The organism is Pseudoalteromonas sp. RWi3 (assembly GCF_054960735.1).
In genome coordinates this window covers 57,672-115,342 of sequence record NZ_JBHNYL010000002.1, presented here as the reverse complement: position 1 = coordinate 115,342, position 57,671 = coordinate 57,672, and the positions used below count along the sequence as shown (strand labels likewise).

The following is a 57,671-nucleotide window of genomic DNA, read 5'->3' as shown; positions in this document are numbered from 1 at the left end:
CAATGATTAAAGAAGCGAAATATCGCATCTCCCAAGGCGAGATAGGCACTATTCGTAAAGTCATTGTTGAATACTCTCAAGGTTGGCTTTGTGATACAGAAGACGAACAAGTAAAGCAAGCCCAATGGCGCTTAGACCCAAAGAAAGCTGGAATAAGCTGTTGTATCGCTGATATTGGCGTACATGCAGCTAATTTAACAGAGTATGTTAGCGGCCTTGAGATTAGCTCACTTTGTGCTGATCTGAATCACGTTGTGCCGGGCAGAACACTCGATGATGATGGTACAGTTTTGTTGCGTTTTAATAATGATAGTAAAGGTGTGCTTCTTGCGAGCCAAGTCGCTCTTGGCGAAGAGAATAATTTATCTCTTCGCATTTACGGTGATAAAGCAAGTTTAGAGTGGAATCAAATGGAGCCAAATAGTTTATGGCTCAAAAGTCATAACGCGCCAACAACATTATTACGTGCGGGCGTTGGGCTAATAAGTGAAGCAGCACAAAACTCGCTTCGAGCACCCGCAGGCCACCCAGAAGGTTACCTCGAAGCTTTTGCCAATATATACGTCAACTTTGCAAATCAAATAAACGCGAAAAAAGCAGGGAAAACAGCAACAAATGAAGAGTTCGATGTACCCGGTATAAAAGATGCGATTAGAGGCATGGCATTTATTGAAAATGCAGTAGCCGCCTCTAAAGAAGAGACTAAATGGCACTCATTTAAAATTGGATAGAGAGAGTATGAAAAAAATAAAAGGCCCAGCAATATTTTTAGCGCAATTTATCAGCGATGAAGCACCATTTAATAATTTTAAAGATATTTGCCAATGGGCGGCAGAGCTCGGTTATAAAGCAATTCAACTTCCAACATCAAATACTGAGATATTCGATTTAGAAAAAGCGGCTCAAAGCCAAGAATACTGCGATGAAGTGACTAGCATTGCTAAACAAGCAGGGCTTACAATCAGCGAGTTATCAACGCATTTACAAGGGCAGTTAGTTGCTGTGCACCCTGCTTATGATGAAATGTTTGATAATTTTGCCCCAGAAGCGTTACGTGGTGACCCAACACAAAGAACTGAATGGGCAATTAAACAATTAATGTTTGCTGCCAAAGCAAGTAAAAATTTAGGACTTAAAACCCATGTCACATTTTCGGGTGCGCTACTTTGGCATACCTTCTACCCTTGGCCGCAACGACCACAAGGCTTAGTTGAAGAAGGCTTTAACGAGCTTGCTAAACGCTGGCTACCGATACTAGATTACTTTGACGAAATGGGAATAGATGTTTGCTATGAATTACACCCAGGCGAAGACTTGCATGATGGTATTACATTTGAGCGCTTTTTAGCTGCAACAGGTAATCATCCAAGGGTAAATATTCTATACGATCCAAGTCATCTAGTATTGCAGCAACTTGATTATCTTACATTTATTGATATTTACCACGAGCGAATAAAAGCTTTTCACGTGAAGGATGCAGAGTTTAATCAAAGCGGCCGCAGTGGTGTTTATGGTGGCTATCAAGATTGGCAAGATCGACCGGGCAGATTTCGCTCGCTCGGTGATGGTCAAATAGATTTTAAATCAATATTCAGTAAATTAACCCAATATGGATTTGAAGGCTGGGCTGTTTTGGAATGGGAATGTTGCATTAAAGATTCTGAACAAGGGGCCAAAGAAGGCGCACCGTTTATTGAACAGCACATAATTACTCCTGTCAGCAAAGCGTTTGATGATTTTAGTGCAATGAATACCAATCCCCAACGTAATAAGCGGATATTGGGTATTAACTAGATAGGACTACACAATGAATAACAATAATAATCACAGCCTCATTTTTCGACTATGTTGTATCGCGTTAATAGTCACCTCTATGACATTCGCGATTCGTGCCGGTATTTTAGGTCAACTTGGTGAACAGTTTGGCTTAACGAGCACCCAACTTGGTTGGGTCAATGCAATGGCCTTTTTAGGGTTTCCGATAGCGACTATGCTTGGCGGTATTATCTATAACGCCATTGGCGCTAAAAAATTAGTCGCACTGGCGTTTGCTTGTCATTTATTTGGCCTGTTACTAACAATCTCAGCAGATGGTTTTTGGGCATTACTTATCTCAACATTTTTAATCGGTTTTGCTAATGGCTCTGTCGAAGCAGGTTGCAATCCGCTCATTGCGCAAATGTATCCTAATAATAAAACAACAATGCTGAACCGATTCCATGTTTGGTTTCCCGGCGGTATTGTTATAGGCGCATTAGCTTCAAGCGCAATGACATCATCTGGCTTCAACTGGCAATGGCAAGTGGCTTTAATTTTAATACCCACTGCAATTTATGGTGCAATGATGCTTACAGCACAATTTCCTAAATTTGATGCCCAGAAAAACTCCACCAGCAGCAACGTGAAAAACCTGCTTTCACCTTTGTATATATTCTTAATCATTTGTATGACGCTAACTGCAGTGACGGAGTTTGGCACTCAACAATGGATTGAACAAATTTTAGGTTCTTCTGGTGCCTCTCCTATGGTTATTTTAGCGCTGATTACAGGTCTTATGGCGCTGGGCCGTTACTTTGCAGGTCCAATTGTTCATCGTTTTAGTCCATCTGGTGTGTTACTAGGCTCGGCAGTATTTTCAACCATCGGCATATTTTTAATGAGCCAAGCTCAAGGGAGCGCAATTTACTTTGCCGCAGCGCTATTCGCCATTGGTGTAACGTATTTCTGGCCGACCATGATTGGCTGTGTTGCCGAATATACACCTAAAACCGGCGCATTAGGTATGTCGTTAATTGGTGGTGCAGGCATGTTTGCAATGAGCCTATGGAATCCAGTGATAGGTTATTGGATTGATGATGCCAAACAACAAGCGCAAGCGAGCAATATCTCAATTGAACAAATTGAAATCGTTGCTGGACAAGCTGTTTTACAGAACCTATTAATCTTTCCAATTATATTGATTGTTGTATTTTTTGGTTTTCACTTATTTATAACAAAACAAAAAAATGTAGAGAAATGCGTTTAATAGCAATAAGTAGCACACAAAATAAAGGGGTAATATATGCTTAAATCAATTTCGATTATGTCACTTGCACTGCTCTTCAGTAGCAGTGTAATTGCACAGACTCAAGATAATGCATTAACAAAAGAAGAACGCGCCACAGGCTGGCATTTACTTTTTAACGGCAAAGATATGTCTCATTGGCGTAACTTTAAAAGTGATAAACTTAGCTCTAAATGGAAGATAGACGATAATGCAATGTTACTTACTAAAGGTGGCGGTGACATTTTAACAAAAAAAATCTATAAGAATTTTGACCTAAAACTCGATTGGAAAATTAGTGAAGTTGGCAATAGTGGTATTTTTGTCCTTGCTGATGAACTAGGAAGTTATATTTACTCTCACGCCCCAGAAATTCAAATAATTGATAATGAACGTCATGCGGATACCGAAATAGACTCGCATTTAGCGGGTTCAATTTACGATCTACTCTCAGCACCGACTGCTGCACATAAACCAGCGATGCAATGGAATACAGTACGTATAAAAATGCTCAATAACCACTTACAAGTTTGGCAGAACGGCGTGAGTACCGTCAGTATGGTGATAGGCAGTAGCCCTTGGAACACATTAGTAAACAACAGTAAATTTGCTACATGGTCTAACTTTGCAACCTCAAAACAAGGCCATATTGGCTTGCAAGATCATGGTGACAAAGTCTGGTTCAAAAATATAAAAATTAAGGAGCTATAACGATGACAAAATTCAACCATAAAGTGCTCGTTGTTGGCTCTGGTGCCGGCGGTGCAATGGCCGCATATACCTTAACAAAACTTGGTCACAAAGTTTTGTTACTGGAAGCCGGTCGTGATTACGACCCAAAAACAGAAAGCCCGATGTTTCGCCGAAACAGTGAGGCTCCGTTAATGGGCGCTGGTAATAAAGATAAAAACTTTGGCTTTTATGATGCAACCGTTGATGGTGGCTGGCAAGTACCTGATGAACCTTATACAAATGCCAAAGGCACTGACTTTTATTGGTGGCGTGCACGCATGCTTGGTGGCCGTACAAACCATTGGGGACGTTATTCGCTACGTTTTAGTGAACACGACTTTAAAGGAAAAAGCCAAGACGGAAACGGTGCAGACTGGCCGTTTAGCTACGAAGATATAGCACCATGGTATGACAAAACTGAAGAGTTAGTGGGCATTTGTGGTACAAACACAGGTCTTGATGATATGCCACCATCGGCACCAGGTGTATTGCAGCCACCACCAACACCCAGAATTCCTGAGTTATTAATTGCAGCATCAGCGAAAAAGCTTGGGATCCCTGCAGTCCCCATGCATAGAGCAGTATTAACGCGCCCTAAAGATGACCGCTTGGCGTGTTTTTATGCAACACCTTGTGGTTCTGGTTGTTCTATTGGTGCTGCATTTCAAACAACTACGTCTCTTCTACCAATGGCCAAAGCAACTGGTAACTTAGAAATTATAACTGATGCTATGGTTAAGTCTGTTGCAGTGAATGATGATGGTAAAGTGACTGGTGTAACTTATGTTGATAAAAAGTCAGTCACTGAACAATCACTAAATGCTGATATTGTTATACTTGCTGCAAGTGCCTGCGAATCAGCGCGTATTCTACTGAACTCAAAACACAAAAAGCACCCTAAAGGCCTTGCTAACTCGAGTGGTCAAATCGGTAAAAACTTGATGGACTCGACGGGTGCATGGTTAGGTGCTCAAATCCCAGCTTTAAAAGGTCGACCTCGTTATAATGAAGATGGACATACAGGTAACCACTTATTTATTCCTTGGTGGGGCCATAAAGCCCAGTCAAAAGGTGAACTTGATTTCCCTCGAGGCTATCACTTTGAAATAAGCAGTGGTTTCAACCAGCCAGGTTCAGGTGTTTCAGGTGATAAACGGGGTCTTGGTGTAGAACTTAAACAGCAAGTACGTGATGCTTATGGTTCATATGTAGGTCTAGCACTGCGCGGTGAAATGCTACCAAACGATGACTCTTACATGGAAATTGATGAAACTAAAAAAGATAAATGGGGTATTCCAGTTTCTAAATTTCATTTTAAATGGTCTGATAGAGAGCTCAAACAGATTGAGCACGGTTTAAAAACAGCAAAGCAAATCCTCGAAAACATGGGTGCTAAAGTTGGTAAATTACCCCCTGCTGAAAAAGCAATTTCAAAAGGAGGTGAAATAATTCACGAAGTTGGTACAACCCGTATGGGCAGCTCACCTAAAGAGTCGGTCACTAATCAATGGGGACAAACTTGGGATTGTGACAACTTATTTGTAATGGATGCAGGTACTTTTGCTTCTAACCCACACAAAAACTGTACGCTAACAATTATGACTTTGGCCATGCGCAACTCAACTTGGATCTCCAAACAAATAGAACAAGGAGTACTTTGATATGCATAATGATGATCGTGTTGACTCTTACAAATATATTTCCGGAATGACACGCCGAGAATCACTTAAATGGCTTGGATTATTAGCTGCGGGCTCAGCAGTGTCGCTCTCAGCTGGTTGCAGTAAAGCACTTGAAGAAAGTATCAGTACAAAAGGTCATTGGCCTACTATAGATATAAAGCCTATCACTGCGAAAGGCTATGGCACTGATCCTAATTTAGTTATACCACCTGAATCACCTTGGCCGCTCACATTATCGCAAGAACAACTGTCGCTAGTAGCAGTTTTATCAGATTATATTGTACCTAGGGAAGGTGATAACCCAAGTGCAACCGAGGTAAATGTTCCCAGTGTTATCGATGAGTGGGTCAGCTCACCCTATAACGGCCAACAAAAAGATCGCGTCACTATTCTACATGGCCTCGCTTGGATTGATGATGAATCCGTTATGCGATTTAAAACCAAATTTGTTGCGCTAAACCGTGAAAAGCAAACAGCAATATTGAATGATATTGCGTATTTCGATGACACTACGCCAGAGCAGTTTCAGCAAATTGGCAATGCATTTTTACGTTTAAAGAATCTCGTTCTTGGTGCCTATTTTTGCTCACCACAAGGATGTAAAGACATTGGTTACTTAGGTAATGTGCCTATAGCTGGTGATTACCCTGGCCCTACAGATGAAGCAAAGCAGCATCTTGATAGCGTGTTGAGTGAACTTGGTTTAAGCCAATATGCTTACACTGACTAATCAGTAATCTAAGTCCCATTTTTCTAAGCCCAGCCCAAGCAGGGATTTATTCCCTGCTTATATTTAGGTGTAATCTTATGTTCAAATCCTCTCATTTCTTCTTAATTAATTCTGTTGTGAGCATTTTAATCATGCTTACGCTGCTCCCTTTCACAAGTAACGCAAGTACGTTCGAGCCACCTAAGGTAAGCGTGCAATTATGGTCCGTTAAAGATGATTTAAAGGCTGATTTTAATGCAACCATCACAGCACTTGCTGATATGGGTTTTGAAGGACTTGAGTTTGCAGGTGATTTTGGTCCCTATGCAGATGATCCAAGAGCATTAAGAAACAAACTAAATGATTTAAACTTAGTTGCCAGTAGTGCACATATTGGCTTTGATAAGCTTTCTGACACTCACTTAATGGGTACTTTATTATTTTATAAGACACTCGGCGTGACTAATTTGTTCGTGCCGTGGGATGAGCGAGCATGGGACCCCAAAGGTATAGTGCCATTGGCAGAACAACTAAAAGAACTTAATGAAGTTGCACAAAAATATGATATGCATATTGGTTTTCACAATCACAACAAAGAGTTTGAACAATTTAATAATGAAACTTATTGGGATGCCTTAGCCAGCAATACTCCAAATAACTTGCCACTGCAACTTGATATAGGTTGGCTACATTATGCAGGTAAAGATCCTATACATTTTATACAGAAATACGCTGGTAGGACTTACGCAGCGCATTTAAAAGTACGCACCCGCAAAGAAGACGGCTTAAACCCTATATTTGGTGAAAACAACTATCCATGGAAAAAAATAATCAATTCTCTTATTACCGATGGAGGCACAAAATGGTTGGTAATAGAACAAGAGGAGTTTCCAGTGGGTATGACTCCATTACAAAGCGTTGCTAAATCAAAAGCAAACTTAGATAAAGTTTTAAAAGCCATGCAAAACTAAACTATTGGAACTCGTTTAATGTAAAACGAGTTCCTCAGTCTATTTAGACATCCCATTCCTTGATGGCATCTTTAAGATACTCATAACGCCAAGAATTGAGTAAATCAGGCTTTAAATGGGTTTTACGTTGTTCGGGTGTGAGCTTCCAGTTCCAACTGATAAGCTGGTTTATTTGCTTTTTAGATGCCATTACATCCTCAGGAATGCCCTGCTCTTTTGCAACTTTAGTAATTGTTTGTTTAATATCTTTTGCTGCTTTTTTATATGTAGGAAAGTCGATTAATCGCTTTAATTGCTCAGGGTAATCAGACACAGGTACTACTTTTGCCTTTTCTATACACTTTAAAATTTCTACCCCAGAGCGATTCACTTCAATATTCTCAACTTCTGGAATATTGCGAAGGCCGTTGAGACTAGTGGGTTTGCGTTTAGCAATCTCAACAAGGTTATGCTCTTTAAGCACAAAGTTTAGTGCAAGGTTTTTGCGTATTGCTTTGTTCTTTCGCCAAGCAGCAAGCTCTTTTAAAACAACAAGTTCAGAAGGCTTTAACTGCCATGCATTTTTAATATCTTTATATAATAACTCATCTGGAGTTTGATAAGCACGCTTTTGAGCAACCAAATTACTTTCATTTATCACTAACTCAAAATAGTTTGCAGCATTGATCTGCCCAATGATGATGTCAAAACACGGTAATAAATGAAACACATCAGCGGCTGCATAATCAAGCTGACTATTTGTTAGCGGGCGTTGCAACCAGTTAGTTCTTGATTCACTTTTATCAATTTCAATATTAAGTAATGACTTAACCATATGGGCAAACCCCATACAATTTCCATGACCTAGTAATTGCAGTGCAAATTGAGTATCAAATAAAGGAGATGGAACAAACCCTGCGTACTTTTGAAATACTTCAATGTCTTCTGATGGTGAATGAAGTATTTTTAGTACACTTTCATCACGCAAGATTTCCCAAAAATCAAATAATGATAACTCGGATAGGGGATCAATAAGCGCTAAATGCTCACCATCATAGACTTGAATAAGCGCTACTTCAGGATACAAAGTACGTCTGCGCATAAACTCTGTATCAATTGCCAGTAACGGTTTATTGCGAATTTGCTCAACAAACGTGTTTAATTGAATTTGTGTTTGAATCAATTGGTATTGCACTTGTGCTCCTACAATAAAAAAACCGGCAGTTGCCGGTTTTTTTATAGTTGCTAATCTTTTAAAGCTCTTCTGAGTATTTTGCCAACATTTGTTTTTGGCAGCTCATCCTTAAACTCAACGAGTTTTGGAACTTTGTAATTAGTTAAATTATCACGACAGTGCTTTATTATATCTTTTTCAGTTAAAGATGGGTCTTTTTTAACAATAAAAACTTTAACTTGTTCACCACTAACGTCGTGAGGGATACCAATCGCAGCGCATTCAAGAACGCCATCATGCATTGCCACAACCTCTTCTATCTCATTTGGGAAAACATTAAAGCCAGACACTATAATCATGTCCTTTTTACGGTCAACGATGTAGAAAAAACCTTCATCGTCATATGTTGCAATATCACCGGTTGCAAACCAGCCATCTTTTAAACACTCAGATGTCGCATCCGGACGATTATAATAACCTAACATGACCTGTGGGCCTTTAACCCATAACTCACCGGGCTCACCTTTCGCTGCTTCTTGGCCATTGTCTAAAATAAGCTTTAACTCAGTACTTGGTGCAGGTAATCCAATAGACCCATTGTAAGCATCTAAATCATAAGGGCTAATTGTTACAAGTGGTGCACATTCAGTTAGGCCATAGCCTTCCATAAGCTTAGAGTGTGTTACTTTTTGCCATTTTTCAGCTACAGGTCGCTGAACAGCCATACCGCCACCTAAAGACATTTTAAGATGACTAAAATCTAAATCTGAAAAACCCGGCGTATTTAGCAAACCATTAAATAATGTGTTAACACCAGTAATAGCTGTAAATTTATGCTGGCTAAGTTCTTTCACAAAACCTGGCATATCACGTGGGTTGGTGATCAGTAGGTTTAATCCGCCATATTTCATGAACGTTAAACAGTTAGCTGTAAGGGCGAAGATATGATAAAGCGGTAAAGCCGTAACAACCACTTCTTTGCCACGCTCCAGCACGTTGTCTAAACAACCTGAAACCTGCTCAAGGTTACCTACCATATTACCATGGCTTAGCATTGCCCCTTTAGATACACCGGTTGTTCCACCTGTGTACTGTAAGAAAGCTAAGTCATTTAAGTTCACATCTGGTTTGATATAGCGGCTTTCATCGCCCTTTAAAACCTCTGAAAACTTAATTGGGTTTGGTAAACTATAAGCTGGAACCATTTTTTTAATATGCTTGACAACTAAATTTACAATGTGCTTTTTAAGGCCACCTACCATATCGCCCACTTGCGTTACGACAATATGCTTTACGTTGGTCTTAGATAGCGATTTTTCCAACGTATCTGCAAAGTTCGCAAGTATAAAGATTGCTTCTGATTCTGAGTCATTTAACTGATGTTCAAGTTCTCGCACAGTGTAAAGTGGGTTTACGTTAACAACAACACAGCCCGCGCGTAAGATACCCAAAATCGTGATCGGTGTCTGCAATAGGTTCGGCATCATAACCGCGACCTTAGCACCTTTTTTCAACCCTAAATCATTTTGAATATATGAAGCGACACGTTTTGTGGCGCTGTCCATTTCGTTATAACTTAGTGTTTTACCCATATTAGTAAATGCGGGTAAATCTTTATAATCCGAGAAGCTTTTCTCAAACACTTCTAGTAACGAGTTGTAGTGTTCAGGGTCGATAGTTTCAGGCATACCTTTTGGGTAGCGCTTAAGCCAGATCTTTTCCACTCTTAGCTCCTGTTCTATTTATAATTTATTTTTATTAAACCTTAAACTATGTAAGGCACTTTAACAATCGAGCAAATACTCTAATCAGTAAATAATCCCACATTTGGGGCAGATATACAATTAACATGCACCATTTTGCTGCATAAACTCATGAACTTGCACTAAACACCGTTGCGCACTTTGCATATGACAGTGATGCCCTCCTTTGACTGAAATTACATTTAAACCTTTGAAATATAATTTATATTTCTCTATATTATCGCTAACAAAGGAATAACCATCATCACCTATAATGAGTTGACAGGGTACATTTATTTTACTTATTACTGCTATACATTGCTGTTCATCAAATCTAAAACCTGAGTGATTTTTAAGCTTAGGATCCGTTGTTAACATAAACCCCTGAGTTGTACTTGTCAGGTTTCTGTTCATTAAAAGAGCAATTTCTTTATGCGGTAAGTCGCTCGACATCGCACGCGCTTTAAATACTTGTTCTTTTGATTTATAAACGCGTTGCGTTCTGCCTTTAACCTCATAACGCTTTAGAATCGCTTGCCTAAGCTGCTTTACAACATCATCACTTGGCGTTGTAATAACTCCAACCCCTTCTATCATAGTGACTGACTTGACCTTTTCTGCAAAACAGCTTGCGAATAAGCCAGCAACCATAGCGCCCATAGAGTGACCAACCAAATGGACTTTTTCTGCACCAATTTGGTTAATCAAATTATAAACATCGTCAACGTAGTCTACAAAATAGTAATGTGCGTCTTCACTTCGCCAATCCGATAACCCATGCCCGGGAAAGTCGATGCAATACCATTTTTCATTTAAATTTCCGTTTTCAAGCATTGGAATAAAACTGTGACAATTGTCCAACCAACCATGCAATGCAATGACGACTTCATTCCCATCGCCAAAGGTTAGGCCACGAAGTGCTAATTTGCCACTTTGAATTGAAAAAGGTTGCACTAAGTTACTCCTCTTTAATTTAAGTCTGTTCAACGAAAAAGACGTTTATTTATAATACAGTAGGTATACAATAACAACACATAATGGATAGGGTACAAAAATGAAAAAACAATTAAGCCTATTGGCGTTAATGTGTTCAAGCGCAGTTTATGCTGAACAAACTCCTAAAAACATAATATATATGATTGGTGATGGTATGGGCCCAGCCTATACAACAGCATACCGATACTATAAAGATGACCCAACTACCAAAGAAATTGAAAAAACAGTTTTTGATTCAATATTGACAGGCATGGCTCACACTTACCCTGACGATCATACTGTGGTGACAGACAGCGCTGCAAGTGCAACCGCACTGAGTTCTGGTCATAAAAGCTACAATGGCGCTATTGCGGTTGATACAAACAAAAAGCCTGTAAAAACCATGCTCGAAATAGCCAAAGAAAAAGGTATGATCACAGCGTTAGTTGCAACATCACAAATAAACCATGCAACCCCAGCTAGCTTTGCCGCTCACAATGAATCTCGGCGCAATTATGATGAAATCGCTAACGACTACATTGATAATAAAATCGCAGGTAAGTTACCTGTTGACCTTATGCTTGGCGGCGGTACAAAATATTTTATCCGTGAGGATCGTGATTTAGTCGCTGAATTTAAAGCTGCTGGCTATCAATACAGTGGCAACTTCAATGAATTAGCAAATATCAAACAAATTCCTGCAATTGGACTCTATGCGCCATCAGGTATGCCTTTCGCTCTTGACGAAAACCCCGCTCGCCTAGCTAAAATGACTAATAAAGCCTTAAATTTACTCGACAATACAAAAAGCGACGGCTTTTTTGTAATGATTGAAGGCAGTCAAATTGATTGGTGTGGCCACGCTAACGATATTGCTTGTGCGATGGCTGAAATGGATGATTTTGCGAAATCAATCGAATTAGCTAAAGCTTATATTGATAAAAACCCCAATACACTATTGGTTGTTACAGCTGATCATTCTACTGGCGGCTTAACAATTGGTGCGCATGGTCAGTATAAGTGGGAAACCGATGTAATCAAGGGCGTTAAAGCAACGGCAGGAACATTAACAAAATTACTACTCGACGCTTCAAACCTTCAGCCAGTATGGGAAGAGCATACCGGGATAGCATTCACACCTGAAAACAAAGTCAAATTAGAGCAAGCCAAAAAAATGGGAGAGAAACCATTAAACCTTGCAATTAAAGATATTATTAGCAAAGCAAGCTTTACAGGCTGGACTACTGGCGGTCATACCGCTGTAGATGTACAAATCTTTGCTTATGGCAAAGGTGCGAATGACTTTGTTGGCTCGATGAACAATACAGATATTGCGGATAAACTTATTGGATACATCAACAAAAATTAATTCTTAGGATTTAACAAAGCCATTGCTACATTGAATGGCAATGCTTTGTTATATAAAAAGCCTTGAGCAGAATGTATCCGGGCTTTTTTAACAACTGCTTCATGCATTTGGCTTTCAACTCCTTCAGCAACAACATTAAAGCCAAGCTCTACGCATATCTTAGCTAAATGTTGGTATAACACGACTGATTTTGTATTATCGCCTTCTGGTAATAAGCTTCTGTCTAACTTTATGGTATTAACGTTTAGCTTAGATAAAACAGATAAACACGAATAACCCGTGCCAAAATCATCCATTGCACATTTTATATGATGTTTATTTAAATAATTAACAAGCTTAACGGTCGCTTCAAAGTCTTCTATGTAACTTGATTCGAGTATTTCCACTTCAACCTGATTTGGATATCTAGCAAACGCATTAACGACACGTTTATAGCCCCCGGCTAACAAGTTTTGTGGGGAGATATTAAAACTAATATTAGGCTTGAACCCTTGAGCTGCAAAGTTACTTAAGTCAACTTCAAGTTGGTCAATCACAAAATCATCAATAATGTACATCAAATTATGTTGTTCTAAAGTTTCTAAAAACCAAGGCCCAGCCACCACACCATCGGATTGAATTAACCTTAGTAACGCTTCAAAACCAACAATCTCTTTGGTTTTTGGGTCTATTTTAGGTTGATAATATAAGGATAAAGCGCCTGAATTAAGCGCATCAGTTACAGCTTTCAAACTGTATTGTTCAAGCTGGTTTAACGAATGCGAACGCGCAAATGATTGCTCTGACTGCCCTTCAATGCTCTCCCCTGCACTGTATCGTTTTACCAACATATCTAATGCTTTCCCTGTAATGTTATGACGTTTATTGGCTAAAACAAACGGATAATAAACAATAGCATTGAGTAAAATTAGCCCAAGTTGCAAAACAACCCCAGTCCAACTATGTGTTGCCATCCATCCACTTAGAATAACAGGTGTAAACCATGGTATTTGCTCACTTGTATTTAATATTAAAAAGCCATTATCAATAAGAACATATGAAATGGCACCATTGAGGATAGGAGTTAGCAAAAATGGCACTAAAAAGAATGGATTAAATACTATAGGAAGTGCATAAATCATTACCTCACTAATATTAAAAACAGCAAGAGGCATAGAAATACGGGCTATACTGCGTTCATGCTCTGCATTTTTGATCATAAAGCATGCGATAATTAATCCCCAAAGACACCCAGTTCCACCCAATAAAATAAAAGTGCTAAAAAAATTGTAACTACTTAACCCTTCAAATACATCATACTCGGTATATGCAATCGGCGTTAAAATATGGTAAGCATTGTCACCATGGACCCCCACAAACCATAGTAGATGAGCGCTAATCATTTGTAAGCTGAGCTTATCCAATATAGAAGGGTTGTGATCTAAATTTATTAAGTAACTAAGAAAGAACTCACCTAAGTTAGTGATAAATGGAATTAGCAGTAGTGTGATAATGCTTACGAGTAAATAAGGAAATATTAAATTTAAGTGCTTCCTTAAAAATAAGCTTATCGTACTAATACCCACAATTTTTAAAGCGCTAAAAGAAGAAAAGTACTTCAGTAAGTAACAACATAAAATAGGCATTAGAATTGAATACAAAACGCCTGAGCGATTATTTACCAATACATTGTCAACATCTGCCGTTATATACCCTGTACTAACCGAAAAACACGTAAGAACTAAAACAGGTGCAGCAATTGTGTGCAGACGTAAATTTTTTGATAAATAGTAACTAAAAGAAATAACCGTGATAAGTGGTAAAAGCGCCCATATCAGTTGATTGAAATCATTCAAATATGCGTGATCCCCGCCTTTATCAGCTAAGTCAAACCACTGGTTTAGTAGTGTAATTACAGAAGCGACAATAAAAAATGGTATGAGCGCAATATATCCTTCACGCAAAGACAAAATAACAGTGTTTGAAGACACCTTAACTGCGCTTTGATTAAACTGATGAAAAACTTTAGAAAACAGCACGATAAATTCTTATTATTTTTCTTACTACAATACCTATTTCAGGAAAATTAACAAGCTTGAAAATCCACATTAAGATGAATTAATTTAACTTTAATTAACTCAAAATTTACAAAATTCAAAGTTAGTAGAGTTTAGTTTTTGAGGGAGTATTAATCTGACTGGAAAACAATGCGTGCTTCTAGGCTAGGCGTAAATATCAACACCAATGAGGTTTTGCACCTCGGCACGTCGCTCAAGGTTTGCAAGTTCTGAGTAAGTAGAAATAGCTTTGCTAACTTTTGGAGTTGGTTGATCGTATATAGTTTGCTGATACTCAGCCGAAGCATTCGTACTTTTAGATTGCAGCTCTTGAGCAAGTTCAATACCGGCTTGTGTGGATTTTACAAACTCTGGCTTTTTATCAATTGCAGCAGAATTATCTAATAAACTTTGTGGTTTACTAGCTATATTCTGTTTTGGTGTAATTTTACCTGGTATATCACCGGTAAAAAAACCTGAGCCAATGGGTAAAGTCATAGCGGTTTCTCACTGATACGCATTGAATAATTATGTGTTATATTTTGCATCCTTGCAAGTATATAAATTAAACTACTTTTAAAAACAACTAATATCGATGTAAAGAGAGAACATTAGGCCGTGTTGACTATTATTCTCTTCCCGGAAGCTTTTTCCAAGTGACCGTATCTCTTACATACTTAGGCTGTGCTTGAGCTGCTTCAACTGTATTACCTAACTCAAAGTTACCCGTTACTGAGGCTGACATAAATAATGCATCAGGCAGTGTTATTGTTGGATCAATTGTTATTTGTGGACAGCTTATTAATGCATCCGGATATGTTTGCCAACCTGTACCTACTGCAACGCCTTGCTTGCCTTGAAGCACTAATTGCTCAGGTTTTAACACTTGTTCCTCTGCAACGAGCTCCATCGTACCGTTTTCACCTAGTGTATACTCTGCAAAGTAGATTTCACCCATGCGTGCATCAATTGCACTAAAAACTTGGGTTGCGCCTGTTTGTTGATACGCTTGTTGTGCCATCATTTGTAATGTTGAGACGCCTACCAGTGGTAATTTACAAGCATATGCTAAGCCTTGAGCAATAGCGACACTGATACGAACTCCTGTAAAACTGCCAGGCCCTTGACCAAAGCCAATAACATCTAAGTCTTTAAGATTACAATTTGTTTTCGCTAACAATGAGTCTACTAGCGGCAGAATTTTTTGACTATGTTGTTGTGGGCACTCTTCAAAATGATGGAGAACATCACCATTCACATTTAATACTATTGAAAGCGCTTCTGTAGATGCGTCGAGCGCTAAAAAATTGATGGGTGCTGTTTTAGTTGATTTACTCATTTTTTTATAATCTCTAATTTATCTGTTCTAAAAATTCACTCGCTTGTTCAATGCTTCGGGTCCTGCGCATTGGCGGTAAACTTTTTAAAAATACTTGCCCGTATTGACGAGTAACTAAACGGTTATCACATATTACTAAAACGCCTTTATCACGATTATCGCGTATTAATCTCCCCACACCTTGCTTAAGCGCAATAACCGCTTGTGGTAGCTGAATATAGGCAAATGGGTCGTGTCCTTGCATTTGAGCATCTTGCATTTTTGCTTGAAGTAATGGGTCATCAGGTGCAGCAAAAGGAAGCTTATCAATAATAACACAACTGAGCGTACTACCTCTAACATCTACCCCTTCCCAAAAAGATGCAGTACCGAGTAACACTGCATTGCCGTGTCGGGTAAATTTTTCTAAAATTATTCGCTTAGACATTTGTCCTTGCATGTAAATGGGGTAATCAATTTGCGTGCTCAACCCCTCAGCAACTAAATGCATCATTCTATAACTGGTGAACAACACAAAGCATCGCCCTTTTGCTGCTTTTATCAAATCTAATGTTAATTTAATAATTGCATGAGGCATATTCGCAGCATGAGTTTCTGGCAAGTAACGCGGTAAGCACAATAAAGCTTGATTCTGATAATCAAAGGGACTATCAACCATCATACTTTGTTCAGGTTTGAGCCCTAAGCTTGCATTAAAATGATCCAGCTCATTATCAACAGATAACGTTGCCGAGGTAAACACAAAACCAGCACCAGTATCTTTCATCATTTGCGCGAATTTCACTGACACGTTAAGCGGTGTGACGTGCACTGTTAAATATCGGCGTGTTGTTTCATACCAGTAGCTGTAACCCGTTTGGCTTATATCAAAAACTCGCTCTAGCTGGCCTTTAAATGCAAGTGTACGTTCAAACGGATGCTCAATCTTTTCGCTTCGATCTAAACAATGTTTAAGTACTTGATATAGGAAATCTAAATCACTAATAACTCGATGAAGTGCTGCACATACATCTTTGTCGCCAAGCATTTGGCGCCAATCTCCTCGGCTACCGTCTACACCAAATTGCAATCGAAGATCAGCAACGCTAGTCTCTAATTTATTAAGTGTTTTACCCAATTGCAGCATATCTGGGATGTCTGAACGGTATATAGCACGAAGATCAGTGATTAGATCAACTAATTTTTTTGTACTTACACTTTCGCCAAAGTAATCACTGGCAATCTCACTTAATTGATGTGCTTCATCAAAAATATAGGCATCTGCTGTGGGAATAAGCTCTGCAAACCCAGTGTCTTTAACTGCCATATCTGCAAAAAACAAATGGTGATTAACTACCACAACATCGGCATCCATAGCCTTTAATCTGGCTTTACGAATATAACACTCTTGGAAGTCTGGGCATTCTTTGCCTAAGCAATTATCAGCTGTTGAACTAACATAGGGTAAAACTTTAGCATCCTCTTCAATACCAATACAATCAGCTAAATCACCTGTATGAGTCTCACTTGCAAATTTGGCCACCATTGCCAATTGATGCATGACATCTGAGTCATCTGTAGGCACGTGAGCAACATGCTGATTGAGTCGATAAGAACACAGATAATTACTACGCCCCTTTAGTAAGGCCGTTTTTTTAGATGCACTCAGGGCTTTAACTAATTGGGGTAAATCGCGATGGTAGAGCTGTTCTTGTAAAGCCTTAGTCCCCGTCGAAATAATTGTTTTACCTTCAGACTTTAATGCAGGTGCTAAATAGGCATACGTTTTACCTGTACCGGTGCCCGCTTCAACGACTAATTGAGAACGATTTTTTAATGCCTGGCTTACTGCGACAGCCATATCTATTTGGGGTTGACGAGGTGTGTACCCCTCTAAAGATAAAGCTAAAGGACCCGTTGCACTAAAGAGCTGTTTGATAATAACGCCCGCTCGACGAAAAATGATAGACGGATTTTACAAAAGCAATGTGTACAGAGCAAGCGAATACAACTTAAGTAACGCAATAACCTCAAAAGTATGTGTGGTTTATCTGAAATATGGAGATAGAACAGCGCAAATAAACGATGATTGAATGCATTAGATTAACTTTGGGCTTGTTAAAGGATTAGACATTTACCTATAAAATTCAGATTATTAAATCATTTTTTAACTACATTTCGTTTTGCCATTTTACACACATACATTTTGCTGTCAGCAGTCTCTAATAATTGCTCAAGCTCAACAGGAGCTGTTGGGTCAAACTCCGCTATACCGTATGAAAATCCGAGTATGTCAGTATACGATTGCAAAGTAGGCTCAGTAGCAAAAGCTTCTTCGATTCTAGAAATTAATAATTGGCATTGTTTATATGTTACGTGAGTTAACATTATCACAAATTCATCCCCACCAAAGCGGCCATATAGATCCGATTTACGACAAGATTGGGCAATAATAGATGCAAAAGTGTGAAGCACTTCATCACCGCAAGGGTGTCCATATTGATCATTAATGTATTTTAACGAATCAAGATCAATAAATATGGTAATTGCATTAGTTTGTTGACGAACACATAAATCAAGGTAACGTTCAGCGAGTAATTTAAATCCTCTACGGTTTGGAATATCGGTGAGCTCATCACGGGTTGCTATGCGCATTATTGATAATTCTCGTTGCGTAATAAGCGCTAGATCTTGTAATGCTTGTATATCTTTTGCTGAAAATTCCCGAGGCTGGGAATCTGTAATACACAGCGTACCAATGCGAATACCATCAGAAAGCGTAATGGGATGGCCTGCATAAAAACGAATATGAGGGTGACCTGTAACCAACGGATTGTCAGCAAAACGTGAATCTTTTAATGTGTCATTCACAATAAGTGAGCCTTCATCCAAGATTGTATGTGCGCAGAATGAAATTTCACGAGGTGTTTCATTTACGTTAAGCCCAATGCATGACTTGAACCATTGTCTTTGTCCATCAATCAGCGTAATTAGTGCAATTGGTACATCAAATATGTACTTTGCAAGTCGTGTTACACGGTCAAAACTTTCCTCTGGTTGCGTGTCTAAAAGATTGAGTGATCTTAGCATTGCTAATCTAACTGTTTCATTTTCTGGGAGCTTGGGCTTTTCCATATAAAACCTACTATTAGATTATTTAAACGTACTTTATAAACATAGCAGACTAATTTTTGCTTTATCTGCTATTTGATAAGTTCAAGCCCAGGTATCGAGGTGCTTTTGACCCTCTTCATCCGTTGTCACAGCAGTTTTCTGCTCTTTAGGCTGATTTTTTTCTAACATTTTTTTTCGTTCATAGGCGGCTTTTTTTCGCTTTTCGAGCTCTATTTTCGATATTTTAGAGTCCTTTAATCCGGCAATGTAGAATGCACCTTTGTGCTCAACATCTAAACGAGATATCTTCCCAAGGAATGGGATCATCATATCCATACGTACCTCCTATCAATACATTTAGTATCGGCTGTTATACCTTATTCTTTAATTAATTCAAAAAAGACTTGCCAGTGTTTATCAAAATATGTTTTTCTATATATGTAATTTACTTAAACAGATTAACAACTTTTGTTTATTAGTTGTAAAATATAATTTTAAATTAAACGAAAGTTTATAGGATTTATAAAATGCGCTTAAACCTGACAACAGTACATCATCACCACCATTCACCGGAATAACCTGTCAGGTCTTTCGCTGAGAGGTTATTCCTAAAAGGAACCTCTGGCGAATCAACATATAAAGATTCATTTTCGCCCTGAGGTTCCCTCGGGGTTTTTAGTTTTTAAATTAAAGGAAAATGAATAATGAGTAACAGCAACCGTCTACGTATCGCCATTCAAAAAGGTGGCCGCCTTTCAAAGGATTGCCAAGACTTACTAAAACAATTAGGTGTTAAACTTAATTTACGTGAGCAACGCTTAATCGCACACTCTACCAATATGCCAATTGACGTACTACGTGTGCGCGATGACGATATCCCAGGCCTTGTTATGGACGGCGTGTGTGACTTAGGTATCGTAGGCGAAAACGTACTTGTTGAAGTACAAGCAGAGCGTGAGCGCCAAGGTGTGCCAAGTGAAGTAAATAAACTGTCAAAACTTGATTTTGGTTTTTGCCGTTTAGCCCTAGCATGGCCACAAGAGCTAGGTCCACAAGATAAAAGTTGGTTTGAAGGTAAACGCATTGCCACTACTTATCCAGAAATCTTAACGCAATACTTAAAGCGTGAAGGCATTAACGCAAGCACTGTTATGTTAACGGGTTCGGTAGAAGTAGCACCACGTGCAGGCCTTGCTGATGCGATTTGTGATCTAGTATCAACCGGTGCAACCCTTGAAGCAAATGGCTTAATGCAAGGCGATACTATTTTAGAGTCAAACGCGTGTTTAATTCAAAATAAAGACCTGCAAGATGCAGACAAATTAGCCCTTATTGAAAAGCTGATGCCACGCTTGCGCGGTGTTAAACAAGCTAAAGAAAGCAAATACATCATGCTACACGCACCAAAAGATAAGCTTGATGAGATTTGTGACTTACTCCCTGGCACTGGCCAGCCAACGCTTCTTGCTTTAGCAGGTTCTGATGAATATGTAGCACTTCACATGGTTAGCAGCGAAACATTATTTTGGGAAACGATGGAGCAATTAAAAGCGCTAGGCGCAAACTCTATCTTAGTTATGCCAATTGAAAAAATGATGGAGTAACTCAATGCTGCGCTGGAATGAGGTATCCGCAGACGCACAAGCAGCGGCGCTAATGCGCCCTGCTGTAACTGCGAGTGCAAAAGTAGAAGAAATTTGCCAAACCATTATGGCAAATGTAAAAGAGCAAGGTGATGAGGCCTTACTCGATATGGCAAAAGAATTTGATAATCGCCCAACCCCACGATTATTAGTCCCTATTGAAGAAATAAATAATGCAGTACAACAGCTTAGCCCTGAGCTTAAGTATGCCATTGATACAGCGTATGCAAATGTTAAACGCTTTCACCAAGCACAATTGCCAAAAGATATAAAGTTAACCACACAACCTGGTGTGTTATGCGAGCTGAAATATCAAGCCATTGAAGCGGTGGGTATATATGTACCAGGTGGCAGTGCACCATTACCTTCTTCTGTGATCATGCAAGGTGTATTAGCCCAATTAAGTGGCGCAAATACTGTGGTATTAGCAACACCGGTGCAAGGCGATGCGCAAATAAATCCAGCAATTTTATATGCGGCTAAATTATGCGGAATCAATACAATCGTAGAAAGTGGCGGCGCCGGTGCAATTGCCGCAATGGCTTATGGCACTGGCTCTGTACCAAAAGTGAATAAAATTTTTGGCCCAGGCAATAGTTTTGTCACTATGGCTAAGCAATTAGTAGCTCAAACAATACCCGGAATGGCAATTGATATGCCAGCAGGTCCTTCAGAGGTTTTAGTTATCGCGGACGAACGCGCAAACCCTGAATTTATTGCCGCTGATTTATTATCACAGGCTGAGCATGGTGCTGACTCTCAAGTTATTCTGCTAAGTAATAGTGAATTAACAATTGAGCGGACACAGCAAGCAATAGAGCGCCAACTTGCTAAACTATCGCGTCAAGATATCGCAGCAAAAGCGCTGGCAAACTCATCATTAATATTGGTTGATTCAATTGACCAAGCATTTGATGTGTCTGCGCAATATGGCCCAGAACACTTAATTTTACAATTAGCCGATGCTAACCCATATTTAGCTAAAGTTAAAAATGCAGGCTCTGTATTTGTAGGTGATTATACCCCAGAGTCTGCAGGTGATTATGCCTCTGGTACTAATCACGTATTACCCACTTACGGCTATAGTGCAACGTATTCAAGCTTAAATTTGCTCGACTTTTTTCGTACATATACGCTGCAAACCATTACCCAAAATGGTTTAAAAAACTTATCAAAAGCAATTTTACCACTGGCTGATGCTGAAGGACTCGACGCCCATGCCAATGCAGTGAAGGTTCGTTTAGAAGCTATTAATAAAGAGAATGAACTATGAGTAGTAATACGTTATTACCCGCCAATATTGAGGCATTAGCAGCGTACAGCTCAGCTAAAAGTGAAAAACTCACAGGCTCCACTTGGCTCAATGCTAACGAAAGCCCGTATGTGAAAAACATTGATATTAATATTGTTGATTTAAACCGCTACCCTGATCCACAACCTGCAAGCGTGATCAGCCGCTACGCAGAGTATGCGCAGCTTAGCACCGAGCAAGTATTAATGACCCGTGGTGCAGATGAAGGCATTGAGTTACTAGTACGCACATACTGTGAACCAGCTAAAGACAGCATCGCGTTATTTTTACCCACTTACGGTATGTATAAGGTCACCGCTGATACTCATAATGTTGCTATTAATGGCTTAAGCCAAGCTTTACTTTTAGAGGGTTCAGTCGATGACATTGTAAGCGCTGTTGGCGACTCTAAATTAGTCTTTATTTGTAACCCAAATAACCCAACAGGCAGCTTAACGCCGCTTGATAAAATTACAGCCATTGCAACGGCCCTTAAAGATAAAGCGCTGGTTATTGTTGATGAAGCCTACATTGAATTTTGCCCAGAGCAAAGCGCCAGTAAACTCGTCAACGATTACTCAAATGTTGTTTTGCTTCGTACACTATCTAAAGCATTTGCGTTAGCTGGCCTGCGTACAGGTTTTACACTTGCACAAGAGTCGGTACTTGCGCCAATACGTAAAGTCATAGCGCCGTATCCTGTATCAACAGTCGTCGCAAGTATTGCAGCTAGTGCCCTAAGCCCTGATGCAATTACCTCAATGCGCCGTCAAGTGAGTATTTTAAACGCCTTAAAAGAAAAACTTAAACAGTGGCTTCAAGCCTCACCCGCAGTATTAAATGTGCTAAGCGGTGAAGGGAACTTTGTTACCCTAAAACTTGCCAATAAAAACAGCTTTAATATTGCCCTAGAGCAAGGCTTAGTAATGCGCGCATTTACCTTGTATGGTGAAAACGATTGGCTGCGTATATCTATCGGCAGTGAGCAAGAATTAGAACAAGTAAAAGTATGGTTAGATGGCCTCAGCCAATCAACCGCGCAACAAGAGCAGGAAGTATCATGAGTAACCCCTATTTATTTATCGACCGTGACGGCACTATCATTTCAGAGCCCGTTACTGACAAACAAGTCGATAGCCTTGAAAAACTAGAATTTTTACCTAATGTGATCCCTGCCCTGTTGCAACTGCAAGGCGCGGGTTATCGCTTAGTGATGGTATCAAACCAAGATGGCTTAGGCACAGACAGCTTCCCAACAGCTGATTTTGATATAGCTCAAGATAAAATGATGGATATTTTATCAAGCCAAGGGATTAAGTTTGACGATGTGTTAATTTGCCCTCACTTTGATGAGCAAAACTGCGATTGCCGCAAACCTAAAACGGGGCTACTCACCGAACTTATGCGCTCGGGTAACGTAGATTTAGCTCGCTCTTTTGTGATTGGCGACCGCCAAACAGATATTGGCTTGGCGCAAAACTTATGCTGTGAAGGTATTTTGTATGACGGCGATTGGAACGCTATTGTCACTAAGCTCACTACAGCCGACCGTAAAGGTCGTGTTACCCGCAATACCAAAGAAACGCAAATTGATGTAAAACTCAATTTAGACCAAGGTAAAAATGGTGAGATAAGCACAGGCCTTGGCTTTTTTGATCACATGCTGGATCAAATTCGCACTCACGCAAACATAGGTTTGGACGTGCAAGCCAAGGGTGATTTACATATTGATGAGCATCACTTAGTTGAAGACATTGGTATTGCGCTGGGCCTTGCATTAAAAGAAGCGCTAGGCACTAAATCGCAAATTGCCCGTTATGGTTTTGCGCTGCCGATGGATGAATGCAAAGCAGAAGCACAAATTGACCTATCTGGGCGTGCCTCATTTGTATTAAATGCCAACTTTAGCCGTGAAAAAGCCGGTGATTTAGACGTACAAATGGTTGAGCACTTCTTTAAAAGTTTAAGTGATAATGCAGCCGTGAGTTTAATCTTATCGGTTAGCGACGGTAACTGCCATCACCAAGTTGAAGGCTTATTCAAAGCATTCTCACGCGCATTACGTATGGCAATTGCCGCTGATGCAAGCCAACAAACAGCCAGCTCTAAGGGGTGTTTATGATTGCCATCATTAATACTGGGTGTGCCAATATAAACTCAGTTCGCTTTGCCTTTGAACGCCTTGGCGAAACGCCAGAAGTGATCACCTCCCCTGAGCAACTTAAAAACTTTGAACGCGCTATTTTACCGGGTGTTGGCCACGCCGCTGTCGCTATGAAGCGCTTAGTTGAAGGTGGTTGGCAACAAGCGATTAATGAATACCAACGCCCGCTGATGGGCATTTGTTTAGGCATGCAGCTTTTATGCGACAGCACAGAAGAAGGTAATGTTGAGTGTTTGGGGAAAATCCCTGGCCAAGTAAAAGCGCTTGATGTCGGTAACTTAACATCACCGCATATGGGCTGGAACAACTTAACGCTTAATCGCGAGCATGCCTTAACTAAAGGCCTTGATGTAAACGACCAAGTGTATTTTGTGCATAGTTTTGCCCACACAGTTAACGAATCAACACTGGTTAGCGGCGAATACGGGCAACCCTTCTCTGCGATTGTTGCTAACGACAATTACGCGGGGATGCAATTTCACCCAGAGCGTAGCGCAAAAGTCGGCACGCGGTTATTACAAAACTTTTTAGACTGGCAGCTATAGGCTGCTAGCAAACAAAATTAAAAGAGAATTTAACGTGATTATTCCAGCATTAGATGTATTACAAAATCAGATCGTGCGTTTATATCAAGGTAAATACGACACAGCACAATTTTACCCGTTTGAGCTTGGCGCACGATTACAAGAATATGCACAAAGCGGCGCAGGTAAATTACACCTTGTCGACTTAGAAGGTGCACGCGATCCAAGTAAAAAGCAATGGCAACATATTCAGGCCGCGACCAAAGCACTGAACGTACCCTATCAAGTGGGCGGCGGTATTCGTACTGAGCAAGACGTCAGCGATTGGCTAAACGCTGGAGCCAACCAAGTTGTCATAGGTTCAATGGCGGTTGAAAAACGCGATGAAGTGAAAAGCTGGATTGAAAAATTTGGTGCTAAACATTTTGTGATTGCCCTTGATGTCAATAAAACTGACAGCGGCTGGGCACCTGCGACTCACGGCTGGTTAAGTGAATCAGAATTTGGTTTATTTGAACTCATCGATTTTTATGTGGCATTGGGTGTGATTGACTTCCTATGCACGGACATCAGTAAAGACGGCACCATGACCGGCCCTTCATTTGCACTGTACCAAGATTTAGCTAACCACAATAGCGATATAAAAGTACAAGCATCGGGCGGCGTAAGCTCGCTTGATGATATTAAAAAGCTAAAAGAGTTGGGTGTGGGCGGTGTTATTTTAGGTAAATCACTGCTTGATGGTGCATTTAATGTTGAGGAGGCGTTGACATGTTATCAAAACGCATAATCCCCTGTTTAGATGTAAAAGATGGCCAAGTCGTTAAAGGTGTTAAGTTTAAAGGTCACGAAATTGTCGGCGATATTCTCACCCTTGCTCAAGCCTACAGTGAAGCAGGCGCAGACGAACTGGTCTTTTATGAAATTAGCGCAAGTGTTGAAAAACGCCTACTCGATGTAAATTGGGTTGAAAGCATTGCTCGTCATATTGATATTCCATTTTGTGTAGCTGGTGGTATTAAATCTGTCACTGATGCAGCGCGTGTACTTGAACGCGGCGCCGATAAAATCAGTATCAACAGCCCTGCTATCGCGCGCCCTGAACTTATTAAAGAATTACACGATGAATTTGGAAAGCAGTGTGTGGTTGTCGGGATTGATAGTTTTTACGATGAAGTGACTGGCGAATATTTAGTGTATCAGCTCACGGGCGATCCTAATGCATCAAGCCGTACACGCTACAAAACCGAGGAATGGGTAAAACGCGTACAAGACTTAGGTGCGGGTGAAATCGTACTCAACTGCATGAACCAAGACGGTGTACGTAACGGCTACGATAATCAACAGTTATCTAAAATGCGCGCTTTGTGTGATATTCCCCTGATTGCTTCAGGTGGTGCTGGCACCATGCAAGATTTTGTTGATGTATTTAAACAAAGCCAAGTTGATGGCGCACTCGCAGCGAGTGTTTTTCACAAAAACGTGATAAACATTGGCGAATTAAAACAATACCTAACAGATAACCAAGTGGCGGCACGACTATGCAACTAACCAAACAAAACCTAACTGAAGTCGATTTTGCTAAAAGCGAACTGATCCCCGCCATTGTACAAGATGCCCGTACTGGGGTTATTTTAATGCAAGGCTTTATGAATCAAGAATCCCTTGAAGTCACTTTTGAAAAACAAAAAGTGACATTTTATTCTCGCTCAAAAAGCCGTTTATGGACCAAAGGCGAAACCTCTGAAAATTACTTAGAGGTTGTATCGGTGCATACAGATTGCGATTACGATTCAATCTTGGTACTTGCAAACCCACTGGGCCCAACCTGTCACTTAGGTACGCAAAGCTGCTTTGGTGATGCTGCAAAACCAAGCCTGAGCTTTTTAGGCCAGCTGGAGCAAGTGATTGTTGAACGTAAAAACGATGACCCAGAAAAAAGCTACACCGCATCACTTTTTGCTAAAGATTTAAGCCGCAGCTGCCAAAAAGTCGGTGAAGAAGGGGTTGAAGTCGCTCTTGCCGCGATGAAGCACGATAACGATGAGCTGACTAATGAATCTGCCGATTTGTTATATCACTTAATCGTGTTACTACAGCGCCAAGGCCTTGAGCTAAAAGACGTGGTTGCGTGCCTACAAGGCCGTCATAAATAAGTTTGCCTGTACTTGCTTATTAGGCGCTGAGCTCTTTGCTCAGTGCCTTGTTTGAAAGATCTTTAAGTAAATTATTTATTCATAAAGGGCTAAGAGACGCTGTTTTAAAATACATTTTTGCCCTACCCTCATTTATTCCTCATCCTCCTATTTTTGTGCAAACTATATTTAAGTCAATTACTTACAAATAGGCTAAGCGCTTTGGATGCGCACACATAATAGGAAATTAAAAAATAGCCACTGCATTTAAACCTTTTTATCACTTTGTGCGACTAAATTAAAAACACCACACAATTGAAAGGGAATAATAATGACTAACACATTCAAACACCTCACACTGCTAAGTGCAATTTTGCTATCAACTCAAGCGTTAGCATGGAGCAACGAATTAACATTGCAAGAAACCAAGCAACTTACGCTAGATGGAAAGTCGCTATCTGCCTTGAATGTTGAAGCAGGCTCTGGCTTTTTAAACATAGTAGGCAGTGACACAAACTCGGTTACAGTAAAGGCTGAAATATACCAAGAAAAGCCACACGATAATTATTGCTTGTCACTGAAACAACGGTCAAAAAATGCCGAACTAATCGCAAATAGCTGTGATAACTATGACGAAAAACCTACACGTATTGATCTAACAGTTTCTATTCCTAGAACATTTAAGCTAAACATTAACGATGGCTCTGGCGCAATTGAAATAGAAAATACAGCCGATACAAGAATTTACGATGGCTCTGGGAAAATAGTGGTCAACATGATTTCTGGCCCGCTAAAAATTGAAGATGGTTCAGGCTCTATTGATGCAAAAAATGTAAACGGCAATGTTGAAATACATGATGGCTCTGGCAGCATAGACTTGGCAAATAGTAACGCTGATGTTTTAATTCATGATGGCTCTGGCAATATTGATGTCGAACAGACAGCAGGCTCAGTGACAATCACCGATGGCTCAGGTGGGATTTATGTTAATCAAGCGCAAAGCTTTAAACTTATTGCCGATGGCTCTGGACGCGTAAAAGTTAAAAACGTTGATAACACTAAGCTTTAACATCATTTTTAGTAAAATTATCTTGGGCTTGGCTATTTTATTTCTGTCTGTTAATAGCATTTTTCCAAGCCCTTAGGTATCCTTTAGCTAATTATTTAGGAACGGCTATTACAAAAGGATAGCGCACTATGAGAAAGTCTTTGTCTGCAGTATTTACCGCCATTGTTTTATCTGGTTGCACAAGCTTAACTACTGAGCAACAAGCTCAAATTGACAGCCTTACACCATGCGAAAAAATTAGCGGTTTATTGTCAGCCTATGATAATCGTTTTGAAGGCTTAAAGCGTTCACGTGTTAACACAAAATACATGGAAACTTGGAGTGCGAAATATAATTTAGTGGGTGATGAATGCCAAATCACAGCCCTTGATAAAGATACAATGACATACCGATGCCAAGGTGAGTACAGTGAGCAAAGTGAAGCCGTTGCACTTCATCGAAAAGCTGTTGATTTTACCCGTCAGTGCTTATCGGCCAAAAACTGGTATCAACAACAAAAAGAGTCCGCAGATTCACTTCGCACAACCTTTGTGCTTGATGAAACGAAACCGGTAATTTCAATCCATACGGGTAAAACTTTATCTCGCTCTAAACCTTGGTCTACTTCTTTAGAAATAGGTAAACCGGTTGCAGCTAATTAATGATTCAATTGTCATTGAAAGCCAAATATTCTGGCTTTCAAAACAAATAAATTAATATGAAAAATATAAAACCTGTCACAACAAAATTCAAGACTGACTGTATTGGCCAGTGCCACCGATTAAAAGGCCACTGCACTGGGTGTGGTCGCTCCAATGACGAAATATTTGATTGGATCATTTTATCTAATGATGAAAAAGCAAAAATTTTACAAACACCGAGGGAACAGCACCATAAATAATTAGTTTATATCTATCTTTTCTCGCCTTGATATTCGTAGTCTGATAGAGTCCCATACAACCTTGATAATTCAATAGGTTTAGGCACATGCGCATCAAAACCTAGTTCAAGATACTGCCGAACGTCTTCAACCATTACATTGGCAGTTAAAGCGATAATGGGGATTGAGTTGTTTAGAGCTTTTATTGATTTTAGCGCTTCAACACCATCCATTACCGGCATATGTATATCCATCAACACCAAATCAAATGGCTGCTCTTTAAATGTCTCTATTGCCAACATGCCATTTTCGACAATGACTAAACTTGACTCTGTTTCCTGCAACATCGTTTTAATTAGCATTTGATTTATCTTATTGTCTTCTGCAATTAATATACGTTTACCTTTTAAGTCTGGTGGAGTGAGTGACTGAGCTTTAACTTTTTTTGGTGTAGTATGTGTTTTCTCTAATGGCAAAAAAACGTCTATTGTAGTCCCTCGATCTTTAATGCTATTTATTGCAATTTCTCCGCCCATTAACTTGACCAAACTAACAGTTATGGACATGCCTAGCCCAGTTCCCCCATATTTTCGTGTTGTTGATGTGTCTGCTTGTGTAAAGCGTTCAAAAATACGCCCTTGAGCCTCTTTAGTCATTCCTATACCAGAATCTTGTACTTTAATCAGAATTGTTTGTTGGCTTTTATGTTCTATACAATCAGCGGATATTTTTACACAGCCTCGGTTAGTAAACTTGACCGCATTAGATGCTAAATTAAGGATAATTTGCTTTATTCGAACCTGATCACCTAGCCAGTTATCATGGAAGTTTTTGCTTACCTCTATTTTAAAATCGATTTGTTGATTACTTATCAATGTATCTAGATCATATTTTACTGAATTTAGAATATCCACAATAGACAATACAGCTTTTTCTAATTCAATTTTATTTGACTCTACTTTTGAATAATCCAGAATGTCATTGATTATAGTAATCAGGCTTTTGGCAGATGAAGTGGCATTGACTAATATTTTTCGTAAGTCTGAAGATAACTCAGCATTATCTAATAGTTGCAGTCCACCAAGTATTGCGTTCATTGGTGTACGTATTTCATGGCTCATGTTCGAAAGAAAGTCACTTTTAATTTTAGAGGCGAGCTCAGCTGCGACTCTTGCATTTTCAGACGTTTCTATTGCTTTTATTTTATCGGTAACATCATAACTCACACCAATTACTTTTAATGGCGTGCCCCGTTTATCGCGTATGACTCGCGCACTTGCTTTTAAAGTTCTTACTTTTCCATCAGGGTGAACAACCCTAAACTCTGGTTCGTAGAGAGCGTCATTTTCAATTGAATCTTTTAACTGCGCATTCGCAAGCTCAAAGTCATCAGGGTGAACAGCTTGAGCCCAATCATTATAAGACTCTGAGAACTGCTCTTTTTTCAACCCGTAGAGTGTGAGCATTAGCTCATCCCAGAAGAGCTTACGAGTAATGAGATCCCACTCCCAAACACCAATTTGAGCAGATGTATTGGCCAATTGAATTCTTAATGCCAATAAATCTGCTTTTTCAATTGCATTTATTAATTGTAGCTCTGTATTTTTTTGCTCCGATGTATCTTGCACCACTGACCAGATAAAATCATCACCATTGTCATCTGTTACTTTAATACCAGAGAGACGTACCGGAAATGTCACACCGCTTTTAGTAATATACTCCTTTTCATAAGGACCATACCGCCCTGTCTTTACTAAAGATTGCAGCTGCTTTTCTTCTTGCTCCTTGTATTTGTTTGGCGTGATTTGCCAATAATCAATCGCATTAATTTCATCAACTGTATAACCCGTAATATGACTAAATTCATCATTCACATAATGAAAGGCACCATCCTTCAAAGAATTAACTGCAATCCCAACAGGGGCTAAGTTTACAAAGCTCTCAAATTTTATTTTTTCTTTTTGATACGCCGCTTTGTAATGTTTTATATTAGTGTTTGCAGTTTCTAATTGCTTTTTAACTTCCTTTAAATCAGTGATATCTCTTCCAATCGCCAGTATTAAATGCTTATCTTGTATTTGCACTGCACTTAAAGAGACTAGGCAAGGAAACTCAGTACCATCAATTTTAGAATGCGTCCATTGAAACAACTGAGGCCCGTCAGTACGGGCTTTTTCGACGTACTTATTAGCTAATTCTTCTGATGATTGACCACATGGTTGTAAAGGTGGTGAGATGTCTGATGGGGATAAATTTAAGAAGTTATTTTTACTCACAACGCCATGCATCTTGATTGCTGAATCATTGCATTGAATAAATTTCCCTGAGCTTAAATCGATGATTGATAAAGCATCACCTGAGAACTCAAATAGCTTTTTATATTTGTCTCTTTCAAATGAAACTTTTGCTAATTGCTCTCTCAAGTGAAGGTTTTCTTTTTCTAAATCACACTGATTTCTATTAGACATTACCATCCTGACTTACGAATTATGATTACTTTATAAACCGATAGTGTAAATCAAATTATAATCAATTTTCTGAACGCGTCTAGTTATCGAACAACTAAGTATACAATGTCATTCATAGGCTATACTTCAAAGTATCATTTTTACTTCGCTGATGATTTAAGTTTCGTAATTTAATCTTGGTTCAACAGCGCTTTAAAAATTACGACCTGCTGCTTCTAAAGAAACGGCCTCTATGGCGCCCCGTTTTTGCATGGTAATAAACAAAACCCTGCCATTTTCGCCGCCAAACGCTACATTCGTCGGAAAACTCCCTTTAAGTTTTATTGTTTTAATTACCTTACCCACAGGTGACACAACAACAATGTGACCAGCACCATAACGAGCAATATAGAGGTTTCCTTGATTATCTGAGCGCATACCATCCATACCAAAGTCAGGAAAATTTATTAGCAACTGTTTGTGAGATACATTGCCAAGTTCATCTAAATCATAACGCCAGACATTTCGCTGCACACTTTCATTTACATATAATGTTTTGTTATCAGGACTAACCTCAATGCCGTTGGTTGTACCCATACCGGACTCTAGTAGAGTAACAGACCCATCACGATCAATTCTCCACAGATTGCCTGTGCCATTTGCCCAATTTGGATCGCTGGCAAATAAAATACCATTATCCATAATTGCAATATCATTCGGTTGATTCATCTTGTTTTCATGGGCAAATACCTGCACTGAGTCAGACACATCCCCCCCATTTTTAAGAGCTGATACCGGCACTTTTAAAATATTGTGATTTACATAATCAGCAATATACATATTACCCATGCCGTCAAATCGAATACCGTTACCGATTGAATCATTTTTTAACGTCAGTAAGGTATCAATCTTATGCTTGCCAACAACTTTGCCTATGGTGCCTTGTTGTTTATAATTAACGGCATATAACACACCATTTTTATCAACGGCAGGACCTTCAATACCCTGTGTGAATATACCGTCACTAATATAGTCCTCTGACACATGTATAATCTCAGATTGTTTCGCCTCGCCGACCATTACATTGGCGGCACAACTAAGTAGAAAACTTGATAGAATTATCGCTTTCATTTTATTCCTTATCCTGCGAAGAAACGCAGTGTAAATATAAATCTCGAACTGGGTAAATTCCGGCTAACACAAGTTCATCTGTCAAAGACTGTAATGCCAGCAGCTTATCCCCTATGTTTTTGTCCGCCTTACTGCTTTTGCACGCCTCAAGAACAGTTTTAGAGTGTGTTAAAAACAGCGTTAACTTGTCAAAAACAGGTTGTAGAGGTTTCAATCGCTTGCTTTTACTCAGTAAACCATGCTCAAGAGCTAATGCCTGCTCCCATGATAAAAGTTGTCTATATATGTTTTCAGCTGCTTTTTTATTACCCGCCTTAAATGCGTTTACCTGTTGTTTTAAATAGCGTATTTGCTTACTTTCAACTGCTAAAAAATCAACATAAGAATCAAGTGGTGCATTTTGATGGTATTTGTCATTTAAAAATTTAATATGATGGCGAGTATAATAATGACTAGGCTCCAGTAGTTGCGACATGGTGTTTAGTAAATTTAACGTCTTTCTTTGCTCCTTCTCTGTGAGCTTGCTGTTTATTAGCGCTTTGAACCCTGACCGCTGCTGCTTCGCATGTGATAGGTTAATAACCTTCTTAGAAAAAATGTTAACTTTTTCTAACCGCTCATACATCGATTGTGGATTTTTTACTTGCGCTTGCGACCAAAGACGCTCAGCAATGGCAAATAGCCTCGGCCATATTCGTAAATCAATATTATCTTGCGTTACCATTTCACTCCAAATAGTGGCCTCAGCCCCTAAAATTGAGGTTTCCTGTGATTTTGACAATGGTTCTGTAAAAGTAACAGGTGCTGGTGATAACACGTCTTTAATAGTTATCGGGTATCGGCTATTACCAATCAATACAAAACCTGTATTTTTAATAAAGTTAAATTCGAAAGTTAGTGGTCCCATCCAACTATCTAATTGAGCTGATAAATGTTGAGTAGGAGATAACTGGGTTGTCTTCACAGCCAGTTGATGGTGATTATTATTTAATTTAATCAACAGTTGCGATCCTAATAACAGCAGCTCCCCTTGAATAGCTTTGCCTTTTAATCGTTCTATAACGAACTGTTTTGCGATTCTTTTAGGTTGTGTTAAATCGATTTTTGGGGGGAGTAAAATAGGATCATTGCGATAGTGATAATCTGTATATTGTGGTTGATCAATATAAAATCCCGTTGACAACAAACCTTGATAGCCAGCTTTAGCAATAGTGTTTAAAGAATCTTGCCCTCGCCAGGATTGCACCACAATGTTGCTGGGTAGTTGAGGGTGAAATATTTCGTCCCAACCTACCATTACTCGTTGATGTTTAGCGATGATGGGCTGAACTTTACTATTAAAATAGCTTTGCAAATCAGCCCCAGATTGCAACTTGTATTGTTGCATCAAGTTGGTAATTTTTGAGTCCTCAAGCCAGTGTTCAGGGTCAACTTCATCGCCACCGATATGAAAAAAGCGCTCAGGAAATAAAGTCACCATTTCACCAATCAGCGTATCGATAAACTCATACACTTCTGGATTTGCAATATCGAGTAAAGGTTTAAAAACTCCCCAGTGCCGCTCCATTTCATAGAGCTTATCTTTGGTCATTAATTTAGGGTAAGCGAGTGCTATTGCACTGGCGTGACCTGGCATACCAATTTCAGGGAGTACTCTTATCCCAAGCAAGCTGGCATATTCAACGACTTCTTTAATCTCTTGTTGGCTATAGTAGTTTCCATCTGATGTTGTTGCTGTCAAACGTGGATATTTTTTACTTTCAACTCGCCAGCCTTGATCGTCCGTCAAATGCCAGTGAAATACGTTAAGCTTTGCCGCCGCCATACCATCTAGCTGACGTTTAATTGTTTGCAGTGATAAAAAATGTCGTACGCTGTCTATTAATAAACCACGCCAAGCAAAACGTGGATCATCATCGATACTGAGTGTTGGCAAAGAGATCCCTTTTTTTTCTCTGCGAGCTTCGCCGGTATTAGCAAGCTGTATTAATGTAGTCAGTGCATGTTGAGCACCAAATACCGTCATTGCCTGTATATTCACGTCGCTGTTATTAATTAACAGAGTATAACTTTCATCTTCACTGAACTGAGGTACAAGTAAGGCCAGCTCAGGCTGATGTATATTAATTTTTATATCAGCACGTTCTTTACTGCCCTGTAATATTTTTATACTACTTTGGTTTATTCTTGATAAATGTAATTGCAAACGCTGTAACTGAAATTCTTCTCGCTGTTGACTCATCCCCTCGATATACACAGATAAAGTTGAACCGAGACTGAGCTCAGCGCCATGTTGAATAATGTGTTTAGGCATGGGCATAAGGGGCAATTCTGAACGAGGATGAACCGAGCTAAAAGTCAGACTTGAAAATAGTAAACTAAATAAAATAAATATAAACTTGCTGCAACGCATTTAACTTTCCTCATCAGTAAAATCTATGAGCACGTTTTTAGGAATAAGTGCACCATGGTATTGAATCACCATACCAGCAAGGCGATGGGCAAACTTAACCGACTCTTCATAATCGTTAGCGTTTAGACTAGCGGCTAAAAACCCCGCCGCAAAAGCATCACCTGCTGCTGTTGTGTCGGTAATTTTGCTACTAGCAATAACCTTTGGTGTGATTCGTAATAAAATGTTAGACCCTTTATTTGCAACAATACATGGGTCACTTCCACATCGGATAACTAAAGTCTCGGGGTGGTTAGATTGACTAAAATGATACTGTATAATCTCATCTACATTTGTAGTTCCATACACGCTGTATTCATCTTCATCGGTTAAAAAAACAAACTCTGCTAGGGCCATTATCTTTTTAAACCAGCCTTTAGCCTCAAAGGCGGTCCATAACGCAGAACGGTAATTATTATCGAAAATAATTATTCCACCGCGTTGTTTAAATTGTATAAGTGTTTGAATTAACAGTTCTCTTTGTGCATCACATAAAACCGCTAGGCTTATCCCCGAAAGGTAAATTGCATCAAACGCATTTTCTCTTAGTGCCTCCAACAAAGCCGGATGTTGCTTAATGTATTGTTTAACGGGGCTATTACATCGGTCGAAATCAAAATGGCGTTCACCACGATTATCAAGTTTGACCCAGTATTGCCCCAAACTCATACCTTTTCGCGTCGTTATAAATTTTGTTTTTATACCTGAATATTTTAGTAAATTACTCAACTCAAGACTTGCAAGGTCATCACCAATAGCTGTTGCATAATAAATAGCTAAAATAGAATCAGGTTTAATCAATTGGGCCAAATACCAAGCAGTATTAAAAGTGTCACCCGCAAAGCCAGTATCGCCATTTGCACGATTCTCCACCATGCACTCACCAAAAAAAACGATACTTTTTATATTTGTTAAATGTGCGTAATTCATTGTAACCGCTCGTTTTCTTGACACTGTGAATAAACAGCTTCCCGCTTTTTAGTAAAAAAACTTATTGTGATGCCTAGTAACAAAGCAGTAAGACATGATGGGATGATCGGATTACCAAAAAATAGCGCCCACTGATGATTTATCCCCACCAGCACTCCCGCTAGAGGGCCTCCCAATAAAGTTGCTATAGCACCTTGCCAAGTGTAATCAGGCCAAAATCGTCCTAAAATTCCCATCACACAGAGGCCACTCATTAATATAGAAATCATTTTGGTGATATAACTGACAATATCGTCAGACCAAAGAGCCAGTAACAGAGCAATAATGATTGTCCCTAACATAGCTAGACGAGAAAACAGCAACTGTTTAGCCTCACTATGCACATCGCTGTGAGCCTTGCTGAATATATCACTGATTAATACACTGACTCCTGCTATTGCATCTGAGCTGGCACTGGATAAGGTGGCTGAAATGCCGGCTAACAAAATAAATCCGCCTAAGTAAACAGGCAAAACATGCAATGCTATATAAGGAAAAGCATAGGCGGCACTGTCTAACGCACCATTCATTAGATAGGCACTTGTACCTATTAAAGCAGGTAGCAGTGCAAAAAATAAATATAGAATACCCGATAGAATGAATGAGCGGCGAATCGTTTTAACACTATCAGCAGCATATATTCGCTGACGAAAAGATGGCGTAGCCAAGACGCCAACTAACACAGCTAAAAACATTGATATAGCATGCAGTAAGCCGACATTTTTATAAGAAAAAACACCTTGTTTAGCAACTAGTTCACTGTTGTTTAAGGTACTTAACCCGCCAACATTTTCAAGTGAAAAATAGGCCATCAACACAAAACCAATAAATAATATGATAGCTTGTAAAGAATCTGTCCATACAACCGCTGAGTAACCACCTAATATAATAAAAACTGCAAGTCCAGCTCCTATTAATAATTTGGCTTGCGTAATACTCAGCTCTGTTAGCCAAGATAAATACATACCACCACCTATAAGGTGAGCGCCAAGCCAACCTATGCTTGCAGCATAGATAACAACCGCTAAAATTTGTTTGACCCACTTATGGTTACCCACGTAACTTGCCAGCTCTTCACTCATCGTTGAGAATACTTGCTCTCGAGCAGGTGCGAACAACCACGCTAGCAGCAAAATACCCACAGCACCGCCAACACCATATAAAGCGCCAGCCCAACCATTTTCATAGGCAAAACCTACAGCCCCCATCGAGGAGCCAGTGCCTACCATAGTGGCCACGGTCGTACCGAGTGTAAGAAAAAGGGGCACTTTACGTCCGGCCAATAAATAATCACTCGCATTCTTTTGCTTTCGCGATACCAACCAACTAATTAAAATCATAACCAGTAAGTATGTAAAAAAAGCCAGCAGATAATAGGATTGACTAGCAAACATACGTTCTCCCCAGGGTGTGTTAGCTATTTTTGTAACAGGTCACATCAACCTCAACTTTGCAGTCGACAACTAAATCTGCAACCATACAAATTCGTGCGGGCGGATGAGCACCAAAAAATTCCGCAAATACCTTGTTAAAAGACTGAAAATATCGCGCATCAGTAAGCACCACAGAAACATGAGTCACATGCTCTAGTGCGTAACCTGCTTCAGCCATAATTGCAATGCAATTCTCTATTGCCAAACGTGACTGAGGAACGATACCCCCTTCTACTATTTCACCGTTTTTCATCGGTGTTTGACCTGACACTTTAAGCCAACCACCAGCGACAACAGCGCGCGAGAAAGGTAAATGTTGACCACCTGTTCCCTTTCCACCTTCAGCACCTATTCTTTTTATTGTCATACGTTCCTCATTAACTAAAATTATGTCGATTTAAAAATTGCCCAGCTCGGCCAAATCCTGAATACTCAGTTGTGTTATCACTTGATTGGTAACTTAAAACCCCATTTACCCAGACCATTTCTATTCCGCTCGCTTTATATTGGGGTTTGCTATAAGTTGCGTTATCTATAATTTTTTCTGGATCGAATAACACCAGATCAGCAAAAAAACCGGCCTCAACTTTGCCTCGTTTGCACAATTTAAAATGCTCGGCTGGCAGCGCTGTCATTTTGTGTAAAGCAAGATTCAATGAAAACAATTTTTCATCGCGACAATAATGACCCAGTACACGAGGGAATGTCCCCCACAACCTTGGATGTGGATGTGGATCACACGGTAAACCATCCGAACCAATCATGCTGTGTTCGTAACCCAAAAATGTTTTCACATCAGATTCCAACATACAGTGATAAACAGCGCCGGCTGGCTGTATACGTGAAGCGGCTTCAAGTAGTGAAACATCCCACTGCTTTGCAATATCACTCAAACTTTGCTGCGCCATATCAGGAAACGATTTAGACCATGTAATAAAAATCTCTGTATCGTCGTTGACTTGTTTTAAGTCTAAGGTACTTGAACTCGCAGAATAAGGGTAACAATCGCAACCTATATGCTGGTGCTGCTTTTGTTGTTCAAAGTGCGCAAGCACTTCTTTTGAACGTCCCCAGTTTTCTTGTCCTGCGCATTTTATATGAGAAATAACTAAAGGAAGTTTGGCCTGTTTAGCAGTAGCAAATGCTTCATCCATAGCATTTATAATTCCCTGAAACTCACTGCGCAAATGGGTGGTATAAAGCCCATCAAATGGCGTAACAACTTTAGCTAACTCATTAATTTCACACTCACTGGCCTCTTTAGCATTGTAATACGCAAGCCCTGTGCTTAAACCAAGCGCTCCTTGTTGCATAGCAACGGCTAACAAGCTTTTCATTTTAATTATCTCACTAGACGTTGCTTCTTGCTCTAACTTTTCCATCACTTGCGCACGTAAACTAATATGGCCTATTAACATTGCTAAGTTCACACTGGGTTTCACCTTAGCAAATGCTTTTTTGTAACTAAGCATATCGGGATAAACAAACTCACTTTGCCCACCAAGTAAGTTAATGGGATCACGCACTGCACTGACAGCCGTTGTTGGTACAGCGCTAATGCCACAATTACCAGCAATTACTGTAGTCACCCCCTGACTTAGCTTAGCTGGTACTGATGGGTTTCTGAGCACTTCGAGATCATCATGAGTATGAACATCAATAAACCCTGGTGCTAAAATCAAACCTTGCGCGGAGATAATGTTTCTCGTGTCTATATTTAGGTTTTTTCCTATAGCTAAAATAAACTCGTCTTTTATCGCAACATCGAGCTGCTCTATTGGGCTTTCTTTATCAATAAAGACCCGAGCTCCTTGAATAATAAAATCGGCTGATGTGTTTTTCACGTATTTAATCCCCTAGCGGAAAACGCTTATCGGCAGGTGGCATATTGCTATTTTTGTCTCGATGTTGATCCAGTTGAATTTTCAAGCGGCGTAACTTCTCTTTTGAGCGACGCTGATTTCTCATTGCCACTTCACTTGAAAGAATATCCAAAGCTGCCATCATTACGTACCTTGCGGCGCTTGGTTTGAAAATATAATCACTTTCTTGTGTTTTTATAGGCAATTGAAAATCAGCGAGTGCTGAAAGTTCACTATCAGGACAAATGGTAATAATCACAGCCCCATATTCTTTCGCTATTTTGGCAGCATCCATCACATCGGGTGAAACGCCACTGAGAGATAAACAAATGACTACATCTCCCTTATTTACTGTTGAGGCAGCCATGCGCATCATCATAGGATCGCTATAGGCATTAGAAAGTACATCAAGTCGAAAAAAGCGGTTTTGGCACTCCTGAGCTAACATGCTACTGCCTCCACCAACCCCAAAAATTAAACAATGCCTAGCATGACAAACAGCATCACTGGCTTGCTCGACAATTGCTTCATCAATGGCTCCAGCATTCAATTCTAAAATTTCATGAATAGATGTATATACGTGGGATAATTGTTTTTTTTCAATGATCTCTGGAGTAGTAAAACGCTCTCCGATTGCCGCAGATTGAGTTAATCTAAATTTTAGATCACGTACATTTTCGCAGCCTAAGCTTCGAGCTAAGCGAGTGATACTGGCATGACTCACTTTTGCCTTATCAGCTAATTCATTGATTGAAGCGGTAGCTGAAAAATTCAAATCAGACAAAATTAACCTGGCCACTTTGTCTTCTGCTGGACTAAAATGTCCAAGGCCTTCTTTTATTTTACTTATTATATCCATAAGAAACCTTTCTAGAATTGTGTTGAAATGGTCTTAGTGATAACCCAATCATCTTCAACAACACCTATTTGACGCCATTTATCGAATGTTAAACAAGGATGAGACGTCGAAAAATTCATCATGTCTCCCACCCGAAGGACCTGATCGTCTGAATAACGTAACATACAATGCTGATCCATTATTTTTTCAATTTTCAATCCATTGGTGGCATTCGTTAATTGCCCTGATTTAATAGAGAAAATAAGCTCTGCTGTTGGAAGCCCTGCATCAAACGCCACATCACGCTTGCCCATACCAATAATTGCAAGACCAGGCTCAGGTATTGACAAAACATACGCCCAGATACTTAAACTACTCTCTAACTCGCCAGTGATATCACAGGCTAGCTGACTTCTTGATATTATTGCCTGCTGCGCTTTGTGATAAATGCCAGTGTCATGGATAAGATAACAACCAGGCCTAAGTATAATGTTGAAGTTGTCTGAGCATGTGTTGTCATAAAGCGTTTTTGCAACGATGTCGTACCATGCTGAACCTGCCCCCGTGATAATAGGTTTGTTTGTATTATAGCGGTTTTCAGCTTGTAGTTTTTTTGCAAGGGTACTCACCTCATCAACAAAAACCTTTACTTGCTGAACTGGATTTTCACCGCCTATAACACCTTCATAAAAAGCAATACCCATTAATTTTAGGCTGGAATATCGCTCACAGGCTGCCACTAAACTTGATATTTCTTTTGCTGAACGTAAGCCACAACGCCCACCCTTTATACCTACTTCTAATAAAATATTAACGCTCAAATTACGCACAGCAAAAAACTCACCTATGTCCATTAAGTTGTCTATTGAATCTGCAAAACAATAAAACTCAACTGTACTACTTTCTAACCATTTACCTATTTGATCAAAATGAAATTTACCGACCAACTGATTGGCCATAATCACACGTGTAATACCTGCTTCAAATGCACTTATAACTTGCGGCACCGTGGCTAAAGTCATCCCCCAAGCACCTGCGTCTAGTTGCATCTTAAACAAGTCTGTCGACATGGTTGTTTTACCATGTGGAGCAAGCAACATGTTATGTTTAGCGGTAAAGTCTGCCATCCACTTTGCATTTTTCTTAATTTTGTCTTGTTTAATAACCGCTACTGGCAAACTAACTTGTTCTTTTAATATATCCCAACCAGTTTGCTGTAATTGCTTTATACAGCCACTCCCTTTAATCAATTCAGGCATTTTTATCCTTATTACTAACAACCGAAGTTATAAAATAAATTTGTCAGCTCTGGTAATTAACAGAGCTGACAAGCATAGAGTTAGAAACTTGCTCTAACACTTAACGCAAAACGTCTGTCTGTTGTAAAGTTTAAAGCTTGAGTTTTGGTGCCCGCTTGATCCATTTGATATCGAGTTTTTGTTTCGGTATCTAATAAGTTACTTGCTTCAAGTCCTACTTTCCAATGGTCATTAATGCTGTAGTAAATACTTGCATCCATCATGCCTGATGCCTCAGCATATGCTGGAACATATTCTTCAGATTCACGAAGTGTGAGTAGATACTCTGAGCGCCATGTGTAAGCAACACGCATTGATATTTTGTCGTATTCGTACATCCCGACTAAATTCATGTTCTTATCAGAATAACCTTGCAGAGGTAATCCACTGAAAACACGGAATGTATTACGGGTATCAGTGATCGGATCGCCGTTTTCATCAAACGCTAATGTACCCGTAGATACTTCATTTGGATCTTCAAGTCCATCCTGATCGATTAAGGTAAAGTTAAATTGTAAGCCTAAACCACTCCAAGCACCTGGCAGCATGTCATAAAATTGTGAGTATGAAAATTCAGCGCCCTGTATCGTGCCTGACCCTGTATTAGCCGGACCATAGGCAGAAATATCGTACTGCTCACCATTAAAGGTTCGATCTAAATTGAATGCCCTGTTACGAATAATATTGTCCAATTTCTTATGGAATAAACCAACAGTGACATAACCTGCTTCAGCAAAGTACCATTCAGTGGTTAGATCTGTATTAATAGACTCTTCCGGCTCTATATTAGGGTTACCAGAGAGTGCTGTTACTTCAATATCGTCGATCCCAACAACAGGGTTGTTTGTTTCATCATAATCAGCGCCTGGTGTTTGTAATCTTCGGTTATAATCTAAATTGATAATGCTTATATTTCTAGCATCCATCAGATTAGGGTAAAACAATGCTTTTGATGCGCCAAAACGCACAACAACGTCTTCAGATACACCAAAACTAAGATTTAAGCTTGGTAGAATTGTACTGTAGTCAGTGCCATCTACTGTGCTTAAAGTGGATTCACCATTAGCAAGGTCATAGTAACGTTTGTATTCGTCCTGCTGCATAACCGTGTTTAAAGAAGTCCCTTCTTCACCTCGTTTAATCGTTGCTGGTTGTACAATAGCGCCGGTCGATTGCAGTTTATAATTAACATAACGTAAGCCCACATTACCCACTATTGGCATATCGTTAAACTCGAAATCGAAGTCTCCTCGCACATAAAACTCGGTACGTTTTTCATTACTTGAACTTATATTATGGGCTGCAAATGGACCATCTACACGGTCAGCTTTGTCCTCATAAGGAACATAAGTCCCAGTACACACGCCATTATTTGCCGCACTGTTTGTTGCATTATGCCATCCATCTTTACAGCCTTGGCGCAGAGAATTTGCATAGTCTTTAACAAGAGACATTTTAGGGAATAGAAAGTTATTTACATCTCCAAGTAATACTTGCCCATTGTAATAATCTGAAAAATCAACTCGTTCAAATAGCTCTGGACGATTCACTGCTGCGGCGGCATTGCGGTCATCTTGCACCCAAGGGGTACCAATAGCTGACCACCCTTCATAAGCCGTGTCTCTTACAGTAAGGTCCTTATCAGACACATATGCACCAGCACTGACACTGGTAAAGTTACCATCTAATTCATATTTAAAATCAATTTTATAGCTATCAGCTTCGGCCGTATTGTGCTCGACTTGCTCCATACCACTGCCCAAAAATAAGTTAGGTACCGGCCCATTCCAATCTTCATTCGGTGACCAACCCGCTGTCATTATGTTATCACTTAAAAATTCAACGGTTGGTCTGCTACCCCGCATATCTAAAAAGTATGGAGATACAACATGCACATGATTACCGCGTGTTTGGCCTGACATACTGTAGTTTTGAACATGCTTATCTGAGTCTATCATTTGATAGTCAAGGTCAATTGTTAGCCTATCAACAGGCTTTAAAGTCAATTTAAATGAGGTGTCATTGACTGTATTTTCATTATAATTCCAACGACTACGGTAAAAAAATGGAGTCTCAGGGCTAACACCTAAAGCAACACCTGAAGTTACAAAGTTATCACTCGTCGTTAGCGGGTATCCATTAGCAGCATCATCTTGCCAATTCTGAGAGGATCCCATGAATCCCTTAAATCCCTGTGCAGCCTGACCTATTTGACGTTCATTCCACTCTAAAGATGCTTTCGAACGAATGTGCTCAATCGTTGCAACGATTGTCTCGTCATCATTTGCCCATTGTAAAGATGAGGTTAAACCTTGGCGTTTACGGTCGTTATCTGCCGTACTCATATGAATGGCAACAGGCACATGCCAGATACTACCCGCTGGCTGATTAGGAAGCGCTGGGCCATCCACTGGTGAAGAAGGGTCTACCCCTGTAATGCCGCCCCATTGATCAAGCGTTGGGATAAAAGCATCTCCTCGTGAATGAAAATTACCTAAGCCAACACCATCCCCGCGGGTTTTAAACTCAGATTGTGAAGCGGCAATTAAAAATCCAAACTTACCTGAATTAGTTTCCCACGTATCAGAGAATAAAGCAGAGAACGAAGGCGTAACTTCTTCTCTAAAATCAGCATAGTTTGCTTTTGCATTGACAGAAATAAGTTGCTTATCAGAATCAAAAGGCTTTCTTGTTAACAAATTAACCGTGCCTGAAATACCACCTGAAATCAAATCAGCTGTTTGGTTTTTTACCACTTCAACCGCACCTAATAACTCTGCAGGAAAGTCTTCATAACTTAGCCCACCACTTGCGTTGGCACTAAATGCATCACGACCGTTTACTTCTGAACGAACTCTGTCTAAGCCACGAACCAAAACACCAGTTCCTTCATCTGCGTAATGCTTAGGATCATCCGAAGAAGCGAAACGCTCAATTGTTACACCAGGTACGCGCTGTAAAGCTTCTGTCACCGATTTGTCAGGTAATGCGCCAATATCAGACGCGGTGATAACATCTTTCACTGTATCAGCAAATCGCTTAAGGTTTTGTGCGCTATTAATGCTACCTCGAATACCACTTACTTCGATGACCTCTATATCTTCATCCGCTTTGGCAGCGCTGTCATTTTCGGCAAAAGCAAAAGATGAAACAAATAGCGGGCTTAACCCCATCAACGCATAAGTAACAGCAAGGCTTAGCCTTGTTCGTTTGGTCTGATTTTTTCCTGTATCGATGACTAGTTTTGACATTTTTATAATCTCTTCATTTTCATAAACCAGTGAGCTAGTAAAACAACAACTAACGTACCCCTTGAATTTAAAGCAGACATTACATGGTTTATACAATGTTTTTGCCTACTCACTATTGTTACTTTGTAACTATTAATAAAAAAGCAACTGTTACTTTTTAACACACCAGCAACTAAAGTAAAACAATTTTTATCAATAAATGAACAAAAATATAAAATATGAGTTGTATAGGAAAAGGAAGGATTTTTATAAGAAACTGAAATAAATAAAAAAGCGCTGATTAATATCAACGCTTTTTGGATAAAAATGTATTTTTACTATTACTTAACGATCTTCATTTCGTCTAGCAAGTTTTGTGCGTTATCAACTTTATCCATTACCCACAGCATATAACGTGAATCAACATGAATTGAGCGATTTAATGCAGGGTTATAATCCCAGTCACCAATAATACTCTCGTATACGCCATCGAACAGTAAACCTACAAGTTCCGCTTTGCCATTTAGCGTAGGCGATCCTGAGTTACCACCGGTAGTATCAACATTCGATAAAAAGTTAACAGGTACTGTGTTCATGCCGCCAGTGTAGTCGCCATATAATTTAGCTTTAATTTGCTTTTGCAAATTTTGAGGAGCATTAAACGGTTCAATATCTGTATTTTTAGCAAGTAATCCTTCAAGCGACGTAAACGGTGTTGCAACTAACCCATCCTGTGGAGAATAACCACCCACTGTGCCATAGGTTACGCGAAGCGTACTATTTGCATCAGCATACACAGGTTTATTTTTCGCTTTATTAAATGCAATGATCGCTGCCATTAACTTTGGACGTGCGGCTTGAAGTTTGCCTGCAAGTGCTTTGTCTTTATCTTCTTGCGCTTTCATTACCTTAAAAATGGCATCAGCATACTGAATAAATGGGTCATCACTTTTCTTAATTTGCGCAAACGACTTTTCAGCCAAGCTTAAACGTGTGTCTTCATCATTAAGTGATGATTTCGCGTACATGCTATCGAGTAGTGCTTTATGCTTTGTTTTATCAAAGCCATTTTGTAAGTTAAACGCTTTATCAACTTCAGCAAACCGTTCTTGTTTCGGCAGTGCAGCATACAGCTCTAAAAAGTGCAGTAAGATTGCTTTATCAACACCTTCGTCAAAGCGACGAGTCATACGCTTTAAGCCTGCTTCTAGTCTTGGTAAATCACGTTCTTGATAACCAGACTCACGCTCACTATTAGGTTTTTGCTTTTCATATGCTAAACGATATAAACGACGAGCTGTGCTGATCATTTGTGAACGATGTACGTAACCTAACATGCGATCGCGTTCGTTATGCTGTTGTGACTGTTCAACTAATGCCGAAAGTTCAGCCAATACGTTGCCGTATTGCCTTTTTAATCTACGGTCGTTGTTGATCCAGTTTGTTAACGCTTGTTCAAACTGCTTTTTACGCTCGTACATCGTGCCTTTATTAAAGCTTTCGATCATTGAGCCGTAGTTTTTAATATAATTATTATACCCTGCGATAGTACTTTCATAAGCAATGCGCGCTTTACTGCCATCTTCAGCATTTTCTTCAATTAATGATACATACTTCGTATTATGTATACGGGCTTTTGGGTAGCTGGTATTAAATACATAATCAACTTCTGCTGCAATGCGATAGCGATTGGTACGCCCAGGGTAGCCTGTCACCATGACAAAATCACCCTCTTGCACGCCTTTTGCACTGACGCTCAGATATGAATCAGGCACGAATGGCACGTTGTCTTCACTGTATTCAGCCGGTTTACCGTCTTTACCAACATAGGCGCGGTAAAATGCAAAATCACCAGTATGTCGCGGCCACATCCAGTTATCTATATCGCCACCGTATTTACCTACACCCATTGCTGGAGTATAGGCTAAACGAACATCTTTAATTTCTAATGATTTTATTAAGTAAAACTCTAAACCACCATGAAATGAATATACATTACAACGGTAATTATCATCCGCTTCACAGTCCGCTACCAGTTGCTTTTGGTTTTTCTCAAGTGCATCGTAACGAGCTTTTGCGCTAAGCGATTCAGTACCCTTAATGACTTTATCAGTCACCTTGGTCACGGTTTCTGTAACATAGACGCGCGAACCTGGGGCTGCTGGTAAGTCATCAGAAGCTTTTTTAGCTAAAAAGCCATTTTCTAAAATATTGTTCTCTGGTGTGGAGTTGTATTGAATAGAACCATAAGCACAGTGATGATTAGTTACCACTAAGCCTTTCGGTGATACGAACGATGCAGTACATCCACCTAAGCTTATAACTGCATTCATTGGAAATTCGGTTAATTTAGAAATTGATTTTGCATCAATCTCAAGCCCTTTCGCTTTTAATACAGATTCAAGCTCTGGGAGTTGATGTGGTTGCCACATACCTTCATCAGCAAACGATGTGCCAGTAAATGCCAAAGCACACAGTGCAATAAGAGGTTTTAAACGCATTTTTTCAATCCTTTTTTATTATGTCAGAAATAGGGTACGCGCCAATCACTGAACAGGTCAATCTTTCTGCGACTAATAGTTATAATATAACGTCAAAAGGAAATAAACTTACCTTCATTGCAAATAATATGACATAAACTTGCCATAGGTGTGTCACATGCCCTCATTAACATATTGCAAAATCTTATCTTATGTTGATTGTGTTTTATGCCCCCTATTTTTTTAATTAACCTTGAGCGTTCACCGCAACGCTTGGCAAACAGTGTAATGCAGTTTAACAAGCACGAACTTTCCTTCACTAAAATAGATGCAATTGATGGTGCGACCTTGTCACAAGCCCAGATTAATAAGCATTACTGTGAAACCTTAAATAAAAAAAACTACCATTACCCATTAAGTAGAGGGCAAATCGGTTGTTATTTAAGTCACCGCAAAGCATGGCAAGCAATTGTTGATCAAAAACTTGATTATGCATTAATTTTTGAAGATGACTTTAACTTAACAAGCGATATACACGCGGCAATTAACCGTATTAATAATTTAGAAATGCAGTGGCAATTAATTAAACTTTGCGCATATAAAGGGCGAAAGCGACGCATTGCTTATCAAAAAACTTTAGATGATGGCTACTCTTTAGTGGTACACAAAAAGCTAATGTCAGGCTGCTGCGCAACAGCAATAAGTTATGATGGAGCAAAGCAATTGCTTGCTGCCACTGAAAAGTTTGGCAGACCTGTTGATTGCGATTTACAACATATTTGGCAGACCGGCGTACCAGGTTTTTCACTCATGCCATTTCCGGTAACTCAATGTACTGAACAAAAAAGTGATATTAAAATGCGTAGTGAAAAGCAGGTAAAAAAAGCATTTTTTAAGCGAAAATATCAACAATTAGTAGCAAACATTAATAATAAAAAAGCGACCAGCGAGTTTATAAACGAAATACAACTAGAACATTTCAGACAAAAAAGGAGCCTAAGCTCCTTTTTACTTGAAAAACTAAGTTGATTATTTACTTAGTCTTATTTGGGTGCTCTACGCCTATCCATGCTTTAAATAACGCCATTTGTTGATCTGTTGCATCAGCATTTGCTGTTATCTTTTTCGATTTATCAAAGCCTTCACTCAGCGTTATCGAAGTCGTTTGCAATGCATCTCGACGTATAAAATCAATCGAAACTTTATCGCCTGCTTTAAACGTTTCTAAGCTAGCTTTTAAATCTTTACCGACATGCTTTTTGTCAATAGCAACAATTTTATCATTTGTCGTTAAACCAGCCTGCCAAGCAGCACCACCTCGACGAACATGAGTAAGTGTTAATAACTCACCTGTATTTTTGGCAAAACTATCGATACTCGCTTGCGGTTTTGCGCCCGCTGGACGGGTGTGAATTAAACCTACTTTTGCTAATAACTTCTCAAAATCAATTGCAGCTGGACTATCTACATTGCTAGCCCACCAATTACTGTAATCACGACCAGTTAAATCCTGCAAAATAGTTTTTACGTCAGAGGCAGTAAACCCATGAGGCATTTTGTAGCTATTATATAGAGCGCGATGTACATCACGGTAACTTTGTTTTCCCTGACTCTTTTCAAGCAAATCTATATCTAACGCCATCGAAATTAATGCACCTTCTAAGTAAATATTCGTGCCATAATTTCGAGCGTGATCGCCTCCTTGGTTGATCCATTTGTCAAAGCTAGTTTCACTCGCGCTTTGTACTTCGCGCCCTGGCGTAGCCAAGTGACGATTAACTGTTTTAGTCAAGGTTTTGAAAAACTCATCGGTGGTTGATATACCGGAGCGCACGAGTAAATGATCTTCGAAATAACTCGTTGAACCTTCTGCAATCCATAACAATTTGTCAAAGTTCATATTTGTGTAATCGTAAGGCATCAAGCCTTCTGGTCTATATGCTTTAACATTCCAAGTATGAATAAACTCATGGGCTGCGGTGCTAATAAAAGCAAGGTAATCATCACGCGAGCCAAACCTATCTCGCGGACGTTGAATAATAGTTGAGTTTACATGCTCAGTTGCGCCACCTGCACCCGATGTGGCATGAACCATAAACACATAACGTTCATACGGGTAATTATCCCAAATGATATTTCCTGTTTTAACCAGTTTTTTAAGGTCCGTTAGCATCAAGTCAACATCGTAGTTTCCTTCGCCCCAAATAACGAGTTCATACTGTCGGCCATCCACTTCAAACTCGTAAAAATCATTTATTCCAGTTTCGATTGGAGAGTCAATAAGCACATCATAATCGGCCGCCTTAAAACGATGTTTTGAACCAGCATTTTCCATACCAGAGACAGAGCGCCACGTTTTTGGCACATTAAGATTCACCGTCACTGGTTCTTGACGAAACGATTCGCTGAACATAAAAAAACCTGATGCATCGATAAACGCATGACTGTCGTCTATATGCCTTGCGCGTTTGCCTAATTCATTTGCATAAATTTGGTAGTCTATATTAACACTCGTTGGTTCATTTAAATGTACCCGCCACGTACTGGCATTTATTTTTTCCCATTTAAGAGCCTGCCCATCCTTACCTTTTGCGTCGAAGTAGCGTACACCGTTAGCTAAATTTAAAATTTCATAGCGACCCGTTCGCCATGCCGGCAATTTGATATCCAGCTGAGCTTGAGCTGACTTTGGAAACTCAACGCTCACATTCCCAAGGTGATGCTCTGGTTCTGTAATTGATAATGAATAATTTACATCAGCCCAAGCTGAATACGAAAATACCGTGGCAAGCGACAAGGCTAATAACTTTTTCATGGGAACTCTTGGTGTTTTAACATTTAATAAGTTTAAGACTATCAACGATAGTAAATGATGTGTAATAAAAGCGATAAAGTGACCACAGTTTAAGTTCGATGAATAAAAATCAACATCAAATACTAAGTTTTTGACTTACCACCTACATTTGTGCCAGTTTTGTTGTAAACTTACGGCTATAAACGATTAAATTTATGGCGGTATGTATTAGTGTCAGGCCAGCTCGAAGTTTTAAATAAAAAGCTTAAACAAGCTATCGATACCAGAAAAGTCCTTGAAAATGCGCGAAAGCAACAAGTTGACACGCTTACTCATTTTGCAGCTAAGCTTTCTTTGAGTTGTAAAGGTATGGATATCGAATTGGATAACCGTTTAGCTAAATTTAGAAGTGCACTTAATAAAGGTGTCGACTTTGAAAACTTAGCTCCACTAATTACTGAAATCCTGAGCCTGTTAAAAAACCAAGAAGTACAACAATTATCGCACCAAAGAGAGCTGCATAATAGTGTCTTAACCGCCGGTAAATTATTACAAAAAACCAAAGGTTTACCTGATGACACCCGCCGTTCCTTGCGTAATTTACTTGATCATCAATTGAATGAAATTCAATCTACGAATGATTTCATACCAATATTAAATAAGCTTGTTGCTATTTATCATCAAGCCCTCAATGTCAAGTTAGCGCTTGGCAATGAATCAGCTTCAACCACACACCCAAAATTGGCGAAAGAGCTTTTAACACTTGCTAATGATCTCGTTTTTGAAGACGAAGCGGCAGACAGTGTAAAAGCGATTAAAAACAAAATATCTGAAACAGACAGTGTTGAAGAACTATTAAGTGCTGCTATTGAAATAATTAGAATTATAGCTACAAATATCAGTGATGAGCGACAATCAGCTCAGAGCTTTTTAGTATCGCTAAATCAAACACTTGAAGAGCTTCACCACTCGATTGTAGCCACAAGTAAACACTCTGAATCAATGAGCACAGAGTTTGAAACGCTCAACAAGCGTATTGAAAGTAAAATAGTTAACTTAACAAAACAAACCCAAGACGCTACATCTATTTCGTCTTTAAAAGCCCTTGTTGATAATGAGCTTAAATCGTTAAGTCACGACTTAATCGCAAAAGAACGCCTTGAACAAGAAGATAGGCAAGCCCTGATTAAGAACTTTCATGACATTAATACCCGTGTAGGCAGCTTAGAAACTAAGCTATCAAAGTACAAGAAACGCCTTCATGATCAGCGTTTTAAAAGTTTATTGGATGGTCTAACTAAGCTACCAAACCGTGCGGCATTTGATGAAAGGTTTAACCATGAGTTTCACCTTTTCTCAGTACAAGAGTCTGATTTTACTTTAGTTGTTATTGATGTTGACCACTTTAAGTCAATCAATGACCAATACGGCCATAGTGCTGGTGACAAAACACTTCAGGTGATTGCTAAAGCACTGCAAATGTCGATTAGAAAATCGGATTTTATCGCTCGCTACGGCGGTGAAGAGTTTGTATTACTTATGCCAGGGATGTCTGTGGAGAATGCAACAGCACCACTTGAGAAACTTCGACAAGCAATTAAAGCGATTCCGTTTAAGTTTAAGAACAAGGGTGTACAAATTACCGTATCAGTTGGAGCCACTCAATTCAAAAAAGGAGATACGCCGTTAATTGCATTTGATCGTGCTGATGACGCTTTATATAAAGCAAAAAAATCTGGCCGAGACAAGCTATGTATCAATTCTTAACATAAAAAGTAATAACAGTCAGCAAGGAGAATGCCTATGTTAATTCAGTTAAACCCTACAGGCGTGTTAGATTTACTGTCGCAGTTAGAAGTTGACTTATTAGAGCAATCCTCTGCAAGTGAGCGTTACACTCTATTTAGAAATTGTGTACTCGCCGTATTAAATGTTGGCAGCCATACGGACTCAAGCTCTGAGATATACGATAAATACCAAGATTTCGATATTCGCCTGTTAATCCGCGAACGTGGTATTAAAATTGAGCTAGAAAACCCACCTCAAACAGCATTCGTTGATGGACAGATAATCACGGGGATTCATGAACATATTTTTTCTGTGATCCGCGACATTTTATTTATTTGTCAAAAATACGAAAAAGACCTCACAGAACAAAAAGCGATTACACATATGGTCTTTGATATGCTCCGAAATGCAGGGGCATTACGAGTGAACACGGATCCAAGTATGGTTGTTTGCTGGGGTGGCCACTCCATTAATGAAACAGAGTACAAATACACGAAACAAGTGGGTTATGAATTAGGCTTAAGGGGTTTAAATATTTGTACAGGTTGTGGCCCAGGCGCTATGAAAGGACCTATGAAAGGAGCCACAATTGGTCATGCCAAACAGCGCAATACCGATAATCGCTATTTAGGTTTAACTGAACCAAGCATCATTGCTGCTGAGCCTCCTAACCCCATTGTAAATGAATTGGTTATACTGCCTGATATCGAAAAACGGCTCGAGGCGTTTATTCGCACAGCTCACGCAATAATTATCTTTCCCGGAGGCGCTGGGACTGCTGAAGAACTGCTGTACTTATTAGGTATTTTATTGCACCCGGATAATCAGAAACAGTCTCTACCTGTTATTTTGACAGGCCCAAAAGAAAGTGAAGACTATTTTAAAGAGTTATGTAAATTTATTGAGCTAACATTAGGATGTGAAGCGCTGGAAAAGTTTGAAGTTATTATTGATAACCCTGCGCAAGTAGCAATCAAATTAAAATCATCTATGTTCCAAGTGCGTGATTACAGAAAAAGTGTAGGTGATGCTTATTATTTTAATTGGACTTTGAAAATTGATAATGACTTTCAGCAGCCTTTTGCTCCAACCCACGAAAATATGTCTGGGCTAGATTTACACCTTGATCAACCTAAACAGTTGCTGGCGGCTAATCTTCGTCGTGCATTTTCTGGAATTGTTGCTGGAAATGTTAAAGATGAAGGTATTCAAGCAATTAAACAACATGGTAGATTTATTCTTAGTGGTGAGCCTGAGCTGATGAAAAACATGGATAAGTTACTTAAAGCATTTGTTGAACAAGGTAGAATGAAACTACCGGGTTCAAAGTATGTTCCATGTTATGAAGTAAACGCTTAAAAGAGAAAAACCGTGTCAGGACAATTACTTTTAATCGATGCGCTTAATTTAATTAGGCGCATCTATGCTGTTGACAGTAATCAAAATAAGTTCAGTGATCAACAAATGATTATCACATGCTGCCAACGTGTGGCACATGCATGTAAAAAGCTGCTCCGTGTAACGAATGCTACTCATGCCATCGCTGTTTTTGATGGTGATAAAAGTTGGCGCTATCATTTTTACCCACAATATAAGAACAGCCGTGCCCCGATGCCAGCTTTACTTAAAGAGAACTTAACACAGTTCAAAAGTGCAATAGAGCAAATTGGGGTTGTTGTATTTGCGCCCGATAATGATGAAGCTGACGATATTATTGCAACTCTAGCTCATAAAGCTGCATTACATAGTGTTTCAAGTACAATTGTTTCTACTGATAAAGGCTTTTTACCGGCATTGAGTGAAAACATTCACATTTACGATTATTTCAAGAAAGAATATATTGAAAGAAATGGCATATTGGAGCGCTTTGCCGTTGAACAAAATAGATTAATCGATTTTTGGGCGCTTGCTGGTGATAAAACTAACGACATCCCTGGCATTAAAGGTATTGGCCTTAAAACTGCACAGGAAATTATCAGCAAACATCAAAACATTGCCAATGCAATTTCTGATGAGACAATTTCTCAAGCTACAAGAAATAAGTTGGATACAGGGATGCAAGACTATATTATATCAAAGCAACTTGTGAGTTTAAGGACTGATATACATTTAGGATTTAGCTTAAAACAATTAAGACTTCGGTGATTGGTTAAATTGGTTTTGTGATTTATCTGCACCTATAGTTTAATAATTATTGCGTAATATCTATTTCAAGTATTGCTTTGAAGCAACGCATTATTTTAATCATCTTTAAGAGTACACAATGTTTAAAAAGGTTATTCGATATATCATATTAGGGCTAGGTGTTTACGCACTTATAGCTACATTAGTGATTACCTTTTATAAAGATGACCCACAAGCCATGATATGGCAAGATCGAGAAGCATTTAACAAACGTTACATAACTAAGTTAAGCGTCAAAAAGCCAACAACCTTGAACACTGTTTTAGACTATTTAGGTAGCCCAGACCTTACTTTTGCAAAACGCAGTGGCGATGATGTATGGCAAATTGTTTTTTATCGTACTCAGCATATAAAATCAGATGGTATAACAACCATGGATGAATGCACCGGACTTCTGTTTAATAATGGTGAATTAGTTTTATGGGGCCCAAGTGCTCACGACACCTTTATGCAAAAAAGTTAAACGACTGCTATGCAACCAACACCACAGCATTTAGCCAACTTATTTAAGCAAACCCATGAAATGTTGCGTTTGTATTATAATAAAAGACAATGGCCTTCAATATACCCACTTTTATCGAAACAGGCTGAGCAATTTTATAAGCTATATGAAACCCACCCAAATGCATTACAAGCTCAATTGTGCCTATATGTTTCTGATTTTGGTTACACTACTAACTTAGTTGTTAATCAGTGTGTTGTTGTAGCAGCACTTTGCAAAAGTTTAAATTACAACTCACAAGTTAGTCAGCAACTAATAGCCGTTTGCTTAACAAACTACCTGTGCGTTCAAACCCAAACTAACAAGCTTGCCGCTCAACAGCCTTTAAATCACGAAGAAAAAAAACAATGGCAAGCACGCCATCAACTTGCTGTAAAATTATTGCAGTCAGCGAACCTCCCCTCTAACGAAATTGCCCGTATTTTGGCTCCTTTAAACAAATACAAACAAGCATTGCTGAGTGCACCAAAAATAATGATTTACGATGGCGCTACGACTCTCGTAGCATTGGCTAATATCATTGCTATGAACATTACTTATAGAGCTGCTAATGATCACGTTAATCTTTATAAAGCTATTTCTGATATATATATAAGGACACCAAATAGTTTCGCTCAAAATGCACTTAAAAAGTTAGTAGCAAATATTGGCCCTTACCTACCAGGTAGCCATGTTAACGTTGCAGATCAGCCACTGACTTATGTATGCAGCAAAACACACAATAAGCATATTCTAATTGATTTAAACGATACTAAAAGAGCAAGATGGCATTGCGTTTGTGCAAAGTTAGATTGCGATGCAAAACAACGTCCAACAAAAGATAAACGACTATTATTTAGTATTTGGTTTAATGAACACATACCTGCAATTGATAGCGACCCAGTAAATGAGCAAGATAATATTCTTCAGCTGATTGGCAATCTTAAAATTCAAAAAGAATACTCATATCGTAATTTAGAAAAGTTATTAAACGGCCACACCAATACAATTGAAATTTTAAAAGAGGCTGTCAAACCCTATAATAAAGAGCATTTAGCTGCAAAAGACTTACGTCATTGCTTAACCATGGTAGGAATCGATAATGCGCCAGCTATTATTCAACGCGTGCTCTTTGAACAACTCGTTGATACACAACATCACCCATTAAAAGAACACATTAAAGTGCGCTTAACAGCCATAACGCGCTTATTATCTTTATTGTTAAGTAAACAAACTGAAATACAGTTTGAACAAGTATCGCTCCCTTTATATGCGTATATAACTTATTTGCTAACCCACTCAAGCAATAAATTGAGTCGCAAAACATTGTGTGAAAAAGACACAAAAACCAATATTAGCCAGCCAATTTCATGGCTATTTGGTGTAAAGAATCATAATGTAGAAGAATTAAGTGTATCTTTGTTACAACTACTTGATGATAATCCATGGACACAAGCGCTACTCGATGCCGAACAACAGACCAAAGAGCACCTATCAGTGAAAGCGAAATTATGGGTCGCGCTTAAAGTTATTACATTAAACGTATATCAACCCAAGATGCCTAATAGCAGCTGGCAAAAACAAACCCTAGAGAGCATTTTAAAAGATTTTGGCTGGGAGGACATTACGAATTTTTATGCACAGTTGCCACCATTGCATTTATCATCTAGCGTATAATAGGCGCACTTTATTAGACATATTGCCTAATTTAGCGGGTTTTAGTGGAAATCTATTGAATATATTGCTATAAAAGCCGCTTAAATTTTCAAACTCATTCACGTAAATATCTAACAAGCAGTCGCAAAAGCATGTGCGATGTATTTACGTCACCGCTTAATAGGAAAAATTCATGGCTAAACAAACCATCACAGTAATTAAAGGCGACGGCATTGGCCCAAGTATCATTGATTCAGCTCTTGAGATATTACAAGCCGCAGGATGCGATTTTGATTACGAATTCGTTGATGCAGGTCTAGCCGCGTTAGAGAAAACAGGTGAATTACTACCTCAGGACACTATCGATACCATTGCACGTAATAAAATTACCCTTAAAGGGCCATTAACCACACCAGTTGGTGAAGGATTTACTTCAATTAATGTTACTTTACGTAAGCAATTTGGTTTATACGCAAATGTTCGCCCAGTAAAATCATTTGTAGGCACAAAAGCACGCTACGAAGATATAGATATCATTACAGTTCGTGAAAACACACAAGGTATGTATTCTGGCCTTGGGCAAGTAGTATCAGAAGATGGTAATGAAGCGCAAGCAATGTCAATGATCACACGTGAAGGCGCTGAAAAAATCTTAACTTTTGCTTATGATCTTGCTGTACGTGAAGGCCGCAAAAAAGTTACGGCTGTACACAAAGCCAATATCTTAAAGTCTACGTCAGGTTTATTCTTAAAAGTAGCACGCGAAGTTGCTGAACGTTATCCTGAAATTGAATCAACTGAAATGATTGTTGACGCAACGTGCATGAAACTAGTAATGAGCCCTGAAGAATTTGATGTTATTGTTACAACTAATTTATTCGGTGATATTTTATCTGATTTATGTGCAGGTCTTGTGGGTGGTTTAGGCATGGCGCCAGGTGCTAATATTGGTGAAGATGCTGCAATCTTTGAAGCTGTTCACGGCAGCGCGCCTGACATTGCCGGTAAAAACCTTGCTAATCCAACGTCTGTAATTTTAGCGTCCATTCAAATGTTAGAGCATTTAGAAATGGCTGATACTGCAGAGCGCATTCGCAGCGCTGTTGCTGAGGTAATTAAGTCTGGAGATCGTACAACGCGTGACTTAGGTGGCAGTCACGGAACAACTGATTTCACACAATCAGTAATTGACCGTTTATAATTTATAACATACGTTTAAAATTCGTAAAGCCAGTTAAATAACTGGCTTTTTTAATAAGTTCAACTTCACCAAATACGTCTACTAGCTAAGGCTATAACAAGTATTAAAACCCAACCAAACGAGCCGCCTCCTGAGCTGGCCTTCTGCTCTTGCACTGTAACAGGCAACGTTTTACGCACTGATTGATTGGTTTTAGAATCTGTGACAGTCAATATAACCTGATAACTTCCCGCACTATCATAGGTATAGCTTGGTGATGCACTAACGCTGGTTGATCCATCGCCAAACTCCCAGCGGTAGGTGTATTCCCCAAAACCACCTGTCGCTTGAGCACTAAACGCTGCAAGTAAGTTAGTAGCCGTGTAATTGGCTGAGGCAGATAAAGGAACAGATGCCGATACGTTCTTTGTAGAACTTATAGTTTGATTTAAACTGTCTGAAACCGTTACTTCAACCGTATAACTGCCGCTAAAACTGTAATTGTGTGCAACAGTATCAGACAATGCAGTATTGCCGTCACCAAAGTCCCATTGATAGGTATAAGGTGCTAAACCACCCGACGCTGTGACAAAACCAGTTAAATTACTTTCATTTACTGAAGCCTCGAAATCGTTGAAACCTAAAGGTTGTGTCAGCAGGATTTCTTGGCTCTCAACCGTTTTTTCACCTGATTCCGTTAGTCGGCTAAAGGTAACTAAATAACGTCCATATTCAGTATAGATTGCGGTAGGATTTAACTCTTCACTTTTAACGCCATTGCCAAATTGCCACTCAAAACTATCTGTTGGTGACAGCTGTATGCCACTCACCTCGAATGTGACAGCCAAATCATTTGCCGTGTAGGTTATCCCCAGATTTTCTAAGTAGCTTAAATCAACTTCAATTGTTGAGTTATCTA

At 39.4% G+C, this 57,671-nt stretch carries 48 protein-coding genes (2 of these 48 cut by a window edge); 26 read left to right on the top strand and 22 right to left on the bottom strand.

From position 1 onward, the window contains the following. The 7 genes from ACFI4Z_RS04110 to ACFI4Z_RS04080 all read left to right on the top strand — a co-directional run. Positions 1-731: the 3' portion of a Gfo/Idh/MocA family protein gene (locus ACFI4Z_RS04110; RefSeq protein WP_462669448.1), read on the top strand. It extends 430 nt beyond the left edge of the window; 731 of the gene's 1,161 nt are visible here — the last part of the coding sequence; its start codon lies off the left edge, out of view; the stop codon is at positions 729-731. 7 nt (positions 732-738) lie between these two features. Beyond that, positions 739-1,794 (top strand): sugar phosphate isomerase/epimerase family protein, encoded by a 1,056-nt coding sequence (locus ACFI4Z_RS04105; protein WP_462669447.1) that lies wholly within the window; start codon positions 739-741, stop codon positions 1,792-1,794. A gap of 13 nt (positions 1,795-1,807) precedes the next feature. Continuing rightward, complete coding sequence (locus ACFI4Z_RS04100; RefSeq protein ID WP_462669446.1) at positions 1,808-3,025, top strand: MFS transporter; 1,218 nt, start codon at positions 1,808-1,810, stop codon at positions 3,023-3,025. Positions 3,026-3,061: 36 nt separating this feature from the next. Next, positions 3,062-3,754 carry a 3-keto-disaccharide hydrolase gene (locus tag ACFI4Z_RS04095; RefSeq protein WP_462669445.1) on the top strand — a complete coding sequence of 231 codons (693 nt, stop codon included), beginning with the start codon at positions 3,062-3,064 and terminating at the stop codon, positions 3,752-3,754. 2 nt (positions 3,755-3,756) lie between these two features. Next, positions 3,757-5,436: a GMC family oxidoreductase gene (locus ACFI4Z_RS04090; protein WP_462669444.1), complete on the top strand. Its 1,680-nt coding sequence runs from the start codon at positions 3,757-3,759 to the stop codon at positions 5,434-5,436. 1 nt (position 5,437) lies between these two features. After that, positions 5,438-6,187 carry a gluconate 2-dehydrogenase subunit 3 family protein gene (locus ACFI4Z_RS04085; protein WP_394189645.1) on the top strand — a complete coding sequence of 250 codons (750 nt, stop codon included), beginning with the start codon at positions 5,438-5,440 and terminating at the stop codon, positions 6,185-6,187. Between the two features lie 77 nt (positions 6,188-6,264). Then, the gene (locus ACFI4Z_RS04080; RefSeq protein WP_462669443.1) at positions 6,265-7,137 is read left to right on the top strand and encodes a sugar phosphate isomerase/epimerase family protein; all 873 of its coding nucleotides are present in this window, start codon (positions 6,265-6,267) and stop codon (positions 7,135-7,137) included. A 43-nt stretch (positions 7,138-7,180) separates the two neighbouring features. Here ACFI4Z_RS04080 and rnd read toward each other — a convergent pair whose 3' ends face one another. From rnd to ACFI4Z_RS04065, 3 genes are all read right to left on the bottom strand, one after another. Further along, positions 7,181-8,311, bottom strand: a complete 1,131-nt coding sequence (gene rnd / locus ACFI4Z_RS04075; RefSeq protein WP_462669442.1) for a ribonuclease D — start codon at positions 8,309-8,311, stop codon at positions 7,181-7,183. 50 nt (positions 8,312-8,361) lie between these two features. Continuing rightward, a complete protein-coding gene (fadD, locus tag ACFI4Z_RS04070; protein WP_462669441.1) occupies positions 8,362-10,014 on the bottom strand; it encodes a long-chain-fatty-acid--CoA ligase FadD in 1,653 nt (550 codons plus the stop codon). A 120-nt stretch (positions 10,015-10,134) separates the two neighbouring features. Further along, positions 10,135-10,986 (bottom strand): alpha/beta fold hydrolase, encoded by an 852-nt coding sequence (locus ACFI4Z_RS04065; RefSeq protein ID WP_462669440.1) that lies wholly within the window; start codon positions 10,984-10,986, stop codon positions 10,135-10,137. Positions 10,987-11,086: 100 nt separating this feature from the next. Between ACFI4Z_RS04065 and ACFI4Z_RS04060 the strand changes: the two genes are divergently transcribed. Then, positions 11,087-12,376, top strand: coding sequence for an alkaline phosphatase (locus tag ACFI4Z_RS04060; protein WP_462669439.1), 1,290 nt, complete (start codon positions 11,087-11,089; stop codon positions 12,374-12,376). Here ACFI4Z_RS04060 and ACFI4Z_RS04055 read toward each other — a convergent pair. From ACFI4Z_RS04055 to ACFI4Z_RS04030, 6 genes are all read right to left on the bottom strand, one after another. Beyond that, positions 12,373-14,394, bottom strand: a complete 2,022-nt coding sequence (locus ACFI4Z_RS04055) for an EAL domain-containing protein (protein ID WP_462669438.1) — start codon at positions 14,392-14,394, stop codon at positions 12,373-12,375. The genes ACFI4Z_RS04060 and ACFI4Z_RS04055 overlap by 4 nt on opposite strands. A gap of 183 nt (positions 14,395-14,577) precedes the next feature. Continuing rightward, positions 14,578-14,910, bottom strand: coding sequence for a hypothetical protein (locus ACFI4Z_RS04050; protein WP_462669437.1), 333 nt, complete (start codon positions 14,908-14,910; stop codon positions 14,578-14,580). Between the two features lie 130 nt (positions 14,911-15,040). Beyond that, positions 15,041-15,751 carry a tRNA (adenosine(37)-N6)-threonylcarbamoyltransferase complex dimerization subunit type 1 TsaB gene (tsaB, locus tag ACFI4Z_RS04045; protein ID WP_462669436.1) on the bottom strand — a complete coding sequence of 237 codons (711 nt, stop codon included), beginning with the start codon at positions 15,749-15,751 and terminating at the stop codon, positions 15,041-15,043. 13 nt (positions 15,752-15,764) lie between these two features. Beyond that, on the bottom strand, positions 15,765-17,591 hold the full coding sequence (locus ACFI4Z_RS04040) for an ATP-dependent DNA helicase (RefSeq protein WP_462669435.1): 1,827 nt from the start codon (positions 17,589-17,591) through the stop codon (positions 15,765-15,767). Between the two features lie 299 nt (positions 17,592-17,890). After that, positions 17,891-18,865 carry a sensor domain-containing diguanylate cyclase gene (locus ACFI4Z_RS04035; protein ID WP_462669434.1) on the bottom strand — a complete coding sequence of 325 codons (975 nt, stop codon included), beginning with the start codon at positions 18,863-18,865 and terminating at the stop codon, positions 17,891-17,893. Between the two features lie 81 nt (positions 18,866-18,946). Then, positions 18,947-19,174: a hypothetical protein gene (locus ACFI4Z_RS04030; protein ID WP_462669433.1), complete on the bottom strand. Its 228-nt coding sequence runs from the start codon at positions 19,172-19,174 to the stop codon at positions 18,947-18,949. A 374-nt stretch (positions 19,175-19,548) separates the two neighbouring features. Here ACFI4Z_RS04030 and hisG point away from each other — a divergent pair, with 374 nt between their 5' ends. The 11 genes from hisG to ACFI4Z_RS03975 all read left to right on the top strand — a co-directional run bounded on the left by hisG (position 19,549) and on the right by ACFI4Z_RS03975 (position 28,550). Continuing rightward, on the top strand, positions 19,549-20,448 hold the full coding sequence (gene hisG / locus ACFI4Z_RS04025; protein WP_058559343.1) for an ATP phosphoribosyltransferase: 900 nt from the start codon (positions 19,549-19,551) through the stop codon (positions 20,446-20,448). A gap of 4 nt (positions 20,449-20,452) precedes the next feature. Further along, positions 20,453-21,760, top strand: a complete 1,308-nt coding sequence (gene hisD, locus ACFI4Z_RS04020; protein ID WP_462669432.1) for a histidinol dehydrogenase — start codon at positions 20,453-20,455, stop codon at positions 21,758-21,760. Continuing rightward, positions 21,757-22,842 carry a histidinol-phosphate transaminase gene (hisC, locus tag ACFI4Z_RS04015; RefSeq protein ID WP_462669431.1) on the top strand — a complete coding sequence of 362 codons (1,086 nt, stop codon included), beginning with the start codon at positions 21,757-21,759 and terminating at the stop codon, positions 22,840-22,842. Before hisD ends, hisC begins: the two co-directional genes overlap by 4 nt. Further along, a complete protein-coding gene (gene hisB, locus ACFI4Z_RS04010; RefSeq protein WP_462669430.1) occupies positions 22,839-23,900 on the top strand; it encodes a bifunctional histidinol-phosphatase/imidazoleglycerol-phosphate dehydratase HisB in 1,062 nt (353 codons plus the stop codon). Before hisC ends, hisB begins: the two co-directional genes overlap by 4 nt. Further along, positions 23,897-24,487 (top strand): imidazole glycerol phosphate synthase subunit HisH, encoded by a 591-nt coding sequence (gene hisH, locus ACFI4Z_RS04005; protein WP_462669429.1) that lies wholly within the window; start codon positions 23,897-23,899, stop codon positions 24,485-24,487. Before hisB ends, hisH begins: the two co-directional genes overlap by 4 nt. 34 nt (positions 24,488-24,521) lie before the next feature. Further along, on the top strand, positions 24,522-25,256 hold the full coding sequence (locus ACFI4Z_RS04000; protein WP_462669428.1) for a 1-(5-phosphoribosyl)-5-[(5-phosphoribosylamino)methylideneamino] imidazole-4-carboxamide isomerase: 735 nt from the start codon (positions 24,522-24,524) through the stop codon (positions 25,254-25,256). Then, a complete protein-coding gene (gene hisF / locus ACFI4Z_RS03995; RefSeq protein ID WP_462669427.1) occupies positions 25,238-26,017 on the top strand; it encodes an imidazole glycerol phosphate synthase subunit HisF in 780 nt (259 codons plus the stop codon). Before ACFI4Z_RS04000 ends, hisF begins: the two co-directional genes overlap by 19 nt. Next, the gene (hisIE, locus tag ACFI4Z_RS03990; protein WP_462669426.1) at positions 26,008-26,622 is read left to right on the top strand and encodes a bifunctional phosphoribosyl-AMP cyclohydrolase/phosphoribosyl-ATP diphosphatase HisIE; all 615 of its coding nucleotides are present in this window, start codon (positions 26,008-26,010) and stop codon (positions 26,620-26,622) included. Before hisF ends, hisIE begins: the two co-directional genes overlap by 10 nt. A 310-nt stretch (positions 26,623-26,932) precedes the next feature. Continuing rightward, the gene (locus tag ACFI4Z_RS03985) at positions 26,933-27,670 is read left to right on the top strand and encodes a DUF4097 family beta strand repeat-containing protein (RefSeq protein WP_462669425.1); all 738 of its coding nucleotides are present in this window, start codon (positions 26,933-26,935) and stop codon (positions 27,668-27,670) included. Between the two features lie 128 nt (positions 27,671-27,798). After that, positions 27,799-28,311 carry a hypothetical protein gene (locus ACFI4Z_RS03980; RefSeq protein ID WP_462669424.1) on the top strand — a complete coding sequence of 171 codons (513 nt, stop codon included), beginning with the start codon at positions 27,799-27,801 and terminating at the stop codon, positions 28,309-28,311. A 56-nt stretch (positions 28,312-28,367) separates the two neighbouring features. Then, complete coding sequence (locus tag ACFI4Z_RS03975) at positions 28,368-28,550, top strand: DUF1289 domain-containing protein (RefSeq protein WP_462669423.1); 183 nt, start codon at positions 28,368-28,370, stop codon at positions 28,548-28,550. 11 nt (positions 28,551-28,561) lie between these two features. Here the strand turns inward: ACFI4Z_RS03975 and ACFI4Z_RS03970 are convergent, their stop codons facing one another. From ACFI4Z_RS03970 to ACFI4Z_RS03920, 11 genes are all read right to left on the bottom strand, one after another. Beyond that, positions 28,562-30,997 carry a PAS domain-containing hybrid sensor histidine kinase/response regulator gene (locus ACFI4Z_RS03970; RefSeq protein WP_462669422.1) on the bottom strand — a complete coding sequence of 812 codons (2,436 nt, stop codon included), beginning with the start codon at positions 30,995-30,997 and terminating at the stop codon, positions 28,562-28,564. A 192-nt stretch (positions 30,998-31,189) separates the two neighbouring features. Continuing rightward, positions 31,190-32,107 carry an SMP-30/gluconolactonase/LRE family protein gene (locus ACFI4Z_RS03965; protein ID WP_462669421.1) on the bottom strand — a complete coding sequence of 306 codons (918 nt, stop codon included), beginning with the start codon at positions 32,105-32,107 and terminating at the stop codon, positions 31,190-31,192. A gap of 1 nt (position 32,108) precedes the next feature. Beyond that, on the bottom strand, positions 32,109-34,520 hold the full coding sequence (locus ACFI4Z_RS03960) for a family 20 glycosylhydrolase (RefSeq protein ID WP_462669420.1): 2,412 nt from the start codon (positions 34,518-34,520) through the stop codon (positions 32,109-32,111). Beyond that, complete coding sequence (locus ACFI4Z_RS03955; RefSeq protein ID WP_462669419.1) at positions 34,521-35,489, bottom strand: PfkB family carbohydrate kinase; 969 nt, start codon at positions 35,487-35,489, stop codon at positions 34,521-34,523. Next, positions 35,486-36,922 (bottom strand): sodium:solute symporter family protein, encoded by a 1,437-nt coding sequence (locus ACFI4Z_RS03950; RefSeq protein ID WP_462669418.1) that lies wholly within the window; start codon positions 36,920-36,922, stop codon positions 35,486-35,488. The genes ACFI4Z_RS03955 and ACFI4Z_RS03950 overlap by 4 nt, the downstream gene beginning before the upstream one ends. Positions 36,923-36,941: 19 nt before the next feature. Beyond that, entirely contained in the window at positions 36,942-37,328 is a 387-nt protein-coding gene (locus ACFI4Z_RS03945; RefSeq protein ID WP_462669417.1) for a RidA family protein, read from the bottom strand. 10 nt (positions 37,329-37,338) lie between these two features. Further along, complete coding sequence (locus ACFI4Z_RS03940; protein ID WP_462669416.1) at positions 37,339-38,805, bottom strand: N-acyl-D-amino-acid deacylase family protein; 1,467 nt, start codon at positions 38,803-38,805, stop codon at positions 37,339-37,341. 4 nt (positions 38,806-38,809) lie between these two features. Next, positions 38,810-39,682 carry a MurR/RpiR family transcriptional regulator gene (locus tag ACFI4Z_RS03935; protein WP_058559328.1) on the bottom strand — a complete coding sequence of 291 codons (873 nt, stop codon included), beginning with the start codon at positions 39,680-39,682 and terminating at the stop codon, positions 38,810-38,812. Between the two features lie 11 nt (positions 39,683-39,693). After that, on the bottom strand, positions 39,694-40,920 hold the full coding sequence (locus ACFI4Z_RS03930; RefSeq protein WP_462669415.1) for an amino acid deaminase: 1,227 nt from the start codon (positions 40,918-40,920) through the stop codon (positions 39,694-39,696). Positions 40,921-41,000: 80 nt separating this feature from the next. Next, positions 41,001-44,210: a TonB-dependent receptor gene (locus ACFI4Z_RS03925; RefSeq protein WP_462669414.1), complete on the bottom strand. Its 3,210-nt coding sequence runs from the start codon at positions 44,208-44,210 to the stop codon at positions 41,001-41,003. Positions 44,211-44,530: 320 nt separating this feature from the next. Continuing rightward, a complete protein-coding gene (locus ACFI4Z_RS03920) occupies positions 44,531-46,690 on the bottom strand; it encodes a S46 family peptidase (protein WP_462669413.1) in 2,160 nt (719 codons plus the stop codon). 207 nt (positions 46,691-46,897) lie between these two features. Here ACFI4Z_RS03920 and ACFI4Z_RS03915 point away from each other — a divergent pair, with 207 nt between their 5' ends. Next, positions 46,898-47,698, top strand: a complete 801-nt coding sequence (locus tag ACFI4Z_RS03915; RefSeq protein WP_462669412.1) for a glycosyltransferase family 25 protein — start codon at positions 46,898-46,900, stop codon at positions 47,696-47,698. Positions 47,699-47,702: 4 nt separating this feature from the next. Here the strand turns inward: ACFI4Z_RS03915 and ACFI4Z_RS03910 are convergent, their stop codons facing one another. After that, the gene (locus ACFI4Z_RS03910; RefSeq protein WP_462669411.1) at positions 47,703-49,484 is read right to left on the bottom strand and encodes a M61 family metallopeptidase; all 1,782 of its coding nucleotides are present in this window, start codon (positions 49,482-49,484) and stop codon (positions 47,703-47,705) included. 210 nt (positions 49,485-49,694) lie between these two features. On the opposite strand from ACFI4Z_RS03910, the gene ACFI4Z_RS03905 reads away from it, so the two are divergent. The 6 genes from ACFI4Z_RS03905 to ACFI4Z_RS03880 all read left to right on the top strand — a co-directional run bounded on the left by ACFI4Z_RS03905 (position 49,695) and on the right by ACFI4Z_RS03880 (position 56,773). Further along, the gene (locus ACFI4Z_RS03905; protein ID WP_462669410.1) at positions 49,695-51,230 is read left to right on the top strand and encodes a diguanylate cyclase; all 1,536 of its coding nucleotides are present in this window, start codon (positions 49,695-49,697) and stop codon (positions 51,228-51,230) included. Between the two features lie 36 nt (positions 51,231-51,266). Then, positions 51,267-52,610, top strand: coding sequence for a nucleotide 5'-monophosphate nucleosidase PpnN (gene ppnN / locus ACFI4Z_RS03900; RefSeq protein ID WP_462669409.1), 1,344 nt, complete (start codon positions 51,267-51,269; stop codon positions 52,608-52,610). A 12-nt stretch (positions 52,611-52,622) separates the two neighbouring features. Then, positions 52,623-53,396 carry a flap endonuclease Xni gene (xni, locus tag ACFI4Z_RS03895; RefSeq protein ID WP_462669408.1) on the top strand — a complete coding sequence of 258 codons (774 nt, stop codon included), beginning with the start codon at positions 52,623-52,625 and terminating at the stop codon, positions 53,394-53,396. A 118-nt stretch (positions 53,397-53,514) separates the two neighbouring features. Beyond that, on the top strand, positions 53,515-53,898 hold the full coding sequence (locus tag ACFI4Z_RS03890) for a DUF3192 domain-containing protein (protein ID WP_462669407.1): 384 nt from the start codon (positions 53,515-53,517) through the stop codon (positions 53,896-53,898). A 9-nt stretch (positions 53,899-53,907) separates the two neighbouring features. Then, on the top strand, positions 53,908-55,593 hold the full coding sequence (locus ACFI4Z_RS03885; RefSeq protein WP_462669406.1) for a hypothetical protein: 1,686 nt from the start codon (positions 53,908-53,910) through the stop codon (positions 55,591-55,593). Between the two features lie 172 nt (positions 55,594-55,765). Next, positions 55,766-56,773, top strand: coding sequence for an isocitrate dehydrogenase (locus ACFI4Z_RS03880; RefSeq protein WP_462669405.1), 1,008 nt, complete (start codon positions 55,766-55,768; stop codon positions 56,771-56,773). A 65-nt stretch (positions 56,774-56,838) separates the two neighbouring features. Here the strand turns inward: ACFI4Z_RS03880 and ACFI4Z_RS03875 are convergent, their stop codons facing one another. After that, positions 56,839-57,671 carry the end of an immune inhibitor A domain-containing protein gene (locus ACFI4Z_RS03875; protein ID WP_462669404.1) on the bottom strand. The gene runs 2,152 nt beyond the window's last position, so 833 of the gene's 2,985 nt are visible here — the last part of the coding sequence; its start codon lies beyond the right edge, outside the window; its stop codon occupies positions 56,839-56,841.

Coding starts and splice junctions, on each gene's coding strand:
- ACFI4Z_RS04105 (WP_462669447.1), top strand. CDS start 739: ATGAAAAAAATAAAAGGCCCAGCAATATTTTTAGCGCAATTTATCAGC.
- ACFI4Z_RS04100 (WP_462669446.1), top strand. CDS start 1,808: ATGAATAACAATAATAATCACAGCCTCATTTTTCGACTATGTTGTATC.
- ACFI4Z_RS04095 (WP_462669445.1), top strand. CDS start 3,062: ATGCTTAAATCAATTTCGATTATGTCACTTGCACTGCTCTTCAGTAGC.
- ACFI4Z_RS04090 (WP_462669444.1), top strand. CDS start 3,757: ATGACAAAATTCAACCATAAAGTGCTCGTTGTTGGCTCTGGTGCCGGC.
- ACFI4Z_RS04085 (WP_394189645.1), top strand. CDS start 5,438: ATGCATAATGATGATCGTGTTGACTCTTACAAATATATTTCCGGAATG.
- ACFI4Z_RS04080 (WP_462669443.1), top strand. CDS start 6,265: ATGTTCAAATCCTCTCATTTCTTCTTAATTAATTCTGTTGTGAGCATT.
- ACFI4Z_RS04060 (WP_462669439.1), top strand. CDS start 11,087: ATGAAAAAACAATTAAGCCTATTGGCGTTAATGTGTTCAAGCGCAGTT.
- ACFI4Z_RS04050 (WP_462669437.1), bottom strand. CDS start 14,910: ATGACTTTACCCATTGGCTCAGGTTTTTTTACCGGTGATATACCAGGT.
- tsaB (WP_462669436.1), bottom strand. CDS start 15,751: ATGAGTAAATCAACTAAAACAGCACCCATCAATTTTTTAGCGCTCGAC.
- ACFI4Z_RS04040 (WP_462669435.1), bottom strand. CDS start 17,591: ATGGCTGTCGCAGTAAGCCAGGCATTAAAAAATCGTTCTCAATTAGTC.
- ACFI4Z_RS04035 (WP_462669434.1), bottom strand. CDS start 18,865: ATGGAAAAGCCCAAGCTCCCAGAAAATGAAACAGTTAGATTAGCAATG.
- ACFI4Z_RS04030 (WP_462669433.1), bottom strand. CDS start 19,174: ATGATGATCCCATTCCTTGGGAAGATATCTCGTTTAGATGTTGAGCAC.
- hisG (WP_058559343.1), top strand. CDS start 19,549: ATGAGTAACAGCAACCGTCTACGTATCGCCATTCAAAAAGGTGGCCGC.
- hisD (WP_462669432.1), top strand. CDS start 20,453: ATGCTGCGCTGGAATGAGGTATCCGCAGACGCACAAGCAGCGGCGCTA.
- hisC (WP_462669431.1), top strand. CDS start 21,757: ATGAGTAGTAATACGTTATTACCCGCCAATATTGAGGCATTAGCAGCG.
- hisB (WP_462669430.1), top strand. CDS start 22,839: ATGAGTAACCCCTATTTATTTATCGACCGTGACGGCACTATCATTTCA.
- hisH (WP_462669429.1), top strand. CDS start 23,897: ATGATTGCCATCATTAATACTGGGTGTGCCAATATAAACTCAGTTCGC.
- hisF (WP_462669427.1), top strand. CDS start 25,238: ATGTTATCAAAACGCATAATCCCCTGTTTAGATGTAAAAGATGGCCAA.
- hisIE (WP_462669426.1), top strand. CDS start 26,008: ATGCAACTAACCAAACAAAACCTAACTGAAGTCGATTTTGCTAAAAGC.
- ACFI4Z_RS03985 (WP_462669425.1), top strand. CDS start 26,933: ATGACTAACACATTCAAACACCTCACACTGCTAAGTGCAATTTTGCTA.
- ACFI4Z_RS03980 (WP_462669424.1), top strand. CDS start 27,799: ATGAGAAAGTCTTTGTCTGCAGTATTTACCGCCATTGTTTTATCTGGT.
- ACFI4Z_RS03975 (WP_462669423.1), top strand. CDS start 28,368: ATGAAAAATATAAAACCTGTCACAACAAAATTCAAGACTGACTGTATT.
- ACFI4Z_RS03970 (WP_462669422.1), bottom strand. CDS start 30,997: ATGTCTAATAGAAATCAGTGTGATTTAGAAAAAGAAAACCTTCACTTG.
- ACFI4Z_RS03965 (WP_462669421.1), bottom strand. CDS start 32,107: ATGAAAGCGATAATTCTATCAAGTTTTCTACTTAGTTGTGCCGCCAAT.
- ACFI4Z_RS03960 (WP_462669420.1), bottom strand. CDS start 34,520: ATGCGTTGCAGCAAGTTTATATTTATTTTATTTAGTTTACTATTTTCA.
- ACFI4Z_RS03955 (WP_462669419.1), bottom strand. CDS start 35,489: ATGAATTACGCACATTTAACAAATATAAAAAGTATCGTTTTTTTTGGT.
- ACFI4Z_RS03950 (WP_462669418.1), bottom strand. CDS start 36,922: ATGTTTGCTAGTCAATCCTATTATCTGCTGGCTTTTTTTACATACTTA.
- ACFI4Z_RS03945 (WP_462669417.1), bottom strand. CDS start 37,328: ATGACAATAAAAAGAATAGGTGCTGAAGGTGGAAAGGGAACAGGTGGT.
- ACFI4Z_RS03935 (WP_058559328.1), bottom strand. CDS start 39,682: ATGGATATAATAAGTAAAATAAAAGAAGGCCTTGGACATTTTAGTCCA.
- ACFI4Z_RS03930 (WP_462669415.1), bottom strand. CDS start 40,920: ATGCCTGAATTGATTAAAGGGAGTGGCTGTATAAAGCAATTACAGCAA.
- ACFI4Z_RS03925 (WP_462669414.1), bottom strand. CDS start 44,210: ATGTCAAAACTAGTCATCGATACAGGAAAAAATCAGACCAAACGAACA.
- ACFI4Z_RS03920 (WP_462669413.1), bottom strand. CDS start 46,690: ATGCGTTTAAAACCTCTTATTGCACTGTGTGCTTTGGCATTTACTGGC.
- ACFI4Z_RS03915 (WP_462669412.1), top strand. CDS start 46,898: ATGCCCCCTATTTTTTTAATTAACCTTGAGCGTTCACCGCAACGCTTG.
- ACFI4Z_RS03910 (WP_462669411.1), bottom strand. CDS start 49,484: ATGAAAAAGTTATTAGCCTTGTCGCTTGCCACGGTATTTTCGTATTCA.
- ppnN (WP_462669409.1), top strand. CDS start 51,267: ATGTTAATTCAGTTAAACCCTACAGGCGTGTTAGATTTACTGTCGCAG.
- ACFI4Z_RS03890 (WP_462669407.1), top strand. CDS start 53,515: ATGTTTAAAAAGGTTATTCGATATATCATATTAGGGCTAGGTGTTTAC.
- ACFI4Z_RS03885 (WP_462669406.1), top strand. CDS start 53,908: ATGCAACCAACACCACAGCATTTAGCCAACTTATTTAAGCAAACCCAT.
- ACFI4Z_RS03880 (WP_462669405.1), top strand. CDS start 55,766: ATGGCTAAACAAACCATCACAGTAATTAAAGGCGACGGCATTGGCCCA.